This is a genomic window from Arachnia propionica (assembly GCF_003859805.1).
Classification (GTDB): Bacteria; Actinomycetota; Actinomycetes; order Propionibacteriales; family Propionibacteriaceae; genus Arachnia; species Arachnia propionica_C.
Genome location: NZ_RQZG01000002.1, coordinates 57,672 through 113,034 on the forward strand (window position 1 = coordinate 57,672; position 55,363 = coordinate 113,034).

The following is a 55,363-nucleotide window of genomic DNA, read 5'->3' on the forward strand; positions in this document are numbered from 1 at the left end:
TCAACTGTTGCGGTGGCCAAGGGGGCCTACGAGGTGATGTCCCCGGAGAGCCTGACCATCTCTCGTCTGCTGTTGACCGGGCTCTGTCTGCTCTTCCCGTTCCTGCCCCACCTGAGGATGAAGAGACGGACCCTGATCCAGGGCATCATCCTGGGGGCGGTGTTCAATTTCGGCCTGGCGATCCAGCTCATCGGCCTGAAGTACACCGCGCCGTCGCTGTCCGGGTTCATCACCGCCAGCTACGTGGTGTTCACCGCCATCATCACGGCCGTGTTCCTGAAGCAACGCACCAACTCCCGGACCTGGATCGCGGTGCTGCTGACGATCACCGGCATCGCCATCCTGGCGCTGGGTCACAGCAGCGAGGGTGGGTTCGGGTTCGGTGCCGTCCTCACACTCATCGGTGCCGTCATGTTCGCCGTCCACATCGTCCTGCTGGGACGGTGGGTCACCCCCGAGACGGTGCAGTCCCTGACCCTGGCCCAGGCACTCACCGGAGCCGCGGGTTCTGTGATGGTGATCCCCTTCACCAGTTATCAGGTCCCGACGACCTGGGAACTGGCCGCTCCCGTGCTCTACCTCGGCATCTTCTGCGGTGCCGTCACCCTCTTCCTGCAGAGCTGGGCCCAGAGCTACGTGCCACCCACCACCACGGCGGTGATCATGTGCACCGAACCGGTCTGGGCCGCCGTCTTCGCCATCGGTTTCGGGATGGAGCTGTTCACCTGGCACGTCGCCATCGGTGGAGGCATCGTGGTGGCGGCACTGCTGCTCATCGCCTGGCCGAAACCCTCCAGCCGTCGTATCGACGAGGTGGTCCAGGAGCTGCGGCAGAAATTCAAGCGCTGAGGCTCAGAACTCCCGGAGCTGGTACTCCTGCACGGGATTGCGACGTGAGGCCCGGCCCTCACGCAGTCTGGTGGCGACGGTGAAGGCCAGCTCCAGGCTCTGGTTGCGGTTCAGCCTGGGATCGCAGACCGTCTCGTAGCGGCTGGCGAGATCTGCCTCCTCCAGCCTGAGTGCCCCCCCGACGCACTCGGTGACATCGGTTCCGGTCAGCTCCACGTGAAGCCCACCCGGCCACGTCCCGAGGGCGTGGTGGACGTCGAAGAAGCCCCGCACCTCCTCCACCACGTCGTCGAAGGACCGGGTCTTGAAGCCATTGGCGGCCTCGAAGGTGTTGCCGTGCATGGGATCACACACCCAGGCCACCCTCCGTCCGGTCGCCTCCACCCCTTGGATCACCGAGGGCAGCACCTCACGCACCTTGCCCGCCCCCATGCGGGTGATGAACGTGATCCGGCCGGGCTCGCCATCGGGATCGAGCCGATCCGCGAGCTCGATGGCCTGCTCCGGGGTGGTGGTGGGACCGAGCTTGATGCCGAGCGGGTTGCGGACCCGTCGCAGCAGCTCCACGTGCGCCCCGTCCAGCTGCCGGGTGCGTTCCCCGATCCACAGCATGTGCCCGGAGCAGCCGTAGAGCTGCTGGGACCGCGAGTCGACGCGGGTCAGTGCACGCTCGTACTCCAGCAGCAGTGCCTCGTGCGAGGCGTAGAAGTCGATGGTGGACAGTGCCCGGTCCTCCACCCCGCAGGCCACCATGAAGGCCAGCGCCTGGTCGATCTCCGCGGCCAGCTCCTCGTAGGCGGTCTCCACCTCCGAGTTGCCGACGAAGTCCCGGTTCCAGGTGTGCACCCCACGCAGATCCGCGAAACCTCCCTTGACGAAGGCCCGGACCAGGTTCAGGGTCGCCGCTGAGGCGTTGTAGACCTGCACCAGACGTTCCGGGTCCGGACGCCGTGCCTCGGGGGTGAAGTCGAAACCGTTGATGGCATCGCCGCGGTAGCTCGGCAGGGTCACCCCCTCACGGGTCTCCGTCGGTTTGCTGCGCGGTTTCGCGTACTGCCCTGCGATACGTCCCACCTTGACCACCGGGACCTGGGCCGCATAGGTCATGACCACCGCCATGGACAACTGCACGAGCAGCTTGTTCTTGATGTCCTGCGCCGTCACGGCCTCGAAGGACTCGGCGCAGTCCCCACCCTGCAACAGGAAGGCGCGCCCCGCGGCCACCTCCGCCAGTTTGTCCCTGAGGTCATCACACTCGCCCGCGAAGACCAACGGCGGCAGGTTCTCCATCACGTCGATGACCCGGTCCAACGCCTCGACATCGTCATAGACGGGCTGCTGGATCAGTGGCAGGGCACGCAGTTCGGCCCGACTCATGATGGAGGACATGCGCGGAAGACTACCCCAGCGGGGCAAGAACTCCTCACTCGTTCGGATCGTGAAGCCCTTGGTCGATGGCGTAGAGGGTCAACTCGACCCGATTGTGGAGCTGCAGTTTGCGCAGCACGTTCTGGACATGGTTCTGGATCGTGCGGTGTGAGACGAACAGCTCCTCGGCGATCTCCCGGTAGGCCAGCCCCTTCGCGACGCGACGCAGCACCTCCACCTCCCGCGTGGTGAGCACCGGTCCCTCGTCGTCGTGGTCGCGGGCGACGTTGGCCATGCGACGGAACTCCCCCAGCACCAGTCCCGCCAACCCGGGGGTGAAGACAGCATCTCCTGCCGCGGTCCGGCGGACCCCCTCGATGAGCTCCGCCTTCGACGCCGACTTCACCAGATAGCCCTTCGCGCCCGCCTTCATGGCCTTGAGCACGTCATCGCGTTCCCCACTGGCGGAGATCACCAGTACCTTGATCTCCGGGAACTCACGGACCAGCCTCTCGGTGCAGGTGGCCCCATCAGGTTCTGGGATCTGGAGATCCATCACCACCACGTCCGGTCGTGTGGCCCTGGCACGTTGCAGGCACTCGGTGCCGTTCTTGGCTGCGGCGACGATCTCGAAACCTTCCTCCTCCAGGTCCTCACTCAGCGCGTCGATCCACATCGGGTGGTCGTCCACCAGCATGACACGGCGGCGTTCGATGTCGTTCACGGTCCCACCAACCTCACCGGGAATCTCAACTCCCACTCAGTGCCCTGCCCGGGGCTCGACTTCACCTCGGCTGATCCGCCGAGTGCAACCATGCGCCCAACGATCGAGTTGCAGATACCAAGCCTGCCACGCATCGCCGCGGAATCCACCTCGCCGAGGTCCATGCCCACCCCGTCGTCGCGGACCCAGAGGATCACCTCGTCCTTGTCCTCCTGGTCCAGCAGCACCCACGCCCTCGCATCCGGACCGGCATGCTTCTCGACGTTCTTCAACGCCTCGCTGAGGGTGGCCTCGACCTCCTCCGCGATCAACCGGGGCACCATCACCCTGCCCGCCATCGTGGACACCGTGACACGGCCTGACTCGAAACGCCCCAGTGCGGAGGTGAGGTCGACCTCGAAGACGGTGGACTCGTCGAAGACCTCCTTGTCCCGGATCAGGGTGCGCAGCTGGTTCTCGGACTCACGCGCCAAGGCCGCCAGTCGCGCCCCGCGTGGCCCGAGCCCCGGCCCCTCACGCTCGACCAGGGCCAGCACCTGAAGGGCCCCGTCGTGGACGATCCGGGCCAGCCGCTCCCGCTCCCCCAACGCCACCGAGCGGATCCTGGCCCGTTCCTGCTCGGTGATGGTGTGCTTGAACTGGGTGATGAGCACACCACAACAGACGGTGATGAGCATGGCCCCCAGGGACAGGTCGACCCTCGCCAGGGACAGCCGGGGTGGCAGGGCCAACAGGGCCACGGAGGTCGCGAGGACACAGGCGACCCCTGACGCGGCGCCTCGGAGCACGGCTGCGTAGAGACAGCAACCGAGCATCCAGTAGCCCGCGAGCGAGGTGTCGCCGTAGGGTTCGGTCACGATGAGGGGGGTGGCGAGGATGATGGCGCAGGTGACGGCCGCATCAGCCAGATGCACCCAGAGGCTCCGCTGGCTGGGACGTCGCAGCACCGCCGTGACCAGGACCGTCCACCCGAGCAGCACCACGAAGGTCAGCATCATGCCCGGGAGGTCGATCATGGCCTCCTGGTCGAAGGTCAGGTTCATGGCGACGGTGTGCACCGCCAACGCGGCACGCACGAAGGCCGCGACCACGAAGACCCGTCCCAGCACGTCGTAGTCCTTGCGGAACCACGACGAGGCCGCCTGGACCCATCCCAGGCCGGCCGAGGTGGGACCCGGGTGGGTCACCCCGTGGTCTCCTCAGGACGTACTCCTGTCCCGGGACGGGGACGGACGAACTCGTCCGAGCCGACCTCCTTGAGGTCGCCGTACTTGACCCTCGTGGCGTAGACGTCGGCGTACTCCTGGCCGGTGAGCCGTTGGATGGCGGCCAGCACCTCGTCGGTGACGTGGCGCAGCACCTTGGTCTCACCCTGTTGACCGTGGTACTCGCTGAAGTCCAAGGGCTGCCCCACCACGACGATGGGGCGACGCACCCACGGGATGCCGAACAGCCCACGTACCTTGTGGGTACCGACCACCCCGACGGGCAGCACCGGCGCCCCCGAGGTGAGCACCATGCGGGCCATGCCGGTCTTGCCCTTGTACAGTCGACCATCCGGGGAACGGGTGCCCTCCGGATAGATCGCGATCACCTGGCCGGCGTCCAGCACATCGGTGATGGCCTGCAGGGACGCGGCCGAGGCCCTGCCCCCACCGCGGTCCATCGGCACCATCCCGATGGCCTTCAGGAACCAGGCGACGATCTTGGAGACGATCCCTCGGTCCCCCTTGAAGAGTTCGGCCTTCGCTGGGAAGGTGACCTTCCTCGGCAGCATGGCCGGGATCACCACCGAGTCCATCGCCGCGATGTGATTGCTGGCGAGAATGGCTCCGCCGCTGGCGGGCACGTTGTCAGCCCCGATGATGCGGGCGCGAAATCCGTGACGGACCAGGGGACGGAACAGAAAGGTCTTGAAGAACCTGTACCACATTCAGGATCAGCCGACGCGGCGGGCACCCTGATAGGGCATCGAGTTGAGACCGGTGACGTTGATGCCACTGCGGGGGTTGGCGGCATGGACGATCTTGCCGTCACCGATGTACATGCCGACGTGGCTGATGCCGCCGTAGTAGAAGACCAGGTCACCGGGCTGCAGGTCACCCTTCGCCACCGGGGTACCGATCTGGTACTGCTGGCGGGCACTGCGCGGCAGGGAGATGCCTTGCTGCCGGTAGGCGTAGCTGGTCAGCCCGGAGCAGTCGAAGGTGTTGGGACCGGAGGTGCCCCAAACGTAGCTCTTGCCCACCTGGGCGAGGGCCACCTCCACCGCGGAGCCACCACGACCACTGGCCGGCGGGGCCTTCGGCTGTTCCTTCTCCTTCTCGGGGGCCTCCGGGCTGGGAGAGGCCGTGTCGTTCTGGTTGTCGAGGGCACGGCTCGCGGCTCGTTCCTGCTCGCGACGGTCGCGTTCCTCCTGCTCGCGCTGGCGCTGCTCCTCGAGCTTGCGCAGCCGCTCCTGCTCCTCGGCGTTCAGACGCTTGTAGACGTTCTCCGCCTCGGTCTCCTTGGTGTCGAACTCCTGGGCGAGCCGTTCCTTCTCGGCACGGTCGGCCTCGATGGCCTCGGTGGTGGCGACCTGCTGGTCACGGAGGGAGTCGAGACGTCCCTGTTCGAGCTGCAGTGCCTGCAGGTCGGAGTTGCTGCGATCCATCTCGTTCTGGATGGTGGCCAGTCCGGAGAGGAACGTGGAGTCGGAGCCACTGGTCAGCAGCTGCGACGTCACGTCCAGACCACCGCCGTTGAGCTGGAGCATGGCGACGTCGCCGAGGTCGGCCCCCATCCGGGCGACCTTCTGCTCCTGGGCGCTGAGGTCCTCGTTGAGGTCTGCGAGCCTCGCGGTCGCCTCGTCCGCTCGGGCCGCCACCTCGATGATCTCGGCGTCGAGCGAGGAGGCCTCCTCACGGATCCGCTCCAACTCGGCCTTCGCCTCGGCGACCTTGTCCGGATCGGCGAAAGCCGTCGGGACGAACACGACGCTGGTGGCGACCAGCAGGGCGACCAGCCCGCTGCGCATCTTCTTCACGTGGGTCTCCAAACACTGCAGGAAGCAAAGCTGAGAGAATCCTAAACGACCCTCAGGGCATTGCCCAAACCGAATCGGCCGAAAGGGCCTCGTTCCGGCAACGCCGTTGACCGTTTCTGTCGGACGGGCTCGGTAGTTTGTGGACCATGCCCACCCCTTCGCCGGATCAGCCCAGCTTCGACGACCTCGGCACCGCACTGCGCGCAGCGACCTTCACCGTCGTCGACCTGGAGACCACCGGGGCAGGACGGGACGCGGAGATCACGGAGATCGGCGCGGTCAAGGTGTGCGGTGGCACCGTGGTGGGCGAGTTCCAGTCCCTGGTGCGCCCTGACGGTGCCATCCCGGCGATGATCCAGGCCCTCACCGGGATCACCGATGCCATGGTCGCCTCCGCTCCCACACTCCGGGTGGTCCTGCCCTTGTTCCTCGACTTCGCTGCCGGGACCGTCCTGGTGGCCCACAACGCCGCGTTCGACATCGGTTTCCTGCGGCGGGGCTGCGAGGCACTGGGACTGACCTGGCGTCGACCGGTCGTCATCGACACGGTGGCCCTGGCCCGTCAGGTACTGCTCCGCGACGAGGTGCGCAACTGCAAGCTGGGTACCCTGGCCCGCCATTTCGGTTCGGCCACCCAGCCCGATCACCGGGCCCTCAGCGACGCGCGGGCCACCGTCGACGTGCTGCACGGCCTGCTGGAGCGCGTGGGCAACCTGGGGGTCGACACGGTGGAGGACCTGCGGGAGCTGATGGCGAGGGTCTCCCCCGAACGCAGGGCCAAACGGGTCTGGGCGAAATCCCTGCCCGAGGCCCCCGGGGTGTACTGGTTCGAGCACGAGGGGCGCGAGTTCGACGGCACTGCCCGCACCGAGGTGCTCTACGTCGGCAAGTCACGCAACCTCCGGCGACGGGTCGCCTCCTACTTCTCGGCCTCGGAACAACGTTCCCGGATCCACGAGATGGTGGAGATCGCCACCCGGGTGCAGACGATGCGGTGCACCACTGACCTGGAGGCGGAGGTGCGTGAGCTCCGGATGATCGCCGGGCACCGTCCCCGGTACAACCGTCGGTCACGCAACCAGCACCGGTTGGTGTGGTTGACACTGACCACGGAGGCCTTCCCGCGACTCCGGACGGTCCGCGCCGTGGCACCGGGAGATGTCGTGTGGGGGCCGTTCCGCAACGCCAGTGCAGCCCAGGAGGTGGCCCGGTGCCTGCAGGACGCCTTCGGGATCCGGGAGTGCACCAGAGTGTTGTCTCCCCGGACCCCGAGCACCGCCTGCGCCCTGGCGGAGCTGGGCAGGTGCTCGGCACCGTGTGAGCTCGGTGAGAGTGCCGAGGGATACGGTGATCGGGTGGCCAGGCTCCGCGCGGCCTGGGCGGGCGACGTGCGGGACCTGCTGGGTCATGCCGCGCCCCGGCTGGAGGTCCTGGTGGCCCAGGAACGCTTCGAGGAGGCAGGAGAGGTGACGAACCGGTTGCAGGCCGCCCATGTCACGTCGCGACGCTTCCACCGGGTCAGGGCACTCGCCGACTGCCAGGAACTGGTGGCCGCCGCCCCGGAGGGTGGTGGTTGGGCCATCCACGTCATCCGCCACGGTCGGCTCGCGGCTGCGGGGTGGGCACGCACCGCGCAGGTCCGCGACGAGGCCTCACTCCTGCAGCAACTGGCCGAGACGGTGCACGAAGCTCCCGGCGGGATGCCCGCCGGGAGCTTCGAGGAGGCAGAACGCGTGGCCACCTGGCTGGAGTCCCCCGGAGTACGTCTGCTCGACGTCCGCGGGGACTGGGCCTGGCCGATCCACTGCGCCTTCGATCAGGACAGTGTCACCGAGTTGATCACGACCGGGGTGGTGGGACGATCACGCTGATCGGTCGGCGTCTTCGCGATCGCGTCGACGACGGCCCTCGACGCCTCGTCCTTGACCTCGCCGAAGATGGTGTGGCGACGGTTGAGGTGCGGGGTCGGCACCACGGTGATGAAGAACTGGGAACCGTTCGTGCCCGGTCCGGCGTTGGCCATGGCCAGCAGGTAGGGGCGGTCGAAGGCGTGTTCGGGGTGGAACTCGTCGGCGAACTGGTAACCGGGACCACCGGTCCCGGTGCCGAGCGGGCACCCGCCCTGGATCATGAAGCCGTCGATCACCCGGTGGAAGGTGACCCCGTCGTAGAAGTTGCCGGTCTTCGTCTCCCCGGTCTTGGCGTCCCGGTACTCCTTGGTCCCCCCGGCCAGGCCGACGAAGTTGGCGACGGTGACGGGCGACTGGTCGTCGAACAGTTCGATGACGACGTCCCCCATGCTGGTGTGCAGAGTTGCAGTGCTCATGCAGCCAAACCTACAGGCTGGGCGGTCGATGACACCGCGACACCGCGTGGTCCTTCCGGCCTTCTTTCGCAACCACTCCTCCTGTGCCTCCCGAACCGGGTAGCGTTGTAGGTGCTCGATCACGAGCCAACTCATTGGAGGAAACTGTGAAGAAGTCACGACTCGCCAAGGCCGCCGCGGAACAAGCCGCCGCCGCCGCGGAGACCAGCCGCCACTTCTGGGACGAGGCAGTGGAGAAGGCTGCCGAGATGTACACCGAGGCCCAGCGCCGGGCAGTGCCCGCCGCACGCCGGGCGGGCAAGCGCACCGCCGATTTCGCCTCGCGTCGCCTGGACAACTGGGAGCCACACATCCGAGGCGCCATCTCGAAGGTCTCCCCGGCCGTCGATGCCGCCACGGGCAGGCTCACCGACCAGATCATCCCGAACCTGCAGGACCGGCTGCACAAGGCCGCCGGGCACGTGCCGGTCCTCGCGGAGGTCATTCCCCCGGCGAAGAAGAAGCGGGGTGTGTTCAAGACCATCTTCAAGTTCGCCCTGATCGGCACGGCGGTGGCCGGTGCCGTGGCCGCGGTGCGGCACTTCCTCACCCCGAAGGACGACGGCTGGACCGCCCACGAGCCGTCGCGCGCCTACATCAACAACAACGACACCTTCGCCACAGCGGCGAAGTTCAACGAGCCCCCGGCGGAGCCCGCGGCATCCGCGAGCCAGGAGAAGTCCCTCGACTTCGGTGAGGGCTCCTACGTCGGCCCGAACCCACCGGAGGGCTACATCGTCAAGGGCAACGGGCGCTCCCGGAAGTACCACGTGCCGGGCACCCGCGGCTACGAGTTGACCATCGCCGAGGTCTGGTTCAACTCGGAGGAGGCGGCTGAGGCGGCCGGATTCACGAAGGCCCAGCGCTGATCCTGTTCCTGCTGGTCACGGCCAGCAGCCTGGCAGCCGCGGCACACCTGATGTGGGTGGTGCCGCGGCTGCCGCGCATCTGGGCGGATCCATCCGATCCTCCGCCCGACTACTCCTCCCTGGCCCGGCCCGGGGAGGCCGTCGTGCTGGCCGCGATCGTCGCCGTGGCGGGGCTCGCGTTGTGGCGACTGCCACCGCTGTGGTTCCCGATGTGGTTCGGGTACCTCGGGGCGGGGGCGGCCCTGGCGTGGGTGGACCTGCGGACCACGTGGCTGCCCCGTCGGCTGCACTGGATCACCACGGCCCAGGTGGCGCTCGGAGCCGTGGTCACGACGATCCTGCTGCCGGAGGCGCTGCCCCGGATCCTGCTGGGTGCCGCCGCGACCTTCGCGCTGCTGTGGCTGGTGTGGCGGTTCACGGGGAACTTCGGCTTCGGTGACGTGCGTCTGGGACTGCTCGTGGGAGCGGTCGGGGGCACCCTGGGATGGACCGGATGGCTGTGGGCCCTGCTCGCGGGCACCCTGATCGGTGCGGCGTGGGGCATCGCCCATGCGCTTCGCGGGCGCGCCGACGAGCCCTTCCCCTACGGCCCGGCGCTGTGGCTGGGGCCGCTGGCCGTGGCCGTGCTCCACTGTTGAGCGGACGGAATCAGGTGTTGGTGACCCGGATCCAGGCCTCCAGGGTCCGCTGGGCACGACCGTCGTCGATGGCTGCGGAGACCGCGTCCAGGGTGCCCTGCAGCTGCTCGGTGAGCGGGATGGTGTGGCTGATGCCCCGGTAGGCCAGCAGGGCGGCCGCCGCATTCAGACGGACCACGTCACGCACCGCACCCGAGCGCCCGGCCACCAGGTCACGTACGACCTGGGCGTTGTGCTGGGCGTCACCGCCGACCAGATCGGCCGGCGCGGCGGGAGCGAGCCCCAGTTCCACGGGGTCGAGGACGGTTCGTTTCACCCTGCCATCGGTGATGAGCCAGACGTCGGAGGCCGACGTGGTGGTCAGTTCGTCCAGGCCGTCGAAACCGCGGAACACCATGCCGCGCACATTCCGCCCGGCCAGCACCCGGGCAACCACCGGCGCCACGTCCCCGTCGGCCACCCCGAGGGCCATCGCGCGGGGCTGGGCCGGGTTCGACAACGGCCCGAGGAAGTTGAAGGTGGTCTGGATGGCCAGCTGCCTGCGCACCCCGGCCACGTTCTTCATCGCCGGATGGTAGAGCTGGGCGAACAGGAACACGATGCCGACCTCGTCGAGGACGGCGGCCTGCCGCGCCGGGTCGAGGCCGATGTTCACCCCCAGGGCCTCCAGGGTGTCAGCGGTTCCGGACTGCGACGAGGCCGCCCTGCTGCCGTGCTTGACCACCTTCGCACCGGCGGCGGCGGCCACGAGCGCCGCCATCGTGGAGATGTTGACGGTGTTGGCCCGATCCCCACCGGTACCGACGACGTCGACCGTCTCCGGATCCAGGTCCACCCCCTCGGAATGGGCCAGCATCGCGGCGCTGAGCCCTGCGATCTCGTCCTCCGACTCCCCCTTGGCGCGCAGGGCCACCAGGAGGGCCGCGAGCTGGACCTCACTGGCGCGTCCGGCGAGGATCTCGCTGAGCGCCCACTGCGCCGCCTCGGCCTCGAGTCCCTCGCGCCTGAGCAGGCCGGTCAGGACGTCGGGCCAGGTGTAGTTCACAGGACCTCCGCACGCAGCAGTTCGGCCACCTGCTCGGGAAGGCGGAGCGGATCGACCGGGTAGGCCGCCAGCGCATCGGCACGCGACCAGGTGCCGAGCCAGGCATCGGCGACACGGGCGACGAGCAGCAGCACCGGTGGGCAGTCGTCGACATGGTCCTCCTTGACCTGGTGGGCCAGGCCGAAACCACCCTCGGGCTGGGCCTCCCCGTCCATGATGACCAGACCGAAGTCCCGGTCCTCGTCCAGGATCTTGAGCAACGCGGGTCCCGTGGCCACCTCGACGACCTCGATGGGCGGCAGGTCGGCCGCCACCTTGCGTCCCAGTGCGAGCCGCACCTGCTCCCGCACCGTGCGGTCGCCCGAAAACAGCAGCACCCTGATGGTCTCGTCGCTCATGTCTCTCCTTCCACGCCGCGGCCACACGCGACTGCCCACATCGTAGCCCGCAGCGCCCCACCCCGGCCACGGCTCACCCGGGTAGGCTCCACGGTGATGAACGACAGGGAACGAACCGGGTACGTGCACGGCGTGGCGGCCTACATCCTGTGGGGCCTGTTCCCGCTCTACTTCTCCTTGTTCCAGCGGTCCTCCGCCCTCGAGGTGGTGGCCCACCGCATCGTGTGGTCGCTGGTCTTCTGCCTGCTGATCCTGGCCCTCACCCGCCGCTTCCACCAGGTGCGCAACGCCCTCGGCGATCGACGTTGCGTCGTGCTCGTCGGGGTGGCAGGGCTGATGGTCGGCATCAACTGGTGCCTCTACGTCCACGGTGTGAACACCGGCAACACCCTCGATGCGGCCATCGGCTACTTCATCAACCCGGTGGTGACCACGGCCCTCGGCGTGGTGGTGCTGGGGGAACGGCTGCGCCCGGCGCAGTGGCTGGCCTTCGGGCTGGGGGTGGCCTCCATGGCGGTGCTGATCCTGGGGTACGGCCGGACCCCCTGGATCGCACTCGGGGTGGCCACGTCGTTCGGCTTCTACGGTCTGCTCAAGAAACAGGCGGGGACCACGGTGGCCCCCGTGCCCGGACTGGTGATCGAGACCACGGCACTGCTGGCCCTCGCGCTTCCCTACCTGTTCCTGCTCGGCCTCACCGGCCAGGCCAGTGCCACCCCTTTCTCCTGGTACTCACTGCTGCTCGCCACCACCGGGGTGGTGACCGCCGTCCCACTGCTGCTGTTCGCCTCGGCCGCACACCGCATCCCGCTGGTGGCGATCGGGATGATCCAGTACCTGGCACCCCTGCTGCAGTTCCTGCTGGCCTGGCTGCTGTTCCGGGAACCGATGCCCGTGGCCCGTTGGGTCGGTCTCATGTTCGTGTGGGTCGCGGTCGCGGTCTTCGTCGCCGATGCCGTGCGGCATGCCGCACGGAACCGTCGCCTCACCTGAGTCACGGTGCCGGGGCATACTTGACGGGTGCGTTTCCTCAGCGAGTCCCCTGCCCAGGACCTGACCTACTCGGACGTCTTCATGGTGCCCAGCCGTTCAGCCGTGACCTCACGCCTGGACGTCGACCTGACCTCCACCGACGGTCTCAGCACCCCGATGCCGCTGGTCGCGGCCAACATGACGGCGGTGTCCGGACGCCGGATGGCCGAGACGATGGCTCGCCGCGGGGGCCTGGCGATCTTCCCCCAGGACATCCCCGCCGACGTGGTGGCACGATCCATCGGCAAGGTGAAGCGGGCCCATCCGGTCTTCGACACCCCGGTCACGGTTGCCCCCGACACCACGATCGGGGAGACCCTGGCACTCATCGCGAAACGGGCACACGGCATCGCAGTGGTGCTCGACGGCGAGGCACCCGCCGGGATCGTCACCCCAGAGGCGGCCGTCGAGGTGGACCGGTTCGCCCAGGCGAAGGACGTGATGCGCACCGATGTGCTCACCGTCCCCCCGACGATGACCCCCAAGGAGGTCTTCGACACCCTGACCGCGCAGCACCAGCCCATCGCGCTGGCGGTCGGCGACGACGGTCGGCTCGTCGGGGTCATGACCAGCAAGGGCGCACTGCGTTCCGCGATCTACTCCCCCGCACTGGACCATGAGGGACGCCTCCGCACCGGGGTCGCCGTCGGGATCAACGGTGACGTGGCGGGCAAGGTGGGTGCCGCGCTGGATGCCGGGGCCGACGTGCTGGTCATGGACACCGCCCACGGCCACCAGGAGAAGATGATCGCGGCCCTCGGGCACGCCCGCCGGGTCCGGGACGAGTTCGAGGCGAGAACCGGACGTCGGGTCCTGGTCGTCGCCGGCAATGTCGTCACGGCGGAGGGCACCCGGGACCTCATCGACAGCGGCGCGGACATCATCAAGGTGGGTGTCGGTCCCGGCGCGATGTGCACCACACGGATGCAGACCGGGGTGGGCCGGCCCCAGTTCTCCGCCGTTCTCGAGTGCGCGAGGGCCGCCAGGGACCTGGGGCGCGCCGTGTGGGCCGACGGTGGGGTCCGGCACCCCCGGGACGTCGCGTTGGCGCTGGCCGCCGGGGCTGGGTCCGTGATGATCGGTTCCTGGTTCGCCGGCACCCACGAGTCCACGGGAGCGCAGCTGGTCGACCACGACGGCAGACCCTACAAGGAGAGCTTCGGGATGGCCTCCGCGCGGGCGGTGCGCAACCGCACCAAGGACCAGTCCGCCTTCGACCGGGCACGGGCCGCACTGTTCGAGGAGGGGATCTCCTCCTCCCGCATGTACCTCGATCCGCAGCGCCCCGGCGTGGAGGACCTCCTGGACTGGATCACCTCCGGAGTGCGCAGTTCAGCCACCTACGCGGGAGCCCGCGACCTCACCGAGTTCGCCGACCGCGCGGTGGTCGGGGTGCAGTTCGGTTCCGGCTACGAGGAGGGCCGACCCGTCGCGACGAGCTGGTGAGCAACCGCTGAATTGACCCAAACGGACGACGTACCGAAAGCTTGGAAGCGACCGAGAGCATAGTTGGATTCATTACATGGAATTTCCCGCAGCCAAAGCCATCATCTCTCACTTCGAGGCGGCCCGGAGTCGGGACAACGGTGCTCTCTCGGACTGTTTCCTGACGCCCACCAGGACGCCGGTGGCCCGGTGGTACCTCCATCACCGTCGGGACAACCACCGCCTCGGCGGGGCCCACCTCCTCGTGCTGGGCAAGAATCCGTCCAGCGCCAAGATCCTGGCAACCCGGGTCCAAGGGGGCGATGCCACGGCCGGGATCATCCGGGAACGGCTGGAGGACGGCACCCTGGACAAGGTGTTCGGCCGTCGTGTCGGGTGGGTCACCCTGGCGAATCTGCTTCCCGTGGTCAGCAAGAACCCCCGGGTGCTCACCCAGCGGGACAAGAGCAAGTTCAACCGCACCAACCTGACGGTGATGAAACACCTGCTGGAGGTCGCCGATGCGGTCTGGGTCGCCTGGGGACAGACCTGGGGCATGCCATGGGCACAGCAGTCGATTCCCGGGGTGGTGAACCTGTTGAAGGAGCACCGGGACAAGCCGATGAAGGCCCTGTGGGCGGAGGCCCGCTCGCACGGGGAGTCACAGGACATCTGGTACCCGCACCATCCGCAGCGGATCACCATCACGCCGGAGGCGTTCAGCGACGTCCGCCTCACCGACGACGGGGTGGAGCGGGCTCTCTGATCACGGACACGTCAGGGGCTCCGGGCATGGCGGCCCGGAGCCCCTGACGGTCGTGGAACGGTTCAGTGGAAGCTGTCGCCGCAGGCGCAGGCACCACGTGCATTCGGGTTGTCGATCTCGAAGCCCTGCTTCTCGATCGTGTCCACGAAGTTGATGGTGGCGCCCGACAGGTAGGGTGCGCTCATCTTGTCGGTGACGACACGCACACCGTCGTAGTCATTGACGACGTCCCCGTCGAACTCACGGGTGTCGAAGTACAGCTGGTAACGCAGTCCGGAGCATCCGCCGGGCTGGACGGCGATGCGCAGGCTGACGTCGTCACGACCCTCGGCTTCGATGAGGGCACGCACCTTGGCGACGGCGACGTCGGTCAGGACGACGCCCTGGGGAACGGTTCCGGTTTCAGTCACGTACGCCAGTGTAGTGGGCCTCGTCAAGATCACCACTGCCACGTGGTGGCGACACGGGCTGCGAGTTCCTCGAGCTCACGGTCCCGGACGGGGGACTCGTCCAGACCGGCCCGCACCGCGTGGGCCTCCTCGATCCCGGTGTGACGCAGTTCCCTGGCGGAGACGAAGTTGCGGCCACAGATGACGACCACCGGGCTGAGGGCCTCACCCGCGATGCCGGTGACGGCCCGGACCACCTCGCCTCCCCTGGTGTGGAAGTCGAGCGTGTCTGCCCCCGTGACCACCAGATCGGCCAACCCGGCCAGGCGTGGCAGGTCGTACCCCTCGGCCACCACCTGGACACCGGTGGACACACTGATCCCGCACCCTCTCAGCCAGGCCCCGAGGCCACCGAGAGCACCGGTTCCCGGGCCGTCCACCACACCGATGCGGTCCAACCAGCCGGTGGCACGGGTGTCCTCGGCCACCACCTCGGCCAGGTCCCGGTCACCACGCCGACCCTGTTCCGCGAGTGCCCCGGTGAGTCCGGTCAACGGCAGGGTGGCGTACTCCGCGGCGACGACGGCGACAGGGGCGGCCGTCAGCTCCAGCAGAGGGAGGGACTCCAGCTCGGGCAGCGTCGGTATGGGCAGGCCGGTGAGGTCGAGGTACTCGGCCCCTGAACGGATCGCATCGAGCAGGTGGCCCAGCCCGGCGGGGCGGGCCACCCGGGCACGGGGGGCGAATCGGCCGATGGCGGCCGACAGGTCCGGTCCCTGCGTCGCGACGGGGGCCACGGCAACATCCGCCCCCTGCCGGGCGAAAGCGGCGGCGACGACATCGGATGCCTCGGCCGGGCTGAGACGTCCGATGCGGTCGGTGGCGACGAGGACCTTCACCCGTGGTCGGCGGGAGTGGCCCCGGCCTCCGCGTCGAGTTCCCGGTCGTCCCCCTCCAGCTGGTGGCTGTCAGGAACCAGACCGTAGAAGTCGGAGGTGCTCTCCAGGAGGACCCGGACCTCGTCGAGGGTGGCCGTGACATCGGGCAGCACCAGGTCGGACTCGACGATCAGGTCGTCGGGCACCTCGGACCCGTTGGCCTGCACCGCGGCCACCAGACGCTCCAGCTCGGTGCGCAGTGCTGCCTGGTCGTTCGCCTCGACGGCGGCCTCGACGGCCTCGTCGATCTCGTTGAGTTCCAGGAGCTGCTCCGGCTCCATGACCCACTGGCCGAGCCCCATGAGACGGACGATCATGACTGCGCACCCTCCTGGTTCTCGATGGCCTCGGTGACGGACCCGGCGGCTGCACCCGGTGCGGCGATCTCGGGACGTGCGGCCGGACCACCGGTGAGCTGCGCCTTCAGCGCTGCCAGTTCACTCTCGACGGAGGAACCGGCGGCCAGGGCGTCCAGCTCCCGGTCGAGATCACCCTGGACCGATCCGGTCGGGTCCTCCAGGGCACCGGTGGCGAGCAGCTCGTCGACGGCGGAGGCGCGGGCCTGCAGCTCGAGGGTCTTGTCCTCCGCACGCTGGATGGCCAGACCGACGTCGCTCATCTCCTCGGAGATCCCGGTGAAGGCCTCGTTGATGCGGGTCTGTGCCTCAGCAGCGGAGTAGGTGGCCTTGATGGTCTCCTTGCGGGTGCGGAACGCGTCCACCTTGGCCTGGAGCCGGGTGCTGGCACGCACCAGCTTCTCCTCCTCACCCTGCAGGGTGGCGTGCTGGGTCTGCAGATCGGCCAGCTGACCGGCCATCGCCTGCTTGCGGGTCAGGGCCTCCCGGGCCAGGTCCTCACGGTTGGCCTCCAGCGCCCGCTGCGCGGTGAGGGTGTAGCGCTCCATCTCCTGGTTGACCTTCTGGGCCTGCAGTTCGACACGCTTGCGGCTGGTCGCCACGTCCGCGACGCCACGCCTGACCTTGCGGAGCAGGTCGAGCTGACGTTCGTAGGAGTAGTCGAGGGTCTCTCGTGGGTCCTCGTACTTGTCGAGGGCCTTGTTCGCCTTCGACTTGAACATGAGGGCGATGCGTTCAAAGATGCCAGCCATGGGGGTCCTTCCGCGTTCGTGCTGATGCACTGACAACCGTACCCTCCTTCGGGCCTCCTCGGGTCCGGTGATCCCCTGATTGCTCCCCCTGCCGACCATCCCCCGTACGCAGCAGGACACAGTTCTGATCGCCAGCCTCTAGACTGACGTGGACATCCGTGACCCCCGACCCCGAAGGCAGACCCGTGGGACTGTTCCGCCCCTACGAGCGCAAGACCACCACCGAGCAGGAGCGCCCGCACAAGCGCACCCGACTCGTCCCCGACGCCAAGCCACAACGTGCTCCGAGGACCAGCAGCACGTCGACCTCACCTGCGACCCCGACGGAGAGCGAGGCGAGGACGGCACCGTCGAGGACGAAGGTGACGCGCCGCCAGCCGGTCCGCAAGACCGAACCGACGCTGACCCGCAAGCAGGCCGAGGCGGCCCGCATGGAACGGCTCCACCCGAACCTCAGCCCCGCCGAGCAGCGCAAGGCGAACCGGGAGGCCCGGGCGAAGGCCCGGTTCGAGGCCTGGGACAAGATCGAGGCCTCACCCGAGCGTGTGCTGGCACGCGACTTCGTGGACACCCGGTGGACCATCACGGAGTTCATGCTGCCGCTGATGCTCGTCGCCATGGCGGGCATGATCTTCACCATCACCGACGCCATGGTCTCGTTCATCATCTCGATCGTGCTGTGGGTGCTGCTGTTCCTCAGCCTCATCAACACGTGGGTGATGTGGCGCAGTTTCAAGAAGGTCCTCGCCCAGCGGGTTCCGAACGCCATCACGCGTGGCCTGATGATGTACATGTTCAACCGCTCGCTCATGATCCGCCGGTTCCGCCGCCCCGGTCCCCGCATCAACCGGGGGGACGCGATATGAGCCACCAGTGGCGACCGGTCGTCGGCACCCACGACCCATCGGCCCTGGCGGATGCCGGACTGTTGCCGACCTTCGACTCCCGGGCCGAGGCGGAGCAGTGGCTCGGCCTCTACTGGAGCGACCTGCTGGATGCCGGGGTCACGCAGGTGAGTCTCTGGGAGGACGACCACGAGGTGGCCCCTCCCATGTCCCTGGAGGGCTGAACACTCAGCCCCTCCCCTGCCGCAGGGTGAGCCACAGGAAGTAACCGCCACCGAGAACGGTGGTGACCAGCCCCACGCTGCTGTCGAGACGCTGCCCGATGAGATCGGCGGCCAACAGCAGCACCGCCCCGGTCAGTGCAGCGATCGGCAGGTGCAGACCTCGCTGCGGCACCAGACGACGGGCGATCTGCGGGGCCACGAGGGCCACGAGGGCGATGGGACCGGCAGCCGCCGTCACCGCTGCCGTGAGTCCGATCCCGAGCAGGACCAGTGCCAGACGGGTCCGCTCCACCCGGACCCCGAGAGCGGCTGCCACCTCGTCACCGAGCTCCAGCTGCCGGAACACCGTGGCCCGATGGGCCACACCGATGAGCAGCAGCACGATGCAGAGGCTGAACGGCCAGAACTGGGTGAACCCGAGCGAGCTGAACGACCCGAAGCCCCAGGAGGCCGCCTCCTGGGCCTGTTTCGCCCCGCCACGGATCAGCAGGTAGTTGTTGACCCCGGTCAGGAAGGCCGCGGTGCCGATACCGACGACGATGAGCCGGAAACCCTGGACCCCGCGACGCCAGGCCAGCAGGTACACCAGGATGGCCGTGCCCATCCCACCGGTGAGGGCTCCCGCCACCAGCACCAGGTACGACGGGCTTGCGAGCACCAGCGTGACGAACAGCGTCCCGGTGAAGGCCCCGGTGTTGAACCCGATGACGTCCGGGCTCCCGAGAGGGTTGCGGGTCAGGGACTGGAAGATCGCCCCGCTGACCGCCAGGGCCAGACCGGAGAGCAGGGCGAACAGCACGCGGGGCAGCCGCCACTCCCACAGCAGCCGCAGGACGGCGGGACGGGCACGCCCCTGAACCGCCTCGAGCAGCTGCGGCACGGACAGCGAATGAGTCCCGACGCTGATGCCCAGCACCGCGAGCACCAGGGTCGGTGCGGCCAGGATGGAACCGAACAGCAGCAGTCGCTGGTCGGGGCCGGTGAACCACCGGACCACGTGTGGCACCATGAGCCCGACGAAACCGATGGGGCCTGCCATGGCGACGGCACCCCCACCGAGCAACGTCACCCCCGCGACGGCGAGTACCCGGGTCAGTGGCAGACGTGCCCCCAGGCCACGTCCCAGGTCGTCCCCCAGCGCGGTGGCGTTGAGCATCGTGGCGGCTGGAACGGCGAGGATCGCCCCCACCGTGACGACGGGAGCGACCGCGATGAGCACGGCCGGGCCCCCACCCCCAGGCTCAGCATGCAGACCGCGGCGAGACCGATCCCTGCCAGCAGGAGCCCGGCTGCTCTCACCGCTTCGTGAAACCGGTGGCCAGCTGATCCGCCATCGGACCGACCGTCGCCGGGATCGACAGCACGCTGGGGGCTGATGACGCCCAGGCCAGCGAGTGATCCTCGACGAAGAAGAAGTAGGACCCCTGGGCGATGGGCGCCCAGCGGGCGACCAGTGGGTGCTCCAGGGTGCGGGTGACGTCATCTGGGACATCACCCCACCCGACGTGGAACTGTGACTCGACCTGACCCAGTTCCTCGAGGCTGACGGAGGTCACGAACTCCTCTGCTCCCGAGGCCGCGTCGTAGGCCCCGGCGTCGTCGTGGCGCAGGAGCTCGGGCAGTTCGCCGCCGAGCTCGACCACCTTGTCCTTGAACCAGGGCAGGTACTCCTTGACGGTCCCCCAGGTGAAGTCCTCCACCCCGACCGGGACCACCCCCAGTGCGGCCACGACGTCCTGGGAGTACCAGCCGAGGGTGACCACGCGCTGGGGACGCTCGGTGATGGTGGTCTCCCCGAAGACGTGTGTGATGGTCACCGGTTGATGATCCACGGCTGGTTGGGACCGTGGCCCGGTTGGGGCCGGGGCGGAGCAGGAAGCCACGGCACACACCATGACCAGGAACAGGACCACCCTGCGCAGGGTCGATGACATCGTCTTTCCTTCCTCAGGACTGCGTGAGGAGACACAGGTTAGGCAGCCCTAAGCCTTCTGGCTATCATCACGATCAGCCATGGATCTTCCAGAAAGCAGTCAATCGTGTCCGAATCCGACGATTCCTTCCCCTCGGGTGCCGTGTTCGACGACGTGGTTCCGTCTTCCATGACAGGGAATTTTCTGGTGGCGGAGAGCACACTGATCGATGCCAGGAGCCATTTCGCGAGGCACTACCACACCATGGACCAACTGGCCTGGCCGCAGCACGGTGGGCTTTCGGTGCGCGTCGCGGATGCGTGGTGGCGGGTCACCCAGCATCATCTCGTGTGGATCCCGGCCCACACCGAGCACGAGGTGTGGAACGACGGTGCCGACGTGTTGCTGAGTCTCTACGTCGCGCCTTCCCTGCGACCACACGGCAGGAGGTGGTCCAGACCCCTGTCACTGCAGGTGAACGACCTCTCGGGGGCACTGATCCGTCACCTGTGCACCAATGAGAGTTCATCGATCAGGGAACAGTTGTCACTCGCCCTGCTGCGTGACGTCCTGGAGCACAGCCCCGAGAACCATGACGTGCTGGCGTTGCCGAGCCATCCTTCGGCCCACCGCGTGGCCGAACAGCTCCTGGCGGACCCCGCCTCGCCACGCACCATCGAGGACTGGGCCGAGCAGGTCGGTGTCAGCTCCCGCACCCTGCTGCGTTGCTTCCTCAACGACACCGGAACCACGTTCACGAAGTGGCGCACCCGGGCCAGGACCTACCATGCGGCCCGTCTCCTGGCCGAGGGGTGGAGCGTGCAGGATGCCGCGGTGGCCGTCGGTTACGCCACCGCAACCGGCTTCATCAAGGCCTACCGCAGCACCTTCGGCACCACCCCGGCCCACCATGCCGCCCGCCGTCGACGCCAGGACCTCTGACCTGCCACCAGCCGGATCCCATGCGTCGTGCACGATGTCTGACAGGACCCCGTGACGATGCGCAGTGAGGTCTCACCCGGGTCGAGGAACCACCGGGTACATCCTCTAAGCTGACCGGATGACCACCAGTATCCCGATTCTCACCACCGCGAGCACGCCTGCCCCCGACGCCGACGTCCTGGTCCTCGGCCTGACCAAGGCCAACGACGAGCCAACCCTCGTCGGTGCCTGCCCTGACCTGACGCAGGCCTGGGACAGTGCATTCCCGCAGGACCTGCTGACCACCGCGATCACCCTCGGGGCGAGGAGCAGGCTCGGCACCGTCGCCGTCCTGCCACCGCTCCGCGAGCAGCGTGTCATCGTGGTGGGGCTGGGCGAGGTCGACGTCACCCCTGCCGCGGTGCGTCATGCCGTCGGCACCGCCCTGCGGAGCATCACGGGCACCGACGGCGCCGAGGCCTGGAAGGTGACGCTCAGCCTGGAACTGGGCGACCCCGAACTGGGTCAGGCCGCAGCCGAGGGCGCCCTGCTCGGCGCCTACCGACGCCCCCGCGTGGGCAAGGACGACTCCTCCCTGCCGGTGGGTGAGGTGGAGCTCGTGATCGGCCAGGATGCGGTGAAGGAGGCCGTGACGGTGGCCGGGACCGTCGCGGCAGCGGTCGCCCAGGCCCGTGACTGGGTCAACACCCCACCGAACCTGCTGTTCCCCAAGACCTTCGCCGAGGCCGGGAAGGAACTCGTGGCGGACCAGAAGGTCGCGGTGGAGATCCTGGACGAGAAGGCCTTGGCGAAGGGCGGCTACGGTGGCCTGCTCGCCGTCGGTGGCGGTTCCTCACGATCCCCCCGACTGCTGCGTCTGGCCTGGGCCCCGAAGGGCGCGAAGTTCCACCTGGCCCTGGTGGGCAAGGGCATCACCTTCGACTCCGGTGGTCTCGACATCAAGCCCGCCGGACAGATGGCCGCCATGACCTCCGACATGTCCGGGGCCGCTGCCGTCATCGCCGCCACCCGGGCGATCGCCGAACTCGGTCTGCCCATCAAGGTCACCACCTATGCCGCGATGGCGGAGAACCTGCCCTCGGGCAGCGCCTACCGCTCCTCCGACGTGCTGACGATGTTCGACGGCACCACGGTGGAGAACGGCAACACCGACGCCGAGGGACGCCTCGTGATGGCCGACGCCCTGGGCCGTGCCACGAGGGATGAGCCCGACCTCATCGTCGACGTCGCGACCCTGACCGGGGCCTGCATGGTGGCGCTCGGCACCCGCACCGCCGGGCTCATGGCCAGCGACGACACGACCGCGGACCAGCTGCTGGATGCCGCCGAGGCCGCCGGCGAGGCCTTCTGGCACCTTCCCATCACCGACGACCTGCGCGAGGGTCTCACCTCGGAGGTCGCCGACCTGCGCTCCACCGGCAAGAACCGCTGGGGTGGCGCACTGACCGCGGCCGCCTTCCTGCAGCACTTCGTGGGTGAGACCCCGTGGGCGCACCTGGACATCGCTGGCCCGGCCTTCAACGAGGATGCCCCGTGGGGCTGCACCCCGAAGGGCGGTACCGGGGTCGCGGTGCGCACCCTGGTCGCCCTGGCGACGAACCTCGCGGGCTGAGGACCGATCGTGCCCGACCGGTGGCGATGATCGAACCGGTCGGGCACGACGCGGGATGCGTGTGTTCAGTGCTGGAGAAGATCAGCGGCATGTACCAGCAGGGCGTCCCGGACGAATCGGCTGCTCTCCTCCCCGCCGAAGGCATGGCGCAACCCGGGGTCCTCAACGTACATGTGGGCCAGGCCCGTGATCATCTCCAGCGCCTGGCCATGATCCCCGGCGTGGGTGGGGGTTCCCGGGATCCGGGAGAGCCACGCGATGTGGCATCTCACCATCTCACGTGCTGGAGTTGACCCCGGTGTGACCCCGCTGCGGAAGGTCCTCACCCAGTCGGCCACGAGCTGCTCCGACTCGCGCTTCCACTCCTGCTGCTGGGAGAAGGTCTTGCCGTGCCACCAGCGGTTCCCCGCCTCGTAGGCCTCACGTCCCCACCTTTGGACCACCTCGGCCTCGTAGCGGTCGTTGAATCCTTCGAGCAGGATGTCCGGGTCGGGCTCCCTACCATCCCGGCGCGCCTCCAACAGGTGCCGCACAGCCGTGATCCTGACCTCCAACGCTGCTCGTTGGGACTTCAGCACCCGGATGTGGTCCTCCAGCGCGGCCACCTCCTGCACCTCGTCCTCGTGCTCGAGCAGCTCGGCGATCTGCGCCAACGGCATGCCGACGTCCCGGAGCAGGAGGATCCGTTGCAGCCGGGCGACGGCGTCGGAATCGTAGTGCCTCACCCCTGCGGCGGTGACCCGGCTCGGGGCCAGCAGCCCGATCTGGTCGTAGTGGCGCAGGGTGCGCGTGGTGATCCCGGCACGTCGTGCCAGTTCAGCGACGTCCCATTCGATCATGTGCCCCCTTCTGAATCACATGTTCACCGCGATGTCCCGGCGACGATGCGCCAGTCGGTCCGCACGTTCGCCGCGGCCGTGGTCCGCGTCGCGGTCAGGTGGCCGTCCACCAGAACCCTACCGGCCGCATACCCGGCTCCCGTGGGCAGACCGACGGGTTCGGCGCCGAAGCGCCTGGCGGCGGCGTCACCGTGCACCCACGGCACCATGTGCTGCATGCCGGTGATCTCCAGCCCGGAGAGCACCTTGGCGACGGCGTCCTCACTGCTGCCCGCCGCGCCCACGAAGTGCGTTGGCCCCGCTTCACCGTAGAGCTCCCGCGCGAACACGTCGGCCAGTCCTTCGGCGACCACCTGCTCCCCCACGGCCACCGTCATGGGGTTCCAGACGATCCCGCCGGGACCGTATCGGACGTTGTGATGCAATTCGTGCGCGGCGATCGCCTCCACCCGCTCCAGGACGGTCGGGTTCGGCCACAGCGTCAGCTCGATGAACCCTGCGATGCCGCCGAAGGCCGACAGCCCCTGGATCTCATGCATGAAGTGGTCATCCGTGGGGTCGCCGAGGGTGATGAGCACCCTCAGCTCCTCGGGGAACCTCAGGTCCGGGTCGGCCTCACGCAACGCCCGCATCGCGGTGTCGAGCCCCGCCTCGACCCGTTCCGGAACCCGCGCGGAGCGCATCGCGGTCAGGGCCTCACGCAGGAGCTCGTCGTGACCGGTCAGTGGAAATCCGAAGGTGCCCCGGTGCGCAGCGAGGTGATCGGGCCCACCCGGGATCCATGGGAACATCCCTGACATGGGTTGTCGCATCGAAAGAAGCAGGTCCGCACGTTCGCTCTCGGGTGCGTCGAGAATCGCCAGGGTCTGGTCGAGGGAGTCGAGCGCGTTGATCTTCATGACGGCGACACTATGAGTTGACGCTGCGTCAACGGCAACCCGGCACCAGTGGCGCGTCGACTCAGCGCCTCTTGTTGCGGATGCCGTACTCGCGCATGCGTTGCGGGTACGGCACCACCCCGGCGTCGTAGGCCGGGATGTCGTGGCGGGCCGCGAAGTCGTGGCCGAACGGGATGGAGGGGATGGCGCGACGGGTGGACTCACCGTCGGCCGCCACCAACAGGATCGACGGCTTGTTGAAGCTGGTCGGCTGCTCGATCCACGCCTCGACCCCCCGCCTGCTGGTCACGAAGTCGTCCAGATGATCCAGCAGGACATCAGAGATGTCCTTGTTTTCCTTGGCCACCTGGGCGGCGACCTTCCGCTTCGAGAACCAACCCACGCCGCAATTATGCCCAAACCGACCCCGGCTGAAGAAGACCGGTCACCTGTCACATGCGGCGGCAGCACCGAAACCGGGATAGGCTTGGGGAGCATAGCGATGCGCGAGACGCAAAGGAGCCCAAGTTCACATGTCCACCGAAGTCACACTCCCGGTACTGGGTGAATCGGTCACCGAAGGCACCATCTCCCGCTGGTTGAAAGCCGTGGGAGACACCGTCGAGGTCGATGAACCGTTGCTGGAGGTCTCCACCGACAAGGTCGACACCGAGATCCCCTCCCCGGTTGCCGGCACCCTCCTCGAGATCAGGTTCAACGAGGACGACGTGGCCGCCGTGGGTGCCGTCCTCGCCATCATCGGCGACGCCGAGCAGGGCGAGGCCGCCGCGCCCGAGAGCACTCCGGCCCCTGAGGCCGCCGCTGCGGAGCCCACCCCGGCACCCCCGGCCGTCGAGAGCGCACCGGCACCGTCGACCCCAGCTCCTGCCTCCTCCGGCTCCGCCACCGAGGTCACCCTGCCGGTGCTCGGGGAATCGGTCACCGAGGGCACCGTCTCCCGCTGGTTGAAGGCCGTGGGTGACTCGGTCGAGGCGGACGAGCCCCTGCTGGAGGTCTCCACCGACAAGGTCGACACCGAGATCCCCTCCCCCGTCGCCGGCACCCTGTTGGAGATCAAGGTGGCGGAGGACGAGGTGGCGGCCGTGGGCGCCGTCCTGGCCCTGATCGGTGACGGTGCCTCCGCGGCACCTGCCCCCCAGGCGCCGGAACCCACCCCCGCGGCCGAGGCTCCCACCCCGGCCGCCCCTGCTGCACCGACTCCGGCCCCGCAGCCCACGCACGCCGCCCCGGCGGGCCAGACCGCCACCACGGAGGATGCGGTGGCCGCACGTCGCGCCACGAAGGATGACATCTACGTCACCCCGCTGGTGCGCAAGCTCGCCGCCCAGCACGGTGTGGACCTCGGCTCGGTGCAGGGCACCGGAGTGGGTGGCCGGATCCGCAAGCAGGACATCCTCGACGCCGCCGAGGCGGCCAAGCAGGCCGCAGCCCCTGCCCCCCAGGCCACCGCGCCGGCTGCCCCGGCCGCTGCCCCCGCCCCTGTGGCCTCCGCCGAGGCCCTGGCCCTGCGCGGCACCACCGAGAAGCTGTCCCGGATGCGCAAGGTCATCGCCGAGCGCATGGTGCAGTCACTCCAGGTCGCGGCCCAGCTCACCGCCACCGTCGAGGTGGACCTCACCGCGATCTCCCGGCTGAGGGCCGTCGCGAAGGACGACTTCAAGAAGCGTGAGGGCGCTTCGCTGTCCTACCTGCCGTTCATCACGAAGGCCACCATCGAGGCCCTCAAGGCCATGCCCATCCTCAACGCCACGGCGGACTTCGAGGCGGGCACCCTGACCTACGCCGCACAGGAGAACATCGGCATCGCCGTCGACACCGAGAAGGGCCTGATGGTGCCGGTGATCCACGGGGCCGGGGACCTCAACCTGGCGGGGCTGGCCAAGCGCATCGGTGACCTGGCGGCCCGGACCCGTTCCGGCCAGGTCACTCCGGACGAGCTCGGTGGCGGCACCTTCACCATCACCAACTACGGCTCGGCCGGGACCCTGTTCGACACGCCGATCATCAACCTGCCGCAGGTCGCCATCCTCGGTACCGGCGCCCTGGTGAAGCGACCCGTCGTGGTGAGTGATCCCCACGGCGGCGACAGCATCGCCATTCGCGACATGATGTACCTGTCGCTGAGCTACGACCACCGGCTCATCGACGGCGCGAACGCGGCCCGGTTCCTGCAGCTGGTCAAGACCCGCCTCGAGGGCGGTGACTTCGCCGGGGAACTCGGTCTCTGAGACAACACCGCGGGGCCCGCAGGATCACTCCTGCGGGCCCCGCGGTGTTCGTCTCGTTCGGCTGCTCAGATGAGGCCGAGCTCGGTGACGGCGTCACGCTCCTCGACGAGCTCAGCGACCGAGGCATCGATCTTGGCGCGCGAGAAGTCGTCGATCTCCAGGCCCTGGACGATCTCGTACCTCCCGTCCTTCACCACGCACGGGAAGGAGGAGATGATGCCCTCGGCGACCCCGTAGGAACCGTCGGAGGGAACCGCCATCGAGACCCAGTCGCCCTCGGGCGTGCCGAGCGCCCAGTCGCGCATGTGCTCGACGGTGGCGTTGGCCGCCGAGGCGGCCGACGACAGGCCTCGGGCCTCGATGATGGCGGCGCCACGCTTGGCGACGGTGGGGATGAAGGTGGACTCGATCCAGGCCTCGTCACCCACCAGCTCGGCGGCGTTGCGGCCGTTCACCTCGCAGTGGAACAGATCCGGGTACTGGGTCGAGGAGTGGTTGCCCCAGATGGTCATCCTCGTGATCTCACCGACGCCGACCCCCAGCTTCTGGGCGAGCTGGCTCTTCGCCCGGTTGTGGTCCAGCCGGGTCAGGGCGTTGAACCGCTCGGCCGGGATGTCGGGGGCGTTCTTCATCGCGATGAGGGCGTTGGTGTTGGCGGGGTTGCCGGTGACGAGGATGCGCACGTCGTCGGCCGCCACCTCGTTGAGGGCCTTGCCCTGGGCGGTGAAGATGGCTCCGTTGGCCGACAGCAGGTCGCCACGTTCCATCCCGGCCTTGCGGGGCATCGCCCCCACCAGCATGGCCATGTTGGCGCCGTCGAACACCTTCTTCGGGTCATCGCCGATGACGATGTTCTTGACATTCGGGAATGCGCAGTCGTCGAGTTCCATGACGACACCCTCGAGGGCCTTCAGCGCGGGGGTGATCTCGAGAAGACGCAGTTCGATGGGACGATCGCCCAGCAGTGAACCGCTGGCGATGCGGAACAGCAGGCTGTAGCAGATCTGACCGGCTGCGCCGGTGACAGCCACCTTGACGGGAGCCTCAGTGCTCATCGTGCGGACCTTTCTTTCGACTGTGATGTCCGTCTCTCACCCTATCGCCTGGTGCACCCGCACCGGTTCCGGGGTCAGGGCCCCGGGGGAACGACGAGGGCACACAGTGCGATCGTCAGGCCCAGCCCGCCCATGAGCAGGACGTCCACCGGGCGGCGACGCACCACGAGCAGTCCGGAGACGTGGCGCGGCAGCACCGCTCTGGCCGCAGCCGCGACGAACAGGGCGAAGGCCATGATGACAGCTCCCCGTCGCCAGTGCCCGAACGCGGTGACGACGACCCCGACCAGCAGGATCGCCACCGACACCAGCAACGCCCCGGGTCGGTTCGGCAGCAGCTCAGCCCTCTTGTCGTGCATGGAGCACCTCGGCTCGGTCCACGATGTTGCTGAGCAGCATCGCCCGGGTCATCGGCCCCACACCACCGGGATTCGGGGTGACCCAGCCCGCCCGGTCCCAGACATCTCCCGCCAGGTCACCCACGACCCGACCGTCGACCCGGCTGACCCCGACGTCGATGCACACGGCACCGTCCTTGATCATGTCCGCGGTGATCATCCCGGGCACCCCGGCCGCCGCGACGACGACGTCCGCCCGCCGTGTGTGATCGGCCAGGTCCCGGGTGCCGGTGTGGCAGAGGGTGACGGTCGCGTTCTCGCTGCGTCGGGTCAGGATCAACCCGAGGGGACGCCCGACGGTGATGCCGCGTCCCACCACGCACACCTGCGCGCCCTGCCAGTCCAGACCGTGGTGGCGCACCAGCTCGACGATGCCGCGGGGGGTGCAGGGCAGGGTGCCGGGTTCGTTCAGCACGAGGCGTCCCAGGTTGATGGGGTGCAGGCCGTCGGCGTCCTTGTCAGGGTCGAGCAGCCCGAGTGCCCGGTTCTCGTCCAGGTGTCCCGGGATGGGCAGCTGCACGATGTAGCCGGTGCAGGCCGGTGACTCGTTGAGCTCCCGGATCGCTCCTTCCAGCTGCTGCGCGGTGGCGTCGGCTGGCAGCTCCACCTGGATGGACTCGATGCCCACCTGCTGGCAGTCACGGTGTTTCATGCGCACGTAGTTCTGGCTCGCCGGGTCCTCACCCACCAGGACCGTGGCGAGCCCCGGAACGAACCCGGCCGCGCGGAGCCGGGCGACCCGGTCCGCCAGCTCGGTCTTGATGGCGGTGGCGGTCGCCTTGCCGTCGAGCACCTGTGCGCTCATCTCACGCTCCTCAGTGGAAGAAGTGTCGGGTGCCGGTGAGGTAGAGGGCCACTCCCCGCTCCCGGCACAGGTCGATGGTCTCCTGGTCACGCAGGGAGCCCCCGGGTTGGACGATGGCCCTGACCCCGGCGTCGATGAGGATCCGAGGCCCGTCGGCGAAGGGGAAGAAGGCGTCCGATGCGGCCACCGACCCGGCGGCACGTTCCCCGGCCCGTTGGACGGCGAGTCGGCAGGAGTCGACGCGGTTGACCTGGCCCATCCCGACACCGACGGAGGCACCGTCGTGGGCCAGCAGGATGGCATTGGACTTCACCGCACGGCAGGCCCGCCAGGCGAAGACCAGGTCGGCCAGGGTGGCCCTGTCGACGGCCTCGCCCGCCTGCAGCTCCCAGGCCGCCGGGTCATCCCCGATGGTGTCGATGCGGTCGGGCTGTTGCAGCAGGGCTCCTCCGGAGATGGGGTGCAGGGTGCGTTCCCGGTGGGTGTACGGGGCGGCCCGGAGCAGCCTCAGGTTCTTCTTCGCCATCAGCATCTCCAGCGCCTCGGGCTCGAAGTCGGGCGCGATCACCACCTCGGTGAAGATCTCCCGCAGCTGCTCCGCGAGTGCCGAGGTGACGGGGCGGTTCGTGGCGACCACCCCGCCGAAGGCGGAGACGGGATCGCAGGCCTGTGCCTTGCGGTGGGCCTCGGCGATGTCCGCCCCCACCGCGATGCCGCAGGGGTTGGCGTGCTTGATGATGGCGACCGCGGGGGCGTCGAAGTCGTGGGCGGCACGGTGGGCGGCCTCACCGTCGGTGTAGTTGTTGTAGCTCATCGGTTTGCCGTGCAGCAGTTCCGCCTGGGCGATCCCGTGAGGACCGGGAGGGTAGGTGTAGAGCGCGGCAGCCTGGTGTGAGTTCTCCCCGTAGCGCAGGTCCTGGCGTTTGACCCAGGTGGCCCCCAGCCACTCAGGGAAGGAGTCGTCGGCTCCCGATGCGATGGTGCCCCCCAGCCAGGAAGCGACCATCACGTCGTAGCTGGCGGTGTGCCGGAAGGCCTCGGTGGCCAGGTCCCGGCGCTGCTGGAGGGTGAACCCGCCCTCGGCCAGCGCCGTTCCCACCTCCGCGTACTGGGCCGGGGAGGTGAGCACCGCCACACCGTGGTGGTTCTTCGCAGCGGCCCGGACCATGGCGGGCCCCCCGATGTCGATCTGCTCGATGCACTCGTTGACGCTGCCCCCCGCGGCGACGGTGGCCTCGAACGGGTAGAGGTTGACCACGACGAGGTCGAAGGCCTCGATCCCGAGTTCATCCAGCTGTCTGCCGTGTTCGACCAGACGTGGATCGGCGAGAATCCCGGCGTGGATCCGGGGGTGGAGGGTCTTGACCCTTCCGTCAAGGCACTCGGGGAACCCGGTGACCTCCTCGACGGGGGTGACCTCGATGCCGGCCGCCGCGATGTGTGCGGCGGTGGAGCCGGTGGAGACGATCTGCACCCCGGCGGCGTCCAGTTGCCTCGCGAGTTCCTCCAACCCGGTCTTGTCGTGGACGCTGATGAGGGCGCGCCGTGGGGTGATCCGGTCCGTCATGTCTCTCCTTGTCTCCAGGAGCGCACGGTCTCGATGAGCAGACGGCGCTCCACCACCTTGATGCGTTCGTGAAGGGTCTCGACGGTGTCGTCGTCCAGCACCGGGACGGCCCCCTGGGCAAGGATCCTACCGGTGTCGATGCCGGGGTCCACGAGGAACACCGTCGCCCCCGAGACCTTCACACCGTGGGCGAGGGCGTCACGGGGGCCGTGCATCCCGGGGAAGCTCGGCAGCAGTGCCGGGTGGGTGTTGATGGTCCGGCCACGAAAACGCGCGAGGAAGGCCTCACCCAGCAGTTTCATGAATCCGGCGGAGGCCACCAGGTCCGGGGCGAACCCTGCGACGATCCCGGTGAGCTCCGCGTCCCACCGGGCACGGTCCTCGCCTCTGCCCAGAGGATGGGCGACGGCGGGAACGCCTGCGGCCCGGGCCCGTTCCAGGGCCGGTGCCGCGGGCTGGTCCGAGACCACGCCGACGACCTCGGCATCCAGCTCGCCCGCCACGACCGCGTCGAGGAGCGCCTGGAGCAGGGTCCCCGAGCCGGAGACCAGAACCACCACACGAGTTGTCACGGCTCAACCCTACCGTCGCGCCGATTCGCAGGTCGGGTAGCGTGCTGACCATGGCACACCCACATCACGGACATGCTCACGGCCACGCGCAGGGACGCCCTTTCGGTGCTCGTCCCAACCTCGACTTCGACCAGGCACCGTTCATCGTGATCTGGGAGACCACCCAGGCCTGTGACCTGGCGTGCAAGCACTGCCGGGCCTCCGCCCAGCCACTGCGCGACTCCGGTGAGCTGTCGACGACGGAGGCCTTGCAGCTCCTCGACGACGTGCGGAGGTTCGGTCGGGTGGTGTTCGTGTTCTCCGGTGGGGACGCCTTCAAGCGACCTGACATCATCGAGTTGGTGCGGCACGGCGCCGAGATCGGGCTCCGCATGGCGATCACCCCGGCCACCACGCCGCTGGCCTCCCGGGAACGGCTGGTGGAGTTGAAGGAGGCGGGGCTGACCCGGCTGGCGGTCAGCCTGGACGGCTCGAACGCCGAGATCCATGACGAGTTCCGGCGGGTGCACGGCAGCTTCGACCACGGCATCCGGATCCTCAGACAGTCACAGGAGATCGGGCTCAGCACCCAGGTCAACACCGTGGTGCGCAAGGGCAACATCGACGACATGCCCGCGATGTGCGAGCTGATGACCGAGCTCGGGATCGTGTTCTGGGAGGTCTTCTTCCTGGTCCCGATGGGACGGGCGAAGAAGGACGACGTGGCCAGCGCCGAGGAGTTCGAGACGGTGTTCAACCAGCTCTACGACCTGAGCAGGACGGCCCCCTTCGACCTCAAGGCCACGGCGGCCCCGCAGTACTCCCGCGTGGTGATGCAGCGCAAACGCGCCGAGGCCCGACAGGGTGCCGACACCGACCTCGACGTCCTGACCTCCGGGATGCACTACTCGCAGCAGGACGGGATCGGGCGGGCCCGCAACGTCAACGACGGCGACGGTTTCATGTTCATCTCCCACGTCGGTGACATCTACCCCTCGGGGTTCCTCCCGATCAGGGCGGGCAACGTCCGCACCGACGACATCGGGGAGGTGTACCGCAACTCGGACCTGTTCCGTACCCTGCGGGACCGCAGCCAGCTGAAGGGCAAGTGCGGGTTCTGCTCCTACCGTTCGTTCTGCGGTGGCTCCCGGGCCCGCGCCTACGCCATGACGGGTGACTTCCTGGCCGAGGAGCCGTTCTGCGCCCACGAACCCCGGGCCCACTGAGCGGGTTCAGCGTCGGGGCAGGGTGTCCTCGTCGTCATCGGCCGGTCGCGGCTCGGCGCCCTCCTGGTCCAGCCGGGACTCGCGGGTGATCTCCTCGTCGATGACGTCAGGATCCTCCGTGGTGGCCAGGCTGGCCCGCCACTCGGCCCATTCCTCAGCGGAGGGCCACTGCCGACGCAGCAGTCCGACGACCAGGCCCACGACCAGGCCGGAGAGCCCCAGCAGGCTGGGGGCCGTGATCGCGAGGTCCTTGAGTCTCACCCCCAGCATCGCCAACCGGTTCGTGCCGAGACCGCCGGAGGCGACGGTGGCGAGCAGCACCAGGCCGAATCCTGCGGCCACCCCGGTGAGGGCACCGACCAGGGTGGTCTCGTCGAACCTCCGGGCCGGACGGGCGAGAGCGACGAGACCACCTGCCAGGGCCCCGGCCAGCACCCCGCCCAGCAGCCACAGCCACAGCGGTGTCGGCATCCTCCCGGGATCGGGGATCGCGCCGAGGACCGGGATCGCCGGGAGGAAACCGACGTCGGTGATGCCCATGGAGATCAGTGAGTCGTCGCCCAGGGTGAGGCCTGCTCCCAGCGACCATGCGGTGGCCCAGACGACCAGGTTGGGCAGGTAGGCCAGTTGCAGCACCAGCAGGATCACCAGGCCAGCCGTCCCGGGATCGAGGGTGTCCGTGATGGCGATGATGCGATCGCGTTGCAGGTACAGGCTGATCGCCAGCAGCACGGCCCCGACGGCGAGACAGATCCCCCAGGCGACCCCGAGGGCTCGGGGCACGCAACGCAGCCACACCGGCCACCTGCCCCGAAGGTCGAACTCGAGCGCCGAGACGGATCCCCACAGTGCCCCGAGTCCACCGACGAGGACGGCACCGAGCAGCACCCTCGGCAGGGAGACCCCGGCCACGAAGGTCGCGAGGACCCCCAGACCCAGGAGGTATCCGATCACGAACACCCCGGAAACGCGCATCACGATTGCGCGACTGTCGACCCGGAGTTCACCGGTGTCGTCCGAGACCCCTTGGGAACGTGCCGCGTGCCTGGCCGCAAGGGCCGCCAACGGGCGGCCGAGCAGCATCAGCACGGCGGTGCACCCCAGCGGGACGATGCTCACCCGCTGCCCTGCCACCTCGACCGGGACGCCGTTGGACAACAGCAGCATCCGGTTGGCCAGGTCGAGGGCCCCGGTCAGCTGGGCGCGAGGCGAGGTGAGCCAGCCCAGCACCGCCGGGGCGGCCAGCAGGAGCCAGCCCGCGGCGACCACGGCGAGACCTCCGAGGCCCGCCACGAGGTACCAGGGCAACAGCACGTGAAGACGCCTGACCGGCTTGGTCGCGTCCACGTCGACGGTGATCGTCCGGTGCTTCGATGAGCGCTCCCCCACAGCCGTGTCCTCCACTCGATGGGCAAAAACCTGCGCGTCATGGGTACCCTGTAGAAATGAAGTGCCGCCGATCGGCGGTGTCACATCCGCTTGGAGGTGTACATGACTGACTCCGGCAACGAGCGTCCCCGTCGGGCTTTCGCCCCTGAGGGTGCCGAGCCGGACGGCCTTGACGATACACGCCGCGCCGTCCCCGGTGGTGCCCGACGCGGCGCCGCGGATGACTTCGACACCCCCTTCGCACGTCCGGCCGATCCCGACTCCGCCACCGCCATCCCGGCACCGGTGCTGCCCGAGACGGAACGTCGTCTCGACCCTCCGGCAGCGGTGGGACGTCGCTCCGTCTCCTCGGCCCCGGACGCTCCCCGTCGTTCCGCGCCGAGCACGACCTCGCCCACCACCGCGACCATGTCGTTCCCGTCGCGGGCCCGTCTCGAGGAGTCCGGGGAGGGCGACGGCGGGTGGTTCCACCACCATCGCCGAACCCTGCTGCTGTGGGGAAGTGGTGCCCTGGCCGCCCTGGTGCTCATCGTCATCGGGTTCTTCGTCCTGGCGAACCGTGGCCGTGGTGACGAGGCCCAGCAGCCCGGCGAGTCGACCACCTCGGAGCTCCCTCCGGCGGCCAGCACCGCCAACCTCATGGAGGCCTCGGACGCCGGCAACATCGTCCCGGATGTGAGCTGGTCGCAGGTGACCACCTCCGAGTTGAAGAAGGACCACCAGTACCGTGTGGTGTGTCGGGGCAAGGACGTGGCCGACATCAACCCCGTGGTCTCGCTCCAGCGCACCCTGGGCGCTGACGACGCGGAGCGCCAGCCGGCCCTCCTCCACGAGATCGACGGCTACGCGAGTGTGGATGCCGCCACCCAGGTCTACGCGAAGCGGGTGAGCGACATCTCCACCTGCGCCATCAACCAGCTCTACATCGCCGGCGCCACGGCGGTGACCGGCCTGGGTGACGAGGCGGTCCAGGTGACGGTCGTCTCCGAGGAGGAGAACAGCCTCCACCACACGCTGTTGATGGTGCGCACCGGTCGTACCGTGTCCACCTTCGTCGTGAAACAGACCGGGGCCGCGGTGGATCCCGCTCCACTGGCCCGGGCAGCTGCGGTCCGGCTGCAGGAGATCTGCGCCGCTTCGGAGGGCACCTGCCCGGGTGAACCGACGGTGACCCCGTCGGTGCCACCCAGGGTCGAGCCACCGGGGTGGCTCATCAGCGCCGACCTGCCACGGATCACCCCGGGCTCGGGCAAGTGGGTGCAGGGTGGTGCACCCGCGGACGTGAAGGCGAACGGCATCGGGTGCGAGAACATGTCCTTGGACACCGATCCGGGTCCCACCGAACGCCAGCAGATCACCTTCGTGCTGAGCGAGACCAATCAGGTCCCGGCTGGTTTCGGCCTCGACGAGCTGCGTTTCACCTTCGCGGACGAGGAGGCCGCCAGCGGCTTCGAGTCCACGCTGGTGAGCAACATCCTCTCCTGCAAGGAACGGCTCACCACGGCCAATGTCGCTGAGTTCGAGGCCGTGAGCGGCACCGGTGCCAACGAGGTGCCGGTCACCGCCCGGATGTTCTCGGTCTCCCTCGACAAGTCGGACGACAGCAAAGCCCACTACCAGCTGGTCATCACCCGGGCCGCCAACACGGTGAGCTACGTCCTGGTCGCGGTGGCACCGGAGTACCAGTTCAGTGAGGCCCAGCTGGGCAGCGTCGCCATCCGTGCCGCCCAGCGGGCCACCCAGGCCTGAGGTCAGCGCGTGTGACGACGCAGTTCGGCGATGCTGTCACGCACCAGCTGAGCGGTCTGGCTCGGGGTCTCCCCGACGCGCACCCCGGCGGCCTCCAGGGCCTCCTTCTTCGCGGCCGCGGTGCCCTTGCTCCCGGTGACGATGGCACCGGCATGGCCCATCGTCCGGCCTGCCGGGGCGGTGAAGCCGGCGACGTACCCGATGACCGGTTTCGAGACGTGCTGCTCGATGTGGGCGCCGGCCCGCTCCTCCGCGTCGCCCCCGATCTCCCCGATCATGACGATCACCTCGGTCCCGGGGTCCTCCTCGAAGGCCTGCAGCACGTCGATGTGGGAGGTGCCCACCACCGGGTCGCCGCCGATCCCGACGGCGGTGGAGAAGCCGTGATCACGCAGTTCGTACATCATCTGGTAGGTCAGCGTCCCGGACTTGGAGACCAGCCCGATCCGGCCCTGCCCGGCGATGTGGGCGGGGATGATGCCGACGTTGGACAGCCCCGGTGAGATGAGTCCCGGGCAGTTCGGGCCGATCACCCTGGCCCCGTTGGCCCGGGCCGCCGCGTGGAACTCGAGGGCGTCGCGCACCGGGATGCCCTCGGTGATGACCACGCACAACCCGATGCCGGACTCGACGGCCTCGACGACGGCGTCGCGGGCGAACCTCGGGGGGACGAAGACCACGGAGGTGTCGGCCGCGGTGGCCGCCACCGCGTCAGACACCGTGTCGAACACCGGTACCGGGTCCTCCTCGAAGAGCACCGACTCACCGCCACGACCGGGGGTGACACCCCCGACGACGCGGGTGCCGGACATGATCATCCGTTGGGTGTGCTTGCGCCCTTCCCTGCCGGTCATGCCCTGGACCACGACGCGGGTGTGCTGGTTGATGAAGACAGCCATGGTTTCCTCTCCTGATGCCTCAGTGCCCGGAGGCGAGTCGGGCGGCCGTGGCCGCTGCCCGGTCCATCGTGTCCTCGACGTGGATGAGTGGGTGTGCCGCCTCCTCGAGGATGGCCCTGCCCACCTCGACGGAGTTGCCGTCCAGGCGCACCACGATGGGCAGACGCGCGTCGTCACCGAGGAGCTCGAGGGCGTGGACGATGCCGGTGGCGACATCGTTGCAGGCCGTGATCCCGCCGAAGACGTTGACGAGGACACTCCTCACCTGCGGGTCACTCATGATGATCCGCAGGCCGTTGGCCATGACCTGGGAGGAGGCTCCGCCCCCGATGTCCAGGAAGTTGGCCGGTCTCGGCGCCCCGGGCAGGTCCCTGCCGGCCCGCTCCACCACGTCGAGGGTGCTCATCACCAGTCCTGCCCCGTTGCCGATGATCCCGACGCTGCCGGACAGGTGGACGTAGTTGAGATCCAGGGCACGGGCCTGTTGCTCCAGTTCGGTCTCGCCGGAGGAGGCATGGTAGGAGGCCCAGTCGTGCCGGAAATCGGCGTTGCCGTCAAGGGTCACCTTGCCGTCGAGCGCACTGAGCGAACCGTCGGTGAGCCTCACCAGGGGGTTCACCTCCACCAGGGTCGCATCGACGTCGTGGAACAGCCGCCACAGTGAGACGAAGACCTCTGCCAGCGCCTCGTGATCCGCCTCCGGGAATCCTGCGCGTGCCGCGATCTCACGGCCGACGGCTCCATCGATGCCAACGGTGACGTCCAGGGGGATGCGCACCAGCGCCTCGGGATGTTCGACGGCGAGGGTCTCGATGTCCATGCCACCCTGCCGGGAACACATCGCGAGGTAGCCACCGGCAGCACGGTCCAACAGGATGGAGAAGTAGTGCTCCTCGGCGATCTCGGCGGCCGGACACACCATCACCTCCTCGACGGTGTGGCCCTTGATGTCCATGCCGAGGATGGCCGACGCCACCTCGGCCACCTCCTCGCGACCACGGGCCAGCTTGACCCCGCCGGCCTTGCCACGTCCCCCGGTGCGCACCTGCGCCTTGACCACCACCACCTCCGCATCGAGGTCGGTGCGAGCGGAGACGGCCTGCTCGGGGGTTCTGGCCACGATTCCGGGTAGGACGGGCACACCGAAGTCCCTGAACAGTCCGCGTGCTTGGTACTCCAGCAGATCCATGGACATCAGCTCCTGAATCGACGTTGATCTGGGGGGCAGGGCCTCACCCTAACCGCTGCGACGGCTGCTGGTCCACCGTCTTGGCCCTTGCCATCCGAAAAGGTGGCCACCATTTTGAGAACAAGCTGAGAATTGCTAAGGTTTAGCGCGTTGGTTCCCTGAGGAGACGACTTTGAAGATCAACGAACCGCGACCTGCGGCACGCCGGGCCCTTGCTCCCGAGCAGGACGTCGAACCGGACGTCGTCGAGGCCTCCATCGCCACCCCCTCCCGTCGAGGCCGTGCCCGGCTGAGCCGGACCGCCGTCGCAGCGGTCGCGGCTGGCAGCGTGGCAGCAGCCGCCGTCTTCGGATGGGCCTGGAGCTCACGGTCCGCGGACGAGTCGGTCAGCGAGGTCATCGCCACCGATGCCGCGGTGCCTGAGAGCGCCGCCCGGGCCGTCGAGAACGGGTTCCCCACCAACGAGGAGGACGCCTCCCGCTCAGCGATCCGCAGCAACCTGGACACGGCCATGGCCGACCAGGCCGCCAAGGAGCACGAGGAGGACCTGGACTCCACCTACAACGACTCCACCAGCAACATCGCCACGGAAACCGCCGCCGAGCGGGAGGCCAAGATGGATGCCGACCTGGAGCTGGTGGCGGCCCAGGAGGAGAAGATCAAGGCCGAGAAGCAGGCTGCCGCCGAGCGCCTCGCAGCCGCTGAGGCCGCCCTCAAGAAACAGGGCGTCGACACCTCCAAGATCTCGAAGGAGGACCTCAACGCAGCCGGTTCGAAGGGAGGCGCACTGCCGCTGAAACCCGGGACGTTCCGGATGGGTCCCCACTACCGGCAGCACGGCATCTGGGCCCGCTACCACACCGGGCAGGACTTCACTGCCCCGAAGGGCACCGAGATCTACGCCGCCGCCTCGGGCATCGTGATCAGCCCCACCAGCGCCGGCTGGGCCGGAACCAACGTGGTGATCTCCCACTCCAACGGCGGATCGACGCTGTACGCCCACATGTCCCGCTCGGTGGTCAAGCCCGGTCAGAGCGTCAAGGCCGGTGACCTCATCGGCTACGTCGGCTCCAGTGGCAGGAGCACCGGCCCGCACCTCCACTTCGAGTACTACCCGAAGGGCACCACCCCGGGCAAGGTCTACGAGGCCGGTGATCCGATGGCCTTCCTGCGGAGCCTGGGCGTCAACGCCTGACCCAGGTGCACTGATCCATCCTCATCGTGCCCCACCCGCTGCGGCGGGTGGGGCACGATGCCGTGGTCAGAGCTTCTCCATCGGTGCCTGGGCCGGGGCCAGGCGTTTCCTGCCGGCCGAGCCGAAGTCGACGTCGACGCGCTGCTTGTCGCCGATCCCCTGCACCGCGAGGACCGTTCCCATCCCGAACATCGAGTGGAGCACCCGATCCCCGACCGCCAGGTCGCTCACGGGAGTGGGCCGGGTGCGGCCCTTGCCGAGGCCCACCGCGTCCCTGGTCCGTGAGACCCGGTCGGCGCTGCTGGCCGCCCAGCCGACCGACGGCTCCTCACCGAGTCGGCGCCAGTCGATCAGGCCGGACGGGATCTCGTCGAGGAATCGTGAGGCCGGGTTGTGGCCCACCGTGCCGAAGGTGACGCGCACCTGGGCCCGGGTGAGGTGGAGCAGCTTCCGGGCCCGGGTGATCCCCACGTAGGCCAGGCGTCGTTCCTCCGCCAGTTCCTCGGCCGAGGCCATGGCCCTGGCGTGGGGGAACACCCCGTCCTCCATGCCGGTCAGGAACACCGTGTCGAACTCCAGCCCCTTCGCGGTGTGGAGGGTCATCAGCGTCACCACACCCTGCCCGTCGCCGTCCGGCACCTGGTCCGAGTCCGCCACCAGCGCGATGCGCTCCAGGAAGGCGGGCAGCGAGTCGTCGGGTTCGGGCATCCCGGCGGCAAGGGGTGAGCCGGCGTCCTCGTCGTCGAGATCGACGGTGTTGGCGGCGGCCACGAACTCCGCAGCGACACTGACCAGTTCCTCCAGGTTCTCCAGCCGGGTCTCGTCCTGTGGGTCGGTGGAGTTCTGCAGTTCCGCCAGGTAGCCGGATCCGGTCAGCACCGAGGTCAGGATCTCGTGGGCCGGTCGGCCCTGGGCCATCTGCACCCGGTGCGTCTCGATGAGGTCCACGAAGGTCCGGATCTGCTTCGCGGACCGGGTGGACAGGCCCGGGGCCTCGTCACTGCGGGTCAGGGCCTCGAAGAAACTGATCCGCGTGGCCGCGGCCAGCGAGGCGATGGCGGCCTCGGCCCGCTCCCCGATGCCCCGTCTGGGCACGTTGAGGACGCGGCGCACGGACACGTCGTCGGCCGGGTTGGCGATGGCACGCAGGTAGGCGATGGCATCACGCACCTCCTTGCGCTCGTAGAAGCGCACTCCCCCCACCACCTTGTAGGGCATCCCCACCCGGATGAACACCTCCTCCAGGGCCCGGGACTGGGCGTTGGTGCGGTAGAACACCGCCACGTCCCCGTACCGGGTGACACCGTCGTCGACCAGCCGGTCGATCTCGGAGGCGACGAACTGGGCCTCGTCGTGCTCGGTGTCGGCCACCCATCCCACGATGGGGCTGCCCTCACCGAGCTCACTCCACAGGGTCTTGTCGCGACGACCCTCGTTGCGGGAGATCACGGCATTGGCCGCCTGGAGGATGGTGTTGGTGGAGCGGTAGTTCTGGTCCAGCACGATGGTGCGGGCGCCGGTGAAGTCGGCCTCGAAGTCCAGGATGTTGCGGATGGTGGCACCACGGAAGGCGTAGATGGACTGGTCGGAGTCCCCCACCACCATGAGTTCGGCGGGCTCGACCGCCTTCATCCCGCTCGCGGACGGGGTGGGCTCGCCGCACAGCTCCCGGATCAGCACGTACTGGGCGTGGTTGGTGTCCTGGTACTCGTCGACCAGGACGTGCCGGAACCTGCGGCGGTACTTCTCCCGGACGTCCGGGAAGGCCTGGAACAGGTTGACGGTGGTCATGATGAGGTCGTCGAAGTCCAGGGCGTTCGCGGCCCGAAGGCGCGCCTGGTAGTCACGGTAGACCTCGGCGTGGATCCTCTGGTGGGGGCCTGCGGCCACCTCGGCCGCGGTCTCGAAGTCCACCAGGTCGTTCTTCCAGGTGCTGATGGCGTTCATCACCGCACGCACCGGGAACTGCTTCGGGTCACATTCCTGGTCACGCAGCACCAGACCCATGAGTCGTTTCGCGTCGGCGTCGTCGTAGATGGAGAAGGACCTGGCCATCTGGAACCGGTCGATGTCGGAGCGCAGGATGCGCACGCAGGCGGAGTGGAAGGTGGAGACCCACATCAGTCTGGCCCGGTTGCCCACCAGCTCGGCCACACGCTCCCGCATCTCGGCGGCGGCCTTGTTGGTGAAGGTGATCGCCAGCACCGCCCCGGGGTGGACGCCACGGACCCCGACCAGGTGCGCGATCCGCCTCGTCAGCACCCGGGTCTTCCCGGAACCTGCCCCTGCGACGACGAGGACCGGGCTCCCGGCATGGGTGACGGCATCCAGTTGTGGCGGGTTGAGCCCCTCGAGGAGATCCCCCTCGTCCACCTGCCGGGCCGACACGACGGGGTCTGGACGCGATGCCGTCCGGTTGGTGGTGAACACGGCGGCGAGATCAGGGAAGAGACTGTCTGACATGGTGGATCCACCCTATTGGACACCGCTGAGATCCGCGCCATGACATGTCGACCCAAACGGACGACAGGAACGGGCTCCCGGGCGTTCCTTCCGCCCGGGTGTCTCGTCTAGGGTGGATCAGGTAACGGTTTCGTAACTGCCGGAAAGACTGCGTATGCGTTTCATCCAGCTGGCCGCCGCGGTGGCACTGCTGCTGCCCACGGGACTGGCGACGGCACACGCGGCCCAGCCCGACCTCACCCCCGTCGTCCTGCCGATGGAGGAGAACACGACGGCCGGGTACGCCCGAACCATCCTCGCGAAGGTCAACGAGCTCCGGGCCGACAAGGGCCTTGCCCCGGTGACCAGGTACCGGGAGCTGGACGCCATCGCCACCGACTGGTCGCAGCAGATGGCGACGCAGGCGTCGTTGTCGCACCGGCCGAACTTCACCAACCACTACCCCTCCGGCTGGAGCAACGCCGCGGAGAACGTCGCGATGCACGGCGGGAGCGGTGACATCGGGGCGATGATGTTCGACCTGTGGCTGAACTCCCCCGGCCACTACGCCAACATGGTCAACCCTGAGTTGAACTCCATCGGGATCGGCCTGGCCCACGATCCGGTCAACAACGCCTGGTACGCCACCCAGAACTTCGCGAACTACTCCGACGCCGAGGCAGCAACGCTGACGAAGGTCGGTGGCGAGTCCCCCCGCCCCCGGCCGAGCCCGACCCCGGATCCCAGCACACCGCCGTCGCCCCCTGCCCCGAGCCCGTCGAAGGAATCCACCCCACCGCAGTCACCCACCCCCTCACCGACCCCGACCCCGTCCGAGCCCGACTCCCCCACTCCCGAGGGGCAGGACGCCACGTCGCCCAGTGCCTCGGGCAGTCGTCCTGCGATGACCCTGCCCAGTGAACTCGTCGAGGATCCCACACCTTCGTCGGATGCCCCCATGGTCACCCCCTCCGCCACCACCTCGGAGCCGACGCCGACACCCTCGCCGAGCATCCAGCCCTCCGGTTCCCCGGCCGCCCTCGCCGAGCTCGACGAGGCCGGTCCGTCCTGGGGCATGATCTCCTTGGGCGTCGCGCTGACCGGCACCGCCGTCGCGGGCCTGGTGTTCCTCTTCCGACGCCTGTTCTAGACCTCACGGTCGCGGGAGACCCAGCCCTTGGGGGTGAAGGACAGGTTTCGTTCACCGACGACCAGGTCAGCGACGGCGTCCAGGTGCCGCAGCTGATCCTCATCCAGGGTGATCCCCACCGCGGCCGCGTTCTCCCGGACCCGGGTGATGGAGCGGGTACCGGGGATCGGCACCACCGGTAGCCCGTGTCGCTGCTGGGCTGTCATGAGCCAGGCCAGGGCCACCTGGGCAGCGGTGGCACCCAGGTCCTGCGCGATGCCCTGGATCACCCGTACCACCGCCTGGTTCGCCTCGAAGTGCCGCTGGAACCGATCCTCGGCCCTGAGCATGGAGGCTGCGATCCGCTCCGGGGTCAGCGTCCCGGTCAGGAACCCACGACCCAGCGGGCTGTAGGGCACGAAACCGGCACCCACCTCCCGGGCCGCCGGGACGACCTGCGCCTCGACGTCCCGGGACCAGAGGCTCCACTCGCTCTGGATGGCGGTGATCGGATGCACCGTGGCCGCTGCCCTGATCTCCGGGGCGGTCACCTCGGAGAGCCCCAGGTGCCGGACCTTGCCCTCGGCCACCAGCTCGGCCATCGACGCCACCGTCTCCTCGATGGGAACCCGGAGATCCCGGCGATGCATGTAGTAGAGGTCGATGGTCTCGATGCCGAGCCGCTTCAGGGAGGCCTCGCAGGCGGAGCGCACGTGGTCGCGGTCCCCACGAACTGCAGGCGCGTCCGGAGTCCCGATGGCTCCGGTGATGCCGAACTTGGTGGCCAGCTGTACCTCGGAACGTCGCTCCCGCAGCAGCTGGGCCATCAACTCCTCATTGGTGCCCGCCGGGCCACTCGTCTTGGGGCGGGGTTCACCGTAGACGTCGGCCGTGTCCAGAAAGGTGATTCCTGCATCCACGGCGGCGTGCAGCACCCGCAGCGCCTCCGCCGGGTCGGTGTGGCCGTAGACGTGGCTGAGCGCCATGCCGCCGAAGCCCAGGCGGCTGACCTCAAGGCCGTGGCCGAGATCGATGGTGTCGGTCATTCTCGCTCCTTCTCCTCGATGAGGTGCTGGTAGGCGCCGATCTTGCGGTCGAGCACCTCGAGATCGCTGGTGAGCTGGTCCAGCTGGCCCCGCACGCTCTCCCGGTGTCGCCGCAACAGCTCCAGACGCTCCGGGTGGGTGCTCTCACCCGCCATCACCAGCTCCACGTAACGCCTCATCCGCGCCACCGGCATGCCCGTGCGACGCAACCGCACCAGTAGCTGCACCATCACAACGGCTCGGTCGTCGTAGCTGCGGTGGCCGTTGTGGTCACGGTCCACGTGCGGGATCAGCCCTTCTCGTTCATACCAGCGCAGGGTGTCCCGGCTGAGTCCGGTCAGGTCCGCCATCTCGGCTATCCCACGCTTCTTGCTCGCCTTCGGCATGTCCTCCACGGTAGGCGTTGGAGCGCACTCCAACGCAAGTGGTCAGTCCTCCTCGTCCTCATACAGGATCTCGGGGGCGGGCACGTACCACTCGACCCCTTCCAGCCGGATGCGCGTCGCCATGTCCCGGTTCCACACCACGGTGATGTCGTGGCGCTCCAGGATGGGGATGACCACCTCGGTCATCAGCTGGATGGTGTCGGACTCGTAGAGCTGATCCCGTTCCTTCTCCGACAGGGCGTTGTACTCGGCCTCGCTGAGGTGGGCGGGCCAGAAGATCCCGTAGTTGAGGTACACGTGCCCGTCCTCGAGCAGCGACTCGGTGTCCTGGGAGTGGAAGAACACGTATCCCAGCCACTGGTCGAGCTCCCCGGCCTCGTACTCCTTCTCCCCGATCTCGGCGGCCCCGCAGGTGCCGCAGCAGGTGAAGTTCATCTCCGCGACGATCCTGGCCTCACGCAGCGCCTCGAAGGCCCGCTGCAGCCTCGAGGCCCCGAGGTCACCGAAGGCCGCCTGCTGGGAGCGCCGCGCCTCCAGCAGGTGTTCGACGACAGCACGCGCCTCAGCGGTGGTCATCTCGTCCTCATCGAGCGAGTACTCCATGACCTCCTTGTATTCAGCCAGCTGATCCTCACCCAGTGTGATCCCGGTCCACAGCATCTCCAGCAGCTCCTCGCCCTCCTCCTGGGTCAGGGAGGCGTTGGGGAGCAGGTGGGTGGGGAAGGTGAGTCCTTCGGGAAGCACGTTGTGTCCAGTCATGCCGTCACCCTAGCCAGCGACACCGACATCTGCCGTGGGCTCCTTCGCCTTGGCTGTCCCACCCTCTATGCTGGCCGCCATGAGGCGAGTCTGGGAGTTCCTGCGCAGGGTGATCCCGCGGGTCAGTGTCGGCCTGTTGCTGACCCAGATCTCCCTCATGCTCGGCCTGACCGCGTGGGAGTCCCTCCGCAAGAAGCGCCGTCGGCTGCGTCACTTCCCCGCCACCCCTGCCGAGCCGCTGTCGATGGACCAGGACGAGGTGACCATCTACACCTACGGCGAGGACCTCTACCGCGACATGCTGGCGGCCATCGACGGCGCCCAGCAGGTGATCCACTTCGAGACCTTCATCTGGAAGGGGGACGAGGTGGGGGAACAGTTCAAGGCGGCACTCGGCCGGGCCGCAGCCCGGGGCGTCCAGGTCCACGTCGTGTGGGACGGGTTCGCGAACCTCGTGGTGCCACGCAGTTTCTTCCGCATGCCCGATGGGGTTCACGCGTTGCGCCATCCGTCGTTCCCGAAGCCCTGGGCCCCCCGCACCTGGGGCCGCAATCACCGCAAGCTCCTGGTCGTCGACGGCGGTACCGGCTTCATCGGCGGGTACAACATCGGCAGGTTGTACGCCACCCAGTGGCGTGACACCCACGCCCGGATCATCGGCCCGGGTGCGGCGGAGCTCGAGAACGCCTTCATCGACTTCTGGAACCAGAACGCGAGACGTCATCACCTCCCGGTGCTCGACAACCAGACCCCCCGACGCTGGTTCAGCCCCCTGCGGGTGCACCGCAACCAGCCGCGCATCCAGGTGTACCCGATCCGCAACATGTACCTGGAGGGGATCGACCGGGCCGTGGACCGGATCTGGCTGACCCATGCCTACCTCATCCCGGACGACGACCTGGTGGGGGCGCTGAAGACCGCGGTCAAGCGTGGGGTCGACGTGCGGATCATCGTTCCCGCGAAGTCGAACCACGCGGTGGCGGACTGGCTGTCACGTGGCTTCTACGCCGACCTGTTGGCCTCCGGGATCCGCCTGTTCCTCTACCAGGGGGCGATGGTCCACTCCAAGACGGCCGTCATCGACGGCACCTGGTCCACCATCGGCACGGCGAACCTGGACCGACTGAGTCTGTGGGGCAACTACGAGGTGAACCTGGAGATCACCGACGAGGAGGTGGCCCAGCACATGGAGCGGGTCTTCCTGGTGGACGCGGGCAACACCGTCGAACTCACCGCCGAGGACTGGCACCGTCGCCCTGTGGTGAAGAAGTTCGCCGAGGCCCTGCTGAGCCCCTGGCGTCCCCTGTTCTGACCGCCTCAGCAGCACCGCATCGTGGGCGGCCGGTCCGTTTCACAGCGCCAGAACTCGCGCTCCCCGAGTGGTTCCCCGTGACCGTGGAGCCGGTGGTGCGCCAGGTACTGCTGGTACTTGTTGGCCCCCAGCACCCCGTTGACGAACCAGGCGAGGCGACGCCATGCCGAGACGGCCTGCCGCCTCATCAGTGACCACCGCCTCGGATGTCGGCACCGGGATGCTCGGTGTAGTACCTGCTCCAGGCCGCTGCCAGTTCCTTCTCCGCCGGGGTGGCGGTCATGCCCGAAGGAGCGTAGATCCTCGACTGCACCGCCGGGTCCTCCGTGTCGGGGCCACCACCTGCTCGAACTGCCCGGATCGTCTGCCACACGCACATCGTGATCACGACGAGCGCGCAGGCCAGGAAGATCACCGACAGCGTCGTCTGCACCGCGGTGTTGCGGACCACGGCCTCCATGGCGGCCACTCCCTTGACCCCACCGAGTTCGGTGACCCCGTCCTGCAGGGCCGCGGCGAAGCGGTTGTGGTTGGCCCAGTACCCGACCTTCGGGTCGCTGCTGAAGATCTTGAGGAACGATCCCGTGATGGTGACGATCGCCGTGAACGTCAGGGGCACGGCGACGATCAGGAGCGTCCATCGGCGCCCCCGCCGCGCAAGGATCGTCAGGCACACCGCGAGTGCGATCCCCGCCAGCAGCTGGTTCGCCACCCCGAACAGCGGGAAGAAGGTGTTGATGCCACCCAGTGGGTCGGTGACCCCCAGCAGCAGGATCGATCCCCAGCCCGCCACCATCAGCCCTGTGGTCAGGTAACTGCCGGGCTTCCAGCTCGCCTGACGGAATCTCGGGTAGAGGTTGCCGAGGGCATCGGAGAGCATGAAGCGTGCGACCCGGGTGCCGGCATCCACCGAGGTCAGGATGAACAGCGCCTCGAACATGATCGCGAAGTGGTACCAGAAACTCATCATCTCCGGCCCACCGAACCACTGCTGCATGATGCCTGCCAGCCCCACGGCGAGGGTCGGTGCCCCGCCCGTGCGGGAGACGACCGTGTGTTCCCCGACCAGCTGTGCGGTCTGCTCCAGCTGTTCCGTGGTGAGGTCAACCCCCGTCAGCCCGAGTGAGTTCACGAAGTTCACGGCCCCCTCGACGGTGCCACCGGTGGCCGCGACGGAGGAGTTCATGGCGTAGTAGATGCCCTGGTCCACCGACAGCGCGGCGACGAAGGCCATGATCGCGACGAAGGACTCCATCAGCATCCCGCCGTAGCCGATGAATCGGGTCTGGCGTTCCTTCTCGATCAGTTTCGGTGTGGTACCGGAGGAGATCATGGCGTGGAAGCCGGACAGCGCACCGCAGGCGATGGTGACGAACAGGAACGGGAACAGCGACCCGCTGAACACCGGGCCATCGGCACGCGAGGCCCAGATCGTCAGGGCGGGCACCTCGATGGTGGGTCGCACCACGACGATGGCGACGGCGAGCATCGCGATGGTGCCGACCTTCATGAACGTCGACAGGTAGTCACGTGGGGCCAGCAGCAACCAGACGGGGAGCACCGCAGCGACGAAGCCGTAGATGATGATGGCCCAGGCGATGGTGAGCGGGTCGAGGGTGAACATCGCACGCCCCCACTCGGTGCCCGCCACGTACCCCCCACCGATGATGGCCGCGAGCAGCAGCACGACCCCGATCAGGGAGACCTCCGCCACCTTCCCGGGACGCAGGTAGCGCAGGTAGACGCCCATGAACAGTGCGATGGGGATGGTCATCCCGACGCTGAACACACCCCACGGGCTCTCACCGAGGGCGTTGACCACCACCAGGGCCAGGATGGCGATGATGATGAGCATGATGACCATGGTCGCGATGAGGGCGGCGATCCCACCGAAACGTCCGAGTTCGTCCTTGGCCATCTGCCCGACGGAGCGGCCGCCGCGCCGCATGGAGCAGAACAGCACCACGTAGTCCTGCACCGCACCGGCGAACACGACGCCGAGGATGATCCAGATCGTGCCGGGCAGATACCCCATCTGGGCGGCCAGCACGGGACCCACCAGCGGGCCGGCTCCTGCGATGGCGGCGAAGTGGTGGCCGTAGAGGATACGACGATCGGTCGGCACGAAGTCGTGACCGTCGAGCCGGTACTCACCCGGGGTGGCGCGCCGGTCGTCGGGTTTGGTCAGGTAACGCTCGATGACGCCCGCGTAGAAGCGATTGGCGATGAAGTACGAGCACACCGCGGCGAAGACGAACCAGATGCCGTTGATCGTCTCCCCTCGGGACAGGGCGATCAGTGCCCAGGCGACACCACCCAGCAGCGCGACGGCTCCCCAGATGGCGATCCTCAGCGGGCTGAGCCTCTGGTCCTTCTCGATCGTCTCCTCGTCCAGGGCCACGGGAGGCAGCCCTTCCGGCTCTTCGGTCAGTACTGGTGAGGCAGTTGGTGTCATAGTCCTTCGCAATCGTCGTCGACCACTGGCGGAGGCCTGCCCACAGCCCCCGTCACAGGACGCTACCACCGCCATGACGATGTCGGGCGGGAACCTGACAGTTCGTGTCCGACATCACCGGGTGATCTCAGGGCTTCTCCCGATGTGCAGCACCATCGATCGAGGCACGATGGAGACATGACGATCATCGGTTACATCATCATCGGACTCCTCGGCGGCGCGATCGCGAAGGCCATCATGCCGGGCAGGGAGGCAGGCGGCTGGCTCTCCACCATGTTCCTCGGCATCGGTGGTGCCCTTCTGGCCGGTTTCCTCGGTCAGCTGATCTTCCACGACTCCTACGACAGGATCTTCTCCCTGCCGGGACTCGCCTTCTCCGTCGGGGGTGCCGTCCTCATCCTGGCGATCCAGGGATGGTCGAGGAAGCGCCGGTGAGGCCTTCGGTCGACGCAGGACGCCGGTCGCTCAAACCGGCGTCCTGCCTTCTCACACCAGGTGACGGTCGGTGGCCCACTTGGTGAGCTGGTGGCGGTTGCTGAGCTGCAGTTTCCGCAGCACCGAGCTGACGTGGGTCTCCACCGTCTTGATGGAGATGAACAGTTCCCTCGCCACCTCCTTGTAGCTGTAGCCCCGCGCGATGAGCTTCAGCACCTCGCGTTCCCGGGAGCTGAGCCGGTCCAGCTCCTCGTCGATGGAGGAGATGTCCACCGAGCCGGAGAACGCGTCCAGCACGAATCCCGCCAGCCGGGGCGAGAACACCGCATCCCCCGAGGCCACGCGCTGGATCCCCTCGACCAGCTCCTCGGACGAGATGGACTTGGTGACATAACCACGGGCCCCGGCCCGGATCACGCCGATGACGTCCTCGGCCGCGTCCGAGACGGACAGCGCCAGGAACTTCACCTCCGAGTTCTTCGCCGCCACCTGCTTGATGACCTCCGCCCCGCCGCCACCGGGCAGGTGGACGTCGAGCAGCACCACGTCGGGGCGGGTGGCGAGGATGGTCTCGACGGAACTCGCCACGTCGTGTCCCTCACCCACGATCTCGCAGAGCTGTCCGATCTCGTGGCGCACCCCGGCCCGGAACATCGCGTGGTCGTCCACCAGCACCACCCGCAGTTCGCCCAGTGGTTTCGTCGTCTCCAGTTCACTCATCGTTGCAGCTCCAACCTGACCTCGGTACCCTCACCCGGCTCGGTCCTGATCCGGGCCGTGCCCCCGTGCCGTTTCATCCGCGCACGGATCGATTCTCGCACGCCCATCCGGTCCGCCCTGATCCGGGACTCGTCGAATCCCTGCCCCCGGTCCCGGATGAACACCTCGACGACATCGGGCGTGACCTCCGCGTACACGTCGACACGTGCCGCCCCGGAGTGTTTCGCCGCATTGGTGACGGCTTCGCGCGTGGCGTGCACGAGGGCCGTCGTGGCGTCGTCCAGGTCCAGGTCACCCACACACACCACCTCGACGGCGATGGGGAACCGGTCCTCCACATCCACCCGGATCTGCTCCAGTGCTCCCCTGAGGCTTCGTGCCCCGACCTCCTCGCCGTAGAGCCAGGTCCGCAGTTCCCGCTCCTGGCGACGCGCCAGGGAGGCCACCGCTGCGGGGTCGTTGGCCTGCCGCTGGATCAGCGCCAGCGTCTGGAGCACCGAGTCGTGGAGATGCGCCGCCATGTCGGCCCGTGCCTCGGCCTTGAGGCGGCCCCGGTCGGCGTTGCGGAACCGGGTCAGCGCACGGAGCAGCCACGGTGCCGCCACCACCACGAGCCCCACGAGCAGCGCCAGTGCAGCCCCGATCACCACGGGCAGGTCGCGCCATCCCAGCTGGCTGGCGACGATCCAGCTGATCCCGAATCCCACCAGCACCATGCCTCCCACCAGGCGGGTGACGCTGGCCAGGGCCTTGCCCCTGGGGATGCGCCCCTCGGCGGAGGTGGCCAGCTGGCTGCCGACCCGATCGGCCTGCACCCAGACCAGCACCACCCCGAACCCGCCCAGCACCAGCGGCCAGAACATCGGCACGGCTCCCGGCGATGCATCGAGGGCCACGGCCCACAGCACCCCACCGATCAGGATTCCGACGGAGAACAGCACCCCGGCGTCAATGCTGCTCATCCGCTGCTCGGGGCGTCGTCCGGTGCGGCTGGCCCCCTCCAGCCCCGGGGCCTCCTGATGGTCGGCGCCCGGCATCAGCATCCACAGTGTCGCGTAGACCAGCACCCCGATCCCGTTGAACAGGGCGAGCCCCACGAGGACCAGTCGCACCCACATGCTGGGGACCCCCAGGTGCCGCGCGACTCCACTCGCCACCCCGGCGATCGCCTTGGTGGTGAGGTCGCGCTGCAACCGAGGGGTACGCTCAGGGGATGCCGCGGGACTGCTCATGTCCTCCAAGGGTGACACGAAGGACGGTGCCGAGTCACCTCGTCGGGAATGGTTTCAGGGCCCGGGGCACACATCTCAGGCCTGCCTCAGGGGCTCCCCCGATGGCGTGCCCCGCTACGACTGGTCACACTGGAGGACATGAACGAGTTGGTGGACCTGGGGGCCGTGCACCCCGCCCTGTCGCGGCTGGAACGCCCCACCAGTTCCACCACCCTCGGCCTCAGCCGTTGTCTCGGTGCCCGGTTCGCGGTCGATCCCCTGCTGATCCGGATGTTCTTCATCCTGTTGACCCCCGTCGGTGGGGTCGGTGTCGTGGTCTACACCTGGGGAGTTCTGCTCACCCCTCGCGAGGGCCGCGGGGTGGCCCCCATCACCCGGCTGCTGCCCCAGTTCCGCTCCTGGGCGCCGCGGACCCAGTGGCTCGGCATCGGCGTCAGTTCCGTGCTGGCCGCCGCCGCGGTCTCCTGGATCGTCCCGATCTCCGCCCTCCCCGTCCTGCTGCTGGGACTCGCGGTGGTCCTGGTGAAACGCTACCGCTCCCCCGTGCGCAGCAGCTCCGGCACGCATCAGGTGGAGCACGGTCCACAACTTCCCGTGGTGGATCTCTACGCCCCCGAGCCCGAGGTCGAGGCCCCCGCGCCGAGGCATGTCCCAGGGCCCGTGCCGACCAGCTGGCTCGGAGCCGCGGCGATCGCGATCCTCGGTGTGCTCTCCTTCGTGTCCCTGCAGGTCTTGTCCGGGAGTCGTTTCCTCGGTGCCGCCGGGGCACTCGGCACCATCGGCGCGGCGACGACCGGCTGGGCACTGCTGCTGCGTTCCCGACGGCTGCCCACCGTCTTCCTGCTGGGTCTGCTGCTGGTCGCAGGGGTCTTCGGCACCCTCGCCTCGTTGCGGGTCTCCGTCCAGCGTCCCGGGGTGGTCGCCCCCGGCACCGCGGAGCTCACCCACACCTATGTGGCCGATTCCGCCGTCCTCGACCTGCGCCACCTGCCCGAGGACGCGGCCTCGGAGGTCATCAGCATCGAGGCCGTGGCGAGCGAGGTCCACGTCCTGCTCGCGAGCGCCCCTGCGGGGGTCGAGATCTCCCGGACGCTCTCGGACGTGGACCTGGTACCCACCGGCGGATCGGCGTCGTCGTCCCCCGGACCGCAGCTGCGCATCACCGCGGCCGTCTCAGATGTCACCGTGGAGTACCCGGGATGAGACGGCTCGACCTTCCCACCCTCCTGACCGGACTGGTGCTCGTCGGTTTCGCCGCCGTCGGCCTGTGGTTCGGTTCCGGGATGCCCCGGGTGGCCCCGGGAAAGATGTGGTTCGCCGCCGTGCTGCTCACGGTGGGGACCCTCGGGCTCATGATCGGCCTCGGCCGAGGGCCTGAGAACAGAGACTGACAGACAAGGAGTCATCATGTCACTCACCCGTTCCGACAACGACAAGATCATCGCCGGTGTCTGCGGCGGTGTCGCAGGGGCCCTCGGGGTGGAGAGCCTCTGGGTCCGGCTCGCCCTGGTGGTCTTCGTCCTGCTGGGAGGCAGCGGTATCGCGCTCTACGTCGTGCTGTGGCTGTTCCTGCCCCGCGCCACGGGGGGCTCGGCCTTCGAGGACATCCGGCGCGACTTCCGGAGGCCCTGAGCATCCGAGCCTGTCACCCTTTTGGCCAGCACTCAGGTTCGAGGTGGCTTTTCAGGTGACCTCGGGTGATGATTGAGGTCCCCCCATCGCTGCTCGCCGTACAGCCTTCCACCCAGGCGTCCTCCGCGGCGAGCAGCTCCATTTCTCCCCGGGGTCACTCCCACTCGATGGTCGCCGGTGGTTTGCTGGTGATGTCCAGCACGACGCGGTTGACGTCCGCGCACTCGTTGGTGATCCGGGTGGAGATCTTCTCCAGCAGCTCCCAGGGCAGCTTGGCCCAGTCCGCGGTCATCGCGTCGTCGGAGGTGACGGGACGCAGCACGATGGGGTGGCCGTAGGTGCGACCGTCCCCCTGCACCCCGACGGAGCGCACATCCGCGAGCAGCACCACGGGGAACTGCCAGATCTCGCGCTCCTTCTTCGCCAGCGCGAGTTCCTCACGGGCGATGGCGTCGGCACGACGCAGCACCTCGAGCCGCTCAGCGGTCACCTCCCCGATGATGCGGATGCCCAGACCGGGGCCGGGGAAGGGGTGCCGCCACACCAGCGACTCGGGCAGTCCGAGCTGGAGCCCGACGGCCCGCACCTCGTCCTTGAACATGGTGCGCAACGGCTCGATGAGGGTGAACTGGAGGTCGTCGGGAAGGCCACCGACATTGTGGTGACTCTTGATGTTCGCCGTCCCAACCCCACCGCCGGACTCCACGACGTCGGGGTAGAGGGTGCCCTGGACCAGGAAGTCGATGCCCCGCTCCCCCGCCAGCCGCGCGGCCACCGTCTCGAAGGTACGGATGAACTCCCTGCCGATGATCTTCCGTTTCGTCTCGGGATCACTGACCCCGGCCAGTGCACCGAGGAAGCGGTCCGCCTCGTCGGCCACCACGAGATCGACTCCGGTGACCTCGACGAAGTCCTCCTTGACCTGGCGGGCCTCACCTTCTCGCAGCAGCCCGTGGTCAACGAAGACGCAGGTCAGCTGCGACCCGATGGCGCGTTGCACCAGGGCCGCGGCGACGGCGGAGTCCACACCGCCGGACAGGGCGCACAGCACCCGCCGCTCGCCCACCTGGTCGCGGATCGCCTGGACCGCCTCCGCCACCATGTTCTCCGGGGTCCAGTCCGGGGTGAGCCCGGCGATGCTGAACAGGAAGTGTTCCAGCACCTGTTGCCCCCACTGGGTGTGGGCCACCTCAGGATGCCACTGCACACCGGCGAGTTTCCGGTCCCGGCACTCGAAGGCGGCGACAGGGGCCCCGGCGGTGCGGGCCAGCACCTGGAAACCCTCCGGTGCCCGGGAGACCGAGTCGCCGTGGCTCATCCACACGTTGAGGGTGTTGGGCAGGGTACCGAGCAGCCTGCCGGCGTTCTGGATGGACAGCGGGGTGCGCCCGTACTCCCGTTGCCCCGTCTTCGCCACCGAGCCACCGAGGGCCTGCGCCATCGCCTGGAAGCCGTAACAGATGCCGAGCACCGGGACCCCCGCCTCGAACAGTGCCGGGTCCACCGAAGGCGCGCCGTCGGCATAGACCGACGACGGTCCGCCCGAGAGGATGATCGCGGCAGGGTTGCGGGCGAGGATCTCCTCGACGGTGGCATCGGAACCGATGATCTCGGAGTAGACGGCCGCCTCCCGGACCCGGCGCGCGATGAGCTGCGCGTACTGGGCACCGAAGTCGACGACGAGGACCAGATCGTGCTGGGAAGTCATGGGACATGAGTCTATGACCGCGGACCCGCAGGGGTCCAAGCGGCACCCTCCCGCAGGGCCGGGAACAGAGGGCCGGGAATACCTGCGGTCGTCCGGGAGTTGACCTGACATGACCGTTTACTCAGATGTCACGGCCGTCATCGGCCGCACCCCGCTCGTCAAGGTCAACCGTGTCGCCGGGGAGGGCGCCACCGTGCTGGCCAAGCTGGAGTTCTACAACCCGGCCAACTCGGTCAAGGACCGCATCGGCGCGGCCATCATCGCCGCTGCCGAGGCCTCCGGGGAGTTGAGGCCGGGCGGCACCATCGTCGAGGGGACCTCCGGCAACACCGGTATCGCACTGGCCATGGTCGGTGCCGCGAAGGGCTACAAGGTGGTGCTGGCGATGCCGGAGACGATGTCCCTGGAGCGTCGCGCGTTGCTGCGTGCCTACGGGGCAGAGCTCGTCCTGACCCCCGGTCCGCTGGGGATGAAGGGAGCCGTGGCGAAGGCCGAGGAGATCGCGGCCGAGCGGGGCGGGATCCTGGCCCGTCAGTTCGCCAATCCGGCCAACCTGGACGTCCACCGTCGCACCACCGCCGAGGAGATCTGGGCCGACACCGACGGTGGTGTTGACATCTTCATCGCCGGGGTCGGCACCGGGGGCACCGTCTCCGGGGTGGGGCAGGTGCTCAAGGAGCGCAAGCCCGGGGTCAAGGTCATCGCGGTCGAGCCCGCCGAGTCGCCGATCCTCTCCGGCGGACAGCCCGGCCCGCACAAGATCCAGGGCCTGGGCGCGAACTTCGTGCCGGAGATCCTGGATCGGGAGGTGATCGACGAGGTCATCACCCGCAACGTCGACCAGGCCGTGGCCGCCGCCCGTGCCGCCGCCACCGAGGAGGGTCTGCTGGTCGGCATCTCCTCGGGGGCCGCCCTGTCCGCCGCCGCCGAGGTGGCGGCGCGCCCGGAGAACGCCGGCAGGACCATCGTCGTCGTCCTGCCCGACTTCGGGGAGCGTTACCTCAGCACCGTGCTCTTCGAGGGGCTCGTCGAGGCCTGAGACACCACGCGTTGCGCCCCGAGGGAGAGCCCCTCGGGGCGCAACGCGTTCTCAGGCCCTGGTCCTGGCCCGGAAGGCCAGGACCGCCAGGGGTGCGAAGACCACGACGAAGACCACCAGGTAGCCCAGGGTGGCGGCGACGGAGTTCTGGAGCAGCCACACCTCGGGTGCAGGAGCGCTGCCGAGGTTCCCGAACAGCGTGCGGCACGCCTGCACCAGCACCGAGACCGGGTTCCACTCCGCCACGACCCGCATCCAGCCGGAGAGGCTCTCCAGCGGCACGAAGACGTTGCTGAGGAAGGACATCGGCATGACGACGAGCATGCCTGCCGTGTTCACGGTCCGCGCGTCCCCGAGGAACGCCCCCAGCGCGATCATGAGCCAGCTCATCGCCCACGAGAAACCCAGGAGCAGGACGAACCCGACCAGCATGTTCCCGATGCCCTCACTGAACCGCCAGCCCACCAGCAGACCCGTGACGGCCATGACGAGGATCGAGAAGGCACTGACGATGAGGTTGGACAGGGTGCAGGCCATGAGGATGGCGCTGGGGTGCATGGGGAGACTGCGGAACCGGTCGATGATGCCCTTCTTCAGATCCTCC

The 55,363-nt window shown here is 68.5% G+C and carries 57 protein-coding genes (2 of these 57 only partly in view); 22 read left to right on the top strand and 35 right to left on the bottom strand.

Annotated elements, in window-relative coordinates; genetic code table 11:
- Window positions 1-849, top strand: partial view of a DMT family transporter gene (locus EII34_RS02885; protein ID WP_124842740.1) — the 3' portion only. 63 nt of this gene lie to the left of the window's left edge; the window shows 849 of its 912 coding nt (coding positions 64-912); the start codon falls outside the window, past its left edge; it ends in the stop codon at window positions 847-849.
- Between the two features lie 3 nt (window positions 850-852).
- Here EII34_RS02885 and EII34_RS02890 read toward each other — a convergent pair whose 3' ends face one another.
- From EII34_RS02890 to EII34_RS02910, 5 genes are read right to left on the bottom strand one after another with little or no spacing between them, the layout of a single operon-like run.
- On the bottom strand, window positions 853-2,238 hold the full coding sequence (locus tag EII34_RS02890; protein WP_124842742.1) for a class II 3-deoxy-7-phosphoheptulonate synthase: 1,386 nt from the start codon (window positions 2,236-2,238) through the stop codon (window positions 853-855).
- 34 nt (window positions 2,239-2,272) lie between these two features.
- Entirely contained in the window at window positions 2,273-2,941 is a 669-nt protein-coding gene (locus EII34_RS02895) for a response regulator transcription factor (protein ID WP_260425033.1), read from the bottom strand.
- Complete coding sequence (locus tag EII34_RS02900) at window positions 2,938-4,128, bottom strand: sensor histidine kinase (protein ID WP_124842744.1); 1,191 nt, start codon at window positions 4,126-4,128, stop codon at window positions 2,938-2,940. Before EII34_RS02900 ends, EII34_RS02895 begins: the two co-directional genes overlap by 4 nt.
- Entirely contained in the window at window positions 4,125-4,874 is a 750-nt protein-coding gene (locus EII34_RS02905) for a lysophospholipid acyltransferase family protein (RefSeq protein WP_124842746.1), read from the bottom strand. Before EII34_RS02905 ends, EII34_RS02900 begins: the two co-directional genes overlap by 4 nt.
- A gap of 6 nt (window positions 4,875-4,880) precedes the next feature.
- On the bottom strand, window positions 4,881-5,957 hold the full coding sequence (locus EII34_RS02910; RefSeq protein WP_260425038.1) for a C40 family peptidase: 1,077 nt from the start codon (window positions 5,955-5,957) through the stop codon (window positions 4,881-4,883).
- Between the two features lie 155 nt (window positions 5,958-6,112).
- Here EII34_RS02910 and EII34_RS02915 point away from each other — a divergent pair, with 155 nt between their 5' ends.
- Window positions 6,113-7,837 carry a DEDD exonuclease domain-containing protein gene (locus EII34_RS02915; protein ID WP_260425034.1) on the top strand — a complete coding sequence of 575 codons (1,725 nt, stop codon included), beginning with the start codon at window positions 6,113-6,115 and terminating at the stop codon, window positions 7,835-7,837.
- On the opposite strand, the gene EII34_RS02920 is transcribed toward EII34_RS02915, so the two are convergent.
- The gene (locus EII34_RS02920) at window positions 7,783-8,292 is read right to left on the bottom strand and encodes a peptidylprolyl isomerase (RefSeq protein WP_124842752.1); all 510 of its coding nucleotides are present in this window, start codon (window positions 8,290-8,292) and stop codon (window positions 7,783-7,785) included. The genes EII34_RS02915 and EII34_RS02920 overlap by 55 nt on opposite strands.
- 146 nt (window positions 8,293-8,438) lie before the next feature.
- Here EII34_RS02920 and EII34_RS16685 point away from each other — a divergent pair, with 146 nt between their 5' ends.
- Both EII34_RS16685 and EII34_RS02930 read left to right on the top strand, forming a co-directional pair.
- Complete coding sequence (locus EII34_RS16685) at window positions 8,439-9,200, top strand: sunset domain-containing protein (protein WP_124842754.1); 762 nt, start codon at window positions 8,439-8,441, stop codon at window positions 9,198-9,200.
- Window positions 9,201-9,250: 50 nt separating this feature from the next.
- On the top strand, window positions 9,251-9,838 hold the full coding sequence (locus EII34_RS02930; RefSeq protein ID WP_124842756.1) for a prepilin peptidase: 588 nt from the start codon (window positions 9,251-9,253) through the stop codon (window positions 9,836-9,838).
- 10 nt (window positions 9,839-9,848) lie between these two features.
- Here EII34_RS02930 and trpD read toward each other — a convergent pair whose 3' ends face one another.
- Together trpD and EII34_RS02940 are read right to left on the bottom strand one after the other, a co-directional pair.
- Complete coding sequence (gene trpD, locus EII34_RS02935) at window positions 9,849-10,883, bottom strand: anthranilate phosphoribosyltransferase (RefSeq protein ID WP_124842758.1); 1,035 nt, start codon at window positions 10,881-10,883, stop codon at window positions 9,849-9,851.
- The gene (locus EII34_RS02940) at window positions 10,880-11,281 is read right to left on the bottom strand and encodes a response regulator (RefSeq protein ID WP_124842760.1); all 402 of its coding nucleotides are present in this window, start codon (window positions 11,279-11,281) and stop codon (window positions 10,880-10,882) included. Before EII34_RS02940 ends, trpD begins: the two co-directional genes overlap by 4 nt.
- A gap of 96 nt (window positions 11,282-11,377) precedes the next feature.
- Here EII34_RS02940 and rarD point away from each other — a divergent pair, with 96 nt between their 5' ends.
- The 3 genes from rarD to EII34_RS02955 all read left to right on the top strand — a co-directional run bounded on the left by rarD (window position 11,378) and on the right by EII34_RS02955 (window position 14,504).
- Window positions 11,378-12,274: an EamA family transporter RarD gene (gene rarD / locus EII34_RS02945; protein WP_124842762.1), complete on the top strand. Its 897-nt coding sequence runs from the start codon at window positions 11,378-11,380 to the stop codon at window positions 12,272-12,274.
- Between the two features lie 27 nt (window positions 12,275-12,301).
- A complete protein-coding gene (locus EII34_RS02950; RefSeq protein ID WP_124842764.1) occupies window positions 12,302-13,759 on the top strand; it encodes a GuaB1 family IMP dehydrogenase-related protein in 1,458 nt (485 codons plus the stop codon).
- A gap of 76 nt (window positions 13,760-13,835) precedes the next feature.
- Window positions 13,836-14,504, top strand: coding sequence for a DUF1643 domain-containing protein (locus tag EII34_RS02955; RefSeq protein WP_124842766.1), 669 nt, complete (start codon window positions 13,836-13,838; stop codon window positions 14,502-14,504).
- Between the two features lie 62 nt (window positions 14,505-14,566).
- Here EII34_RS02955 and EII34_RS02960 read toward each other — a convergent pair whose 3' ends face one another.
- The 4 genes from EII34_RS02960 to EII34_RS02975 are packed head-to-tail and all read right to left on the bottom strand — an operon-like array spanning window position 14,567 to window position 16,939.
- On the bottom strand, window positions 14,567-14,914 hold the full coding sequence (locus tag EII34_RS02960; protein ID WP_124842768.1) for a HesB/IscA family protein: 348 nt from the start codon (window positions 14,912-14,914) through the stop codon (window positions 14,567-14,569).
- A 29-nt stretch (window positions 14,915-14,943) separates the two neighbouring features.
- The gene (locus tag EII34_RS02965; RefSeq protein ID WP_124842770.1) at window positions 14,944-15,792 is read right to left on the bottom strand and encodes a glycerate kinase; all 849 of its coding nucleotides are present in this window, start codon (window positions 15,790-15,792) and stop codon (window positions 14,944-14,946) included.
- Window positions 15,789-16,148 (bottom strand): PspA-associated protein PspAA, encoded by a 360-nt coding sequence (pspAA, locus tag EII34_RS02970; RefSeq protein WP_124842772.1) that lies wholly within the window; start codon window positions 16,146-16,148, stop codon window positions 15,789-15,791. The genes EII34_RS02965 and pspAA overlap by 4 nt, the downstream gene beginning before the upstream one ends.
- Window positions 16,145-16,939 carry a PspA/IM30 family protein gene (locus tag EII34_RS02975; RefSeq protein WP_124842774.1) on the bottom strand — a complete coding sequence of 265 codons (795 nt, stop codon included), beginning with the start codon at window positions 16,937-16,939 and terminating at the stop codon, window positions 16,145-16,147. Before EII34_RS02975 ends, pspAA begins: the two co-directional genes overlap by 4 nt.
- Before the next feature lie 158 nt (window positions 16,940-17,097).
- Here EII34_RS02975 and EII34_RS02980 point away from each other — a divergent pair, with 158 nt between their 5' ends.
- Complete coding sequence (locus EII34_RS02980) at window positions 17,098-17,805, top strand: DUF3043 domain-containing protein (protein ID WP_148092624.1); 708 nt, start codon at window positions 17,098-17,100, stop codon at window positions 17,803-17,805.
- Window positions 17,802-18,008, top strand: a complete 207-nt coding sequence (locus EII34_RS02985) for a hypothetical protein (protein ID WP_124842778.1) — start codon at window positions 17,802-17,804, stop codon at window positions 18,006-18,008. Before EII34_RS02980 ends, EII34_RS02985 begins: the two co-directional genes overlap by 4 nt.
- 4 nt (window positions 18,009-18,012) lie before the next feature.
- Here EII34_RS02985 and EII34_RS02990 read toward each other — a convergent pair whose 3' ends face one another.
- Together EII34_RS02990 and EII34_RS15875 are read right to left on the bottom strand one after the other, a co-directional pair.
- Entirely contained in the window at window positions 18,013-19,227 is a 1,215-nt protein-coding gene (locus EII34_RS02990; protein ID WP_221620182.1) for an iron chelate uptake ABC transporter family permease subunit, read from the bottom strand.
- Between the two features lie 76 nt (window positions 19,228-19,303).
- The gene (locus EII34_RS15875; RefSeq protein ID WP_185711146.1) at window positions 19,304-19,825 is read right to left on the bottom strand and encodes an ABC transporter substrate-binding protein; all 522 of its coding nucleotides are present in this window, start codon (window positions 19,823-19,825) and stop codon (window positions 19,304-19,306) included.
- 222 nt (window positions 19,826-20,047) lie between these two features.
- Here EII34_RS15875 and EII34_RS02995 point away from each other — a divergent pair, with 222 nt between their 5' ends.
- Together EII34_RS02995 and EII34_RS03000 are read left to right on the top strand one after the other, a co-directional pair.
- Entirely contained in the window at window positions 20,048-20,863 is an 816-nt protein-coding gene (locus EII34_RS02995; RefSeq protein ID WP_124842782.1) for a helix-turn-helix transcriptional regulator, read from the top strand.
- Between the two features lie 118 nt (window positions 20,864-20,981).
- A complete protein-coding gene (locus EII34_RS03000) occupies window positions 20,982-22,475 on the top strand; it encodes a leucyl aminopeptidase (RefSeq protein ID WP_124842784.1) in 1,494 nt (497 codons plus the stop codon).
- A gap of 65 nt (window positions 22,476-22,540) precedes the next feature.
- Here the strand turns inward: EII34_RS03000 and EII34_RS03005 are convergent, their stop codons facing one another.
- The 3 genes from EII34_RS03005 to EII34_RS03015 form a co-directional block, all read right to left on the bottom strand.
- A complete protein-coding gene (locus EII34_RS03005) occupies window positions 22,541-23,314 on the bottom strand; it encodes a MerR family transcriptional regulator (RefSeq protein ID WP_124842786.1) in 774 nt (257 codons plus the stop codon).
- A 23-nt stretch (window positions 23,315-23,337) separates the two neighbouring features.
- Window positions 23,338-24,213, bottom strand: a complete 876-nt coding sequence (locus tag EII34_RS03010; protein ID WP_124842788.1) for a DUF2268 domain-containing putative Zn-dependent protease — start codon at window positions 24,211-24,213, stop codon at window positions 23,338-23,340.
- A gap of 61 nt (window positions 24,214-24,274) precedes the next feature.
- Window positions 24,275-24,595 (bottom strand): hypothetical protein, encoded by a 321-nt coding sequence (locus tag EII34_RS03015; RefSeq protein ID WP_124842790.1) that lies wholly within the window; start codon window positions 24,593-24,595, stop codon window positions 24,275-24,277.
- 130 nt (window positions 24,596-24,725) lie between these two features.
- Between EII34_RS03015 and sucB the strand changes: the two genes are divergently transcribed.
- On the top strand, window positions 24,726-26,441 hold the full coding sequence (gene sucB / locus EII34_RS03020) for a 2-oxoglutarate dehydrogenase, E2 component, dihydrolipoamide succinyltransferase (RefSeq protein WP_124842792.1): 1,716 nt from the start codon (window positions 24,726-24,728) through the stop codon (window positions 26,439-26,441).
- A 65-nt stretch (window positions 26,442-26,506) separates the two neighbouring features.
- On the opposite strand, the gene EII34_RS03025 is transcribed toward sucB, so the two are convergent.
- From EII34_RS03025 to purN, 5 genes are all read right to left on the bottom strand, one after another.
- The gene (locus EII34_RS03025; RefSeq protein WP_124842794.1) at window positions 26,507-27,496 is read right to left on the bottom strand and encodes a malate dehydrogenase; all 990 of its coding nucleotides are present in this window, start codon (window positions 27,494-27,496) and stop codon (window positions 26,507-26,509) included.
- A 74-nt stretch (window positions 27,497-27,570) separates the two neighbouring features.
- Window positions 27,571-27,855 carry a DUF3017 domain-containing protein gene (locus tag EII34_RS03030; protein ID WP_124842796.1) on the bottom strand — a complete coding sequence of 95 codons (285 nt, stop codon included), beginning with the start codon at window positions 27,853-27,855 and terminating at the stop codon, window positions 27,571-27,573.
- Window positions 27,836-28,699, bottom strand: a complete 864-nt coding sequence (locus tag EII34_RS03035; RefSeq protein WP_124842798.1) for a bifunctional methylenetetrahydrofolate dehydrogenase/methenyltetrahydrofolate cyclohydrolase — start codon at window positions 28,697-28,699, stop codon at window positions 27,836-27,838. The genes EII34_RS03030 and EII34_RS03035 overlap by 20 nt, the downstream gene beginning before the upstream one ends.
- Window positions 28,700-28,709: 10 nt before the next feature.
- Window positions 28,710-30,266: a bifunctional phosphoribosylaminoimidazolecarboxamide formyltransferase/IMP cyclohydrolase gene (purH, locus tag EII34_RS03040; RefSeq protein WP_124842800.1), complete on the bottom strand. Its 1,557-nt coding sequence runs from the start codon at window positions 30,264-30,266 to the stop codon at window positions 28,710-28,712.
- The gene (purN, locus tag EII34_RS03045; protein ID WP_124842802.1) at window positions 30,263-30,838 is read right to left on the bottom strand and encodes a phosphoribosylglycinamide formyltransferase; all 576 of its coding nucleotides are present in this window, start codon (window positions 30,836-30,838) and stop codon (window positions 30,263-30,265) included. Before purN ends, purH begins: the two co-directional genes overlap by 4 nt.
- Before the next feature lie 50 nt (window positions 30,839-30,888).
- Here purN and EII34_RS03050 point away from each other — a divergent pair, with 50 nt between their 5' ends.
- A complete protein-coding gene (locus EII34_RS03050; RefSeq protein WP_124842804.1) occupies window positions 30,889-32,043 on the top strand; it encodes a TIGR04053 family radical SAM/SPASM domain-containing protein in 1,155 nt (384 codons plus the stop codon).
- A gap of 6 nt (window positions 32,044-32,049) precedes the next feature.
- On the opposite strand, the gene EII34_RS03055 is transcribed toward EII34_RS03050, so the two are convergent.
- Complete coding sequence (locus EII34_RS03055) at window positions 32,050-33,432, bottom strand: cell division protein PerM (RefSeq protein WP_124842806.1); 1,383 nt, start codon at window positions 33,430-33,432, stop codon at window positions 32,050-32,052.
- A 102-nt stretch (window positions 33,433-33,534) separates the two neighbouring features.
- Here EII34_RS03055 and EII34_RS03060 point away from each other — a divergent pair, with 102 nt between their 5' ends.
- Window positions 33,535-35,181: a hypothetical protein gene (locus tag EII34_RS03060; protein WP_124842808.1), complete on the top strand. Its 1,647-nt coding sequence runs from the start codon at window positions 33,535-33,537 to the stop codon at window positions 35,179-35,181.
- A 2-nt stretch (window positions 35,182-35,183) separates the two neighbouring features.
- Here the strand turns inward: EII34_RS03060 and sucD are convergent, their stop codons facing one another.
- Both sucD and sucC read right to left on the bottom strand, forming a co-directional pair.
- Window positions 35,184-36,080, bottom strand: coding sequence for a succinate--CoA ligase subunit alpha (gene sucD, locus EII34_RS03065; RefSeq protein ID WP_124842810.1), 897 nt, complete (start codon window positions 36,078-36,080; stop codon window positions 35,184-35,186).
- Window positions 36,081-36,099: 19 nt separating this feature from the next.
- Window positions 36,100-37,269, bottom strand: a complete 1,170-nt coding sequence (gene sucC / locus EII34_RS03070; protein WP_124843012.1) for an ADP-forming succinate--CoA ligase subunit beta — start codon at window positions 37,267-37,269, stop codon at window positions 36,100-36,102.
- 172 nt (window positions 37,270-37,441) lie between these two features.
- Here sucC and EII34_RS03075 point away from each other — a divergent pair, with 172 nt between their 5' ends.
- Window positions 37,442-38,464, top strand: a complete 1,023-nt coding sequence (locus EII34_RS03075) for a M23 family metallopeptidase (RefSeq protein ID WP_124842812.1) — start codon at window positions 37,442-37,444, stop codon at window positions 38,462-38,464.
- A 66-nt stretch (window positions 38,465-38,530) separates the two neighbouring features.
- On the opposite strand, the gene pcrA is transcribed toward EII34_RS03075, so the two are convergent.
- Window positions 38,531-40,927: a DNA helicase PcrA gene (pcrA, locus tag EII34_RS03080; RefSeq protein ID WP_124842814.1), complete on the bottom strand. Its 2,397-nt coding sequence runs from the start codon at window positions 40,925-40,927 to the stop codon at window positions 38,531-38,533.
- Between the two features lie 154 nt (window positions 40,928-41,081).
- Here pcrA and EII34_RS03085 point away from each other — a divergent pair, with 154 nt between their 5' ends.
- Window positions 41,082-42,056: a CAP domain-containing protein gene (locus EII34_RS03085; RefSeq protein ID WP_124842816.1), complete on the top strand. Its 975-nt coding sequence runs from the start codon at window positions 41,082-41,084 to the stop codon at window positions 42,054-42,056.
- Here EII34_RS03085 and EII34_RS03090 read toward each other — a convergent pair.
- From EII34_RS03090 to EII34_RS03100, 3 genes are read right to left on the bottom strand one after another with little or no spacing between them, the layout of a single operon-like run.
- Entirely contained in the window at window positions 42,053-43,081 is a 1,029-nt protein-coding gene (locus tag EII34_RS03090) for an aldo/keto reductase (RefSeq protein WP_124842818.1), read from the bottom strand. The genes EII34_RS03085 and EII34_RS03090 overlap by 4 nt on opposite strands.
- Window positions 43,078-43,467, bottom strand: coding sequence for a MerR family transcriptional regulator (locus tag EII34_RS03095; protein WP_124842820.1), 390 nt, complete (start codon window positions 43,465-43,467; stop codon window positions 43,078-43,080). The genes EII34_RS03090 and EII34_RS03095 overlap by 4 nt, the downstream gene beginning before the upstream one ends.
- A gap of 42 nt (window positions 43,468-43,509) precedes the next feature.
- The gene (locus tag EII34_RS03100) at window positions 43,510-44,226 is read right to left on the bottom strand and encodes a DUF6891 domain-containing protein (protein WP_124842822.1); all 717 of its coding nucleotides are present in this window, start codon (window positions 44,224-44,226) and stop codon (window positions 43,510-43,512) included.
- 79 nt (window positions 44,227-44,305) lie between these two features.
- On the opposite strand from EII34_RS03100, the gene EII34_RS03105 reads away from it, so the two are divergent.
- Window positions 44,306-45,538 carry a phosphatidylserine/phosphatidylglycerophosphate/cardiolipin synthase family protein gene (locus EII34_RS03105; protein WP_395858069.1) on the top strand — a complete coding sequence of 411 codons (1,233 nt, stop codon included), beginning with the start codon at window positions 44,306-44,308 and terminating at the stop codon, window positions 45,536-45,538.
- A gap of 5 nt (window positions 45,539-45,543) precedes the next feature.
- Here EII34_RS03105 and EII34_RS03110 read toward each other — a convergent pair whose 3' ends face one another.
- On the bottom strand, window positions 45,544-45,726 hold the full coding sequence (locus tag EII34_RS03110) for a CstA-like transporter-associated (seleno)protein (RefSeq protein WP_124842824.1): 183 nt from the start codon (window positions 45,724-45,726) through the stop codon (window positions 45,544-45,546).
- Window positions 45,726-47,993, bottom strand: coding sequence for a carbon starvation CstA family protein (locus EII34_RS03115; RefSeq protein ID WP_124842826.1), 2,268 nt, complete (start codon window positions 47,991-47,993; stop codon window positions 45,726-45,728). The genes EII34_RS03110 and EII34_RS03115 overlap by 1 nt, the downstream gene beginning before the upstream one ends.
- 177 nt (window positions 47,994-48,170) lie before the next feature.
- Between EII34_RS03115 and EII34_RS03120 the strand changes: the two genes are divergently transcribed.
- Window positions 48,171-48,428 (top strand): GlsB/YeaQ/YmgE family stress response membrane protein, encoded by a 258-nt coding sequence (locus tag EII34_RS03120; protein ID WP_124842828.1) that lies wholly within the window; start codon window positions 48,171-48,173, stop codon window positions 48,426-48,428.
- Between the two features lie 51 nt (window positions 48,429-48,479).
- Here EII34_RS03120 and EII34_RS03125 read toward each other — a convergent pair whose 3' ends face one another.
- Entirely contained in the window at window positions 48,480-49,148 is a 669-nt protein-coding gene (locus EII34_RS03125; RefSeq protein ID WP_124842830.1) for a LuxR C-terminal-related transcriptional regulator, read from the bottom strand.
- Entirely contained in the window at window positions 49,145-50,380 is a 1,236-nt protein-coding gene (locus EII34_RS03130; protein ID WP_124842832.1) for an ATP-binding protein, read from the bottom strand. Before EII34_RS03130 ends, EII34_RS03125 begins: the two co-directional genes overlap by 4 nt.
- Before the next feature lie 138 nt (window positions 50,381-50,518).
- Here EII34_RS03130 and EII34_RS03135 point away from each other — a divergent pair, with 138 nt between their 5' ends.
- Genes EII34_RS03135 through EII34_RS03145 form a run of 3 tightly spaced genes read left to right on the top strand, consistent with a single transcriptional unit; the run spans window position 50,519 to window position 52,012 of the window.
- Entirely contained in the window at window positions 50,519-51,583 is a 1,065-nt protein-coding gene (locus EII34_RS03135) for a PspC domain-containing protein (protein ID WP_124842834.1), read from the top strand.
- Entirely contained in the window at window positions 51,580-51,771 is a 192-nt protein-coding gene (locus tag EII34_RS03140) for a hypothetical protein (protein WP_124842836.1), read from the top strand. Before EII34_RS03135 ends, EII34_RS03140 begins: the two co-directional genes overlap by 4 nt.
- A gap of 16 nt (window positions 51,772-51,787) precedes the next feature.
- Complete coding sequence (locus EII34_RS03145) at window positions 51,788-52,012, top strand: PspC domain-containing protein (RefSeq protein WP_124842838.1); 225 nt, start codon at window positions 51,788-51,790, stop codon at window positions 52,010-52,012.
- Between the two features lie 154 nt (window positions 52,013-52,166).
- On the opposite strand, the gene guaA is transcribed toward EII34_RS03145, so the two are convergent.
- Entirely contained in the window at window positions 52,167-53,720 is a 1,554-nt protein-coding gene (gene guaA, locus EII34_RS03150; protein WP_124842840.1) for a glutamine-hydrolyzing GMP synthase, read from the bottom strand.
- 109 nt (window positions 53,721-53,829) lie between these two features.
- Here guaA and cysK point away from each other — a divergent pair, with 109 nt between their 5' ends.
- The gene (cysK, locus tag EII34_RS03155; RefSeq protein ID WP_124842842.1) at window positions 53,830-54,759 is read left to right on the top strand and encodes a cysteine synthase A; all 930 of its coding nucleotides are present in this window, start codon (window positions 53,830-53,832) and stop codon (window positions 54,757-54,759) included.
- Between the two features lie 51 nt (window positions 54,760-54,810).
- On the opposite strand, the gene EII34_RS03160 is transcribed toward cysK, so the two are convergent.
- Window positions 54,811-55,363, bottom strand: partial view of an ABC transporter permease gene (locus EII34_RS03160; RefSeq protein WP_124842844.1) — the 3' portion only. Its footprint extends 263 nt past the window's final position; 553 of the gene's 816 nt are visible here — the last part of the coding sequence; its start codon lies beyond the right edge, outside the window; its stop codon occupies window positions 54,811-54,813.

Excerpts from the sequence above, each read along its gene's own strand:
- EII34_RS02890 (WP_124842742.1), bottom strand. The coding sequence starts at position 2,238 with ATGTCCTCCATCATGAGTCGGGCCGAACTGCGTGCCCTGCCACTGATC.
- EII34_RS02905 (WP_124842746.1), bottom strand. The coding sequence starts at position 4,874 with ATGTGGTACAGGTTCTTCAAGACCTTTCTGTTCCGTCCCCTGGTCCGT.
- EII34_RS02910 (WP_260425038.1), bottom strand. The coding sequence starts at position 5,957 with ATGCGCAGCGGGCTGGTCGCCCTGCTGGTCGCCACCAGCGTCGTGTTC.
- EII34_RS02915 (WP_260425034.1), top strand. The coding sequence starts at position 6,113 with ATGCCCACCCCTTCGCCGGATCAGCCCAGCTTCGACGACCTCGGCACC.
- EII34_RS02920 (WP_124842752.1), bottom strand. The coding sequence starts at position 8,292 with ATGAGCACTGCAACTCTGCACACCAGCATGGGGGACGTCGTCATCGAA.
- EII34_RS02930 (WP_124842756.1), top strand. The coding sequence starts at position 9,251 with ATGTGGGTGGTGCCGCGGCTGCCGCGCATCTGGGCGGATCCATCCGAT.
- EII34_RS02940 (WP_124842760.1), bottom strand. The coding sequence starts at position 11,281 with ATGAGCGACGAGACCATCAGGGTGCTGCTGTTTTCGGGCGACCGCACG.
- rarD (WP_124842762.1), top strand. The coding sequence starts at position 11,378 with ATGAACGACAGGGAACGAACCGGGTACGTGCACGGCGTGGCGGCCTAC.
- EII34_RS02955 (WP_124842766.1), top strand. The coding sequence starts at position 13,836 with ATGGAATTTCCCGCAGCCAAAGCCATCATCTCTCACTTCGAGGCGGCC.
- pspAA (WP_124842772.1), bottom strand. The coding sequence starts at position 16,148 with ATGATCGTCCGTCTCATGGGGCTCGGCCAGTGGGTCATGGAGCCGGAG.
- EII34_RS02975 (WP_124842774.1), bottom strand. The coding sequence starts at position 16,939 with ATGGCTGGCATCTTTGAACGCATCGCCCTCATGTTCAAGTCGAAGGCG.
- EII34_RS02985 (WP_124842778.1), top strand. The coding sequence starts at position 17,802 with ATGAGCCACCAGTGGCGACCGGTCGTCGGCACCCACGACCCATCGGCC.
- EII34_RS03000 (WP_124842784.1), top strand. The coding sequence starts at position 20,982 with ATGACCACCAGTATCCCGATTCTCACCACCGCGAGCACGCCTGCCCCC.
- EII34_RS03005 (WP_124842786.1), bottom strand. The coding sequence starts at position 23,314 with ATGATCGAATGGGACGTCGCTGAACTGGCACGACGTGCCGGGATCACC.
- EII34_RS03010 (WP_124842788.1), bottom strand. The coding sequence starts at position 24,213 with ATGAAGATCAACGCGCTCGACTCCCTCGACCAGACCCTGGCGATTCTC.
- sucB (WP_124842792.1), top strand. The coding sequence starts at position 24,726 with ATGTCCACCGAAGTCACACTCCCGGTACTGGGTGAATCGGTCACCGAA.
- EII34_RS03025 (WP_124842794.1), bottom strand. The coding sequence starts at position 27,496 with ATGAGCACTGAGGCTCCCGTCAAGGTGGCTGTCACCGGCGCAGCCGGT.
- EII34_RS03030 (WP_124842796.1), bottom strand. The coding sequence starts at position 27,855 with ATGCACGACAAGAGGGCTGAGCTGCTGCCGAACCGACCCGGGGCGTTG.
- EII34_RS03035 (WP_124842798.1), bottom strand. The coding sequence starts at position 28,699 with ATGAGCGCACAGGTGCTCGACGGCAAGGCGACCGCCACCGCCATCAAG.
- purH (WP_124842800.1), bottom strand. The coding sequence starts at position 30,266 with ATGACGGACCGGATCACCCCACGGCGCGCCCTCATCAGCGTCCACGAC.
- EII34_RS03050 (WP_124842804.1), top strand. The coding sequence starts at position 30,889 with ATGGCACACCCACATCACGGACATGCTCACGGCCACGCGCAGGGACGC.
- EII34_RS03060 (WP_124842808.1), top strand. The coding sequence starts at position 33,535 with ATGACTGACTCCGGCAACGAGCGTCCCCGTCGGGCTTTCGCCCCTGAG.
- sucD (WP_124842810.1), bottom strand. The coding sequence starts at position 36,080 with ATGGCTGTCTTCATCAACCAGCACACCCGCGTCGTGGTCCAGGGCATG.
- sucC (WP_124843012.1), bottom strand. The coding sequence starts at position 37,269 with ATGGATCTGCTGGAGTACCAAGCACGCGGACTGTTCAGGGACTTCGGT.
- pcrA (WP_124842814.1), bottom strand. The coding sequence starts at position 40,927 with ATGTCAGACAGTCTCTTCCCTGATCTCGCCGCCGTGTTCACCACCAAC.
- EII34_RS03085 (WP_124842816.1), top strand. The coding sequence starts at position 41,082 with ATGCGTTTCATCCAGCTGGCCGCCGCGGTGGCACTGCTGCTGCCCACG.
- EII34_RS03090 (WP_124842818.1), bottom strand. The coding sequence starts at position 43,081 with ATGACCGACACCATCGATCTCGGCCACGGCCTTGAGGTCAGCCGCCTG.
- EII34_RS03095 (WP_124842820.1), bottom strand. The coding sequence starts at position 43,467 with ATGCCGAAGGCGAGCAAGAAGCGTGGGATAGCCGAGATGGCGGACCTG.
- EII34_RS03100 (WP_124842822.1), bottom strand. The coding sequence starts at position 44,226 with ATGACTGGACACAACGTGCTTCCCGAAGGACTCACCTTCCCCACCCAC.
- EII34_RS03105 (WP_395858069.1), top strand. The coding sequence starts at position 44,306 with ATGAGGCGAGTCTGGGAGTTCCTGCGCAGGGTGATCCCGCGGGTCAGT.
- EII34_RS03110 (WP_124842824.1), bottom strand. The coding sequence starts at position 45,726 with ATGAGGCGGCAGGCCGTCTCGGCATGGCGTCGCCTCGCCTGGTTCGTC.
- EII34_RS03115 (WP_124842826.1), bottom strand. The coding sequence starts at position 47,993 with ATGACACCAACTGCCTCACCAGTACTGACCGAAGAGCCGGAAGGGCTG.
- EII34_RS03120 (WP_124842828.1), top strand. The coding sequence starts at position 48,171 with ATGACGATCATCGGTTACATCATCATCGGACTCCTCGGCGGCGCGATC.
- EII34_RS03125 (WP_124842830.1), bottom strand. The coding sequence starts at position 49,148 with ATGAGTGAACTGGAGACGACGAAACCACTGGGCGAACTGCGGGTGGTG.
- EII34_RS03130 (WP_124842832.1), bottom strand. The coding sequence starts at position 50,380 with ATGAGCAGTCCCGCGGCATCCCCTGAGCGTACCCCTCGGTTGCAGCGC.
- EII34_RS03135 (WP_124842834.1), top strand. The coding sequence starts at position 50,519 with ATGAACGAGTTGGTGGACCTGGGGGCCGTGCACCCCGCCCTGTCGCGG.
- EII34_RS03140 (WP_124842836.1), top strand. The coding sequence starts at position 51,580 with ATGAGACGGCTCGACCTTCCCACCCTCCTGACCGGACTGGTGCTCGTC.
- EII34_RS03145 (WP_124842838.1), top strand. The coding sequence starts at position 51,788 with ATGTCACTCACCCGTTCCGACAACGACAAGATCATCGCCGGTGTCTGC.
- guaA (WP_124842840.1), bottom strand. The coding sequence starts at position 53,720 with ATGACTTCCCAGCACGATCTGGTCCTCGTCGTCGACTTCGGTGCCCAG.
- cysK (WP_124842842.1), top strand. The coding sequence starts at position 53,830 with ATGACCGTTTACTCAGATGTCACGGCCGTCATCGGCCGCACCCCGCTC.